The organism is Nocardia sp. NPDC004415, from assembly GCF_053602435.1.
The window spans coordinates 57672-113921 of the sequence record NZ_JBSGDP010000009.1; the positions used below are offsets into that span (position 1 = coordinate 57672).

Below are 56250 nucleotides of genomic sequence, written 5' to 3' on the forward strand. Positions count from 1 at the left end.
CCCCGGCACCGCCGCCGGTCAACTCCCCCAGCACCTTCAGCGCGACGGCCCGGTCCAGCCGGGGATGCCGCGCGAGATACACCACGCCCATTCCGCCCGCGCCGAGTTCACGCTGCACGGTGTAGCCAGCGAACACCGTGCCCGGTAGCAGCCGCACCACCGACCCCCTCCACCCCGCCGACGAACTCGGTCCACCCTACCGCCGCCCACGCGATGACCGGTGGCCCGCACGGTACTGTCACACCCGATTCACCAGTGCGCGGGGAGGTTTCGGCGGATGACAGGGCCAGTGCGACGGGCGGCCGGAGTCGATCCGGCCGCCGGGATCTTCGTCGGGACCGCGCTCGGCGCGATCGCGTTCAGCCCCGACGGCACCCTGGTCGCCGCCGCCGGCGCGGACGGTGTGCTCTACCTCTGGACGACCGCCGACAACGCGCCCTGGGCGCTGCCGGTCCCGCTGCGGGCCGGCTCGGTGCACGCGCTCGACTTCAGCCCGGACAGCCGGGTGCTCGCGGCCGGATGTGCCGACGGCACGGTGCGCTGCTGGGAGCCCTACACCGGAGTCGCGCACGGCAGGCCCTGCTCGGGCCATGTCGACACGGTCACCGCGGTGCGCTTCGGTCCCGACGGGACGACACTCGCCTCGGCGGGTAGCGACCGGACCGTGCGGCGCTGGCAGGTCGGCGACGGCGCGCCGATCGGGCGACCGCTCATCGGCCACGGTGACGGCGTGACCGCGCTGGCGTTCCATCCCTCCGGGCGGCTGATCGCGTCCGGGAGCCGGGACGGCACGGTGCGGTTCTGGGACGCCGAGACGGGCGCGTCGGTGGGCCGTCCGTTGGCGGGGCATACCGACTCGGTGTACTCGCTCGCGTTCGCTCCCGACGGATCCCTGCTCGCGACAGCCGGTTTCGACCACACCGCGCGCCTGTGGTCCACCGACACCGGCGGGCCCTTCGGCCGGGTGCTGTCGGGCCACAGCGGGTTCGTCACCTCGGTGGCGTTCAGCGGCGACGGCGCCCGTCTCGTCACCGGTGGTACCGACAACACCGTGCGGGTGTGGGACACGCGGACCCAGCAGCCGGTCGCGGAGCCGCTGACCGCGCACAGCGCGCCGGTCATGGCTCTCGCCGTCGACGCGTCCGGCGCCCGGTTCGCCTCGGGCGGCTACGACCAGAGCCTGCTGTTCTGGCGGTTCGACGAGATCACGGACCGCTGAAGGGACGCAGTGCCGCGAACTCGGCGGTCAGCCGTGCGGTGCGCACGGTGCGGTCCAGCCAGCGCCGGGCCCTGGTCAGCGGATGGTCGGGGAATTCGTCGTCGTAGCGGCGGTCGTCGGCGGCGTGGCAGGGCAGGGCGTTCTTCAGCCACGGGTCGAACGGGTGCGGCCGGTAGAAGTCCGCGAAGCCGATCCGAGCCGCGAGCACGGCCTCACGCATCCCGGTGACACCGTCCTCCGGGCACAGGATCTGCAGGGTGGCGCTGCACGCGGCTTTGGGCACCGTGACCGACGCGCAGAACGCCTGGCCGCGTGGCTGATTCGGCAGCGGGAGCTTCTCCAGCCGGTCAGGCAGTCCTGGCCGTCGATTCGCGCGACCCCGGCCTCGAGCAGGCAACCGGTGGTGCTGCGTTCCCGGGCGAGGGCGCGCAGCAGATCGCCGGTATCGCCATCCAGCGCGGCGGGCAGGTCCGGCACCATGTCGTGGTAGGCCAGGCTGACGATGTCCGGCGTTCCCCGCACGGTCCAGGCGGCGAGCCCGAACGGTGGGTCGGGGATACGCCGAAAACCGGTGATATCGAACGAGATCGGCACCTCGTCACGGTACCGGTGATCGGGCTGCCGGGACGGGCGGGTTGTCACCGCATAGGGTCCCGCTATGACCGTGTTGCGTTCCGTGTTGTTGTTCGTGCTGGCCGCTGTCGCCGAGATCGGTGGAGCCTGGCTGATCTGGCAGGGCGTGCGCGAGCATCGCGGGATGGTGTGGATCGGGGCCGGGGTGGTGGCGCTGGGGGTGTACGGGTTCGTGGCGACCTTGCAGCCGGACGCGCATTTCGGGCGGATCCTGGCCGCGTACGGTGGGGTTTTCGTCGCGGGGTCGCTGCTGTGGGCGATGGCGCTGGACGGGTTCCGGCCGGATCGGTGGGATGTGCTCGGGGCGCTGGTGTGCCTGGCCGGGGTGGGCATCATCATGTACGCGCCACGAGCGGCCGGGTGACGGTCGGTAGCATCTGGCGGCGACAGCATTCCGTTCGGCGGAGGGGTGGGCTCCATGCAATCGGCAGCATCGGTGCGCGGTGGAGCGCCGCGGATCGCGAGTTTTCCCGGGTCCGATATCGACACCGAACCCGATGTCTGGTCGGGCGCGGCCATCGACGACAACCGGATCACCGCGCTGGCGGTGGGCGCCTACTACGGGCGCAGCTGGGGCGCGCACTGCGACGCCGTCGCCTTTCTGCCCGAGGAGCCCGACAGCACCGTCACCCGGCGCGAGACCGCGATCGAGGGCCTGCACGAATCGTGGGGCGTCGACAATGCCGAGGACGCCCGCGACACCATCCGCCGCCTGCTCGCCGGCATGCACGCGCCGCTGTTCGAACTCGTGCACCCGCTGGCCGTCGCCGCGGCGGGCGACAACGGGCGCGTGGACCGCACCGGCCTGGCCGACGAGCACCGCGAATTCCTGCACACCCTCTCGGGTTTCCGCGGCTACCGCGGTCCGGCGGGCATCGACCGCGACTACGACGCGTGGCTGCAGGCCATCAAGCTCGGTATCACCGACAGCCTGCCGAGCCCGCTGCAGACCGACGCCACCGCCTGGGATCTGGCCCGCCTGGTGTTCATCGCCCGCGCCGCCCGCACGGCGGGCTATCTCGCCGAGGACGAGGCCTGGGAGCACATGCTGGCCGGGCTGGACCGCGCCCGTCAGCACTATCGCAACTGGCGCCAGTTCGGCGACGGATTCCTCACCGGTGCCATCTTCTGGGCCGCCACGCAGGACCTCTCGGCGGCGAAACGGCAAGTGGCCGAACGCAGCCGGATGATCGCCGGGCTGCACCTGCGCCCGTCGAGCCCCTGGCGGCGGGTGGCGCTGCACCAGGGCGCGCCGGTGTTCAGCCCGGCATCGCCAGCATGATCCCGACCGCCCGGCGCCGGAACGGATCGTCCTCGACCATCCCCAGTTTGCGCCGCTCCACCAGCAGCTGCCATTCTCCGAACAGATCGGCCGACGACGGCAGCGACTGGGCGATCGAGCCGTCGGCGTGCTCGATCTCGCAGGCCAGTCGCAGCGCCTCGGCGACGCGGACGAAATCGACCGCCTCCCAGTCCAGGAAGTCCAGCGCGGCACCGGCACCCGACACCCGCAGCGTGGCGACCTTGCCCGGCGGCGTCAGGATCTGCGAGCCGGTGACCACCGCGACCGGGAACTCGTAGACCGCCCAGGTCGACACGAACAACAACCGCAGCGTGGTGACGGCCACCAGACCCGGCACCCCCTCGTGCCCGGCCTGCGCGAGCTCGAGCACGTACTCGTCGGGTCGCGCGCACCCGTGCAGCAGGGCGATCTCCGGCAGCGAATTGCCCACATAACGCATCCGGCCCGCAGCGGCCGTCACATCGGGGCGCTGCGGGCCGTCCGGTCCGGGAACCGGTTGCGGGGGAACCAGATTCGGCCGGGGCGGGAACATCCGCCGCAAGCCGATCAGATCCCGTTCGACCGCGCGCACCAGCACCTGCGCCTGCGCCCGCACCCCGGTCTCGAGGAACACCGGCACCGGCTGGCGCTCGGTGGGCACCCCGTTCACCACGTGGTCGGCCGAACGGAAGAACAGCAGCAGCGCCAGCAGCCCGTCCTCGGTGGTCGCCAGCGCGACCCTGGCCAGCTCCGCGACCGACACGTCGAGACCCACCTCGTTGTCGGCCCGCAGCGGCGTAGTCACCAGCCGCCCGTCCCCGTACCGGACGGCCACCCGCGTACCCCACACCTCGATCACAGCATTTCCCTCCGGCCCTACCCCGCCTGGCTGGATCCTACCGAGGGGGTGTCGCGGGTGGGCCGCGGCGGCGTAGATTCGACATCGTCGCTGCTCGGGTGTGTTTTCCTGGACGAAGGGATCGCCGTCATGAGCAAGTCCCGGCTGACCGGTGCCGTCCTCGCGCTCGCCCTCGCACTGGGCGGATGCACCACGACCGCATCGCCGCCGGAACCGGCCGAGGATCCCGCCGCCGCGCGGATCACCGAGATCGTGCGCGACGGGGTGGGCGAACTCGATCTCAGCGCGGCGGTCTACGGGGTGTGGCGCGGCGGGGAGCAGGTCGCGCTGGGCGAGTCACCGCTCGGAGTGCCCGCGACCGCGGACATGCGGGTGCGGGTGGGGCAGCCGATGGAGCCGACTACGTCACCGACCCCGAGTTCCTGACGATCTTCGGCGAGAACCCGATTCGCGAGTGGACCGCACCGCAGCTCATCGAACGCGCCACCGCCCGGCCACCCCTGTTCGACCCCCTCACCGCCGACCGCTACTTCGCCTTCGGCGTCGTCCACCTCACCGACTGGCTGTTCATGAACCCCTCCTACGGTGGCGGCGTCGCCTTCTACGACACGAAATCCGCCACCACCGTCATCGTCTACACCACCCTCGGCCCCACCTCGGACTCCTCGAAGAACAACGCCGTCGTCATCGGAACGAAGATCGCCCAGTACCTCGTCCCGGATCGGGCGCCCGCGGTGCCCTGAACGAAATCCCTTGCGGTGAATACGAACTCGCCGACGCGCCACGCCGATTGTGTAACGGAACCCACCACGCCGACGGTGTGCAGGCGTGAAGCTCTCCAGAGGCCAGAATGCTGCGGTCACCTCCCCCGCAGTGACAGTGGTGTTGACGTGGAAATCGCAGCACGAGGTCGATCCCCAAGCACTGCTCTTGGCCGAGACCGGGAAGATACGCACCGACGAGGACTTCGTCTTCTACAACGCGGCGCGCCATCCCTCCGGAGCGGTGGCGCTCACCGAGTCGCAGGCGGGTCGGGCAGTGCTCGCGGTGTCGCTCACCAACGTCGAAGCTGCCGTCTCTCGCATCGTCATCTCGAGCTCGGTCGAGGAGAAATCGTTCAGCGACGTCACCGATCTGACGCTGACGGTGCAAGATGGCGGCGACACGCTGATCTCGTTCGATGTCGACCAGCCCGACGCCGTGACGGCCATGATGCTCGGCGAGTTCTACCGACGCAATGGGCTGTGGAAGTTCCGATCGGTGGGCCAGGGCTGGGCCAGCGGGCTGCGGGGGCTCGCTGAGGAGTTCGGTGTCTCGGTCGACGATTCGCCGGAGACGCCTGCTCCGGTGCCTGCGGGCGATCGCGTCGCACCGTCCCCGGCTCCGGCTCCGGCTCCGGCCCGGATGGCGCCCGGCTGGTATCCCGATTCTCGGCAGCCGGGTCGGCTCCGGTGGTGGAACGGCACGGCGTGGACCGACGATGTCCAGCAGATCTTTCCGCCGGACCCCGCTGTCTGCGAGCGCTGCGGCCGGGACAAGCGCGTGCCCCGATTCGGAAGCCCACCGCCGTGCCGATGGTGTGAAGCCGATGTCAGCAGGTTCCTCGCGATGTGGCGGACCCACGCGTGGCAGGTGCTGACGACATCCGGTCCGGAAGGCAGCGGTTGGGACGAACTCTGGACGGGTCTGCGCTTCCAACGGATCGACGAGGCCAGCGGCCGTGAAACGCTGCGCCCACTCGCCGTCGCCTACCTGGAACGCCTGGTCGCCTTCGCCTTCGCTGACGGCGAGATCGAGGAATCCGAGCTCAGCGGCTTCGAACGGGCCATCCAGGATCTCGACGCGACCGTCGATCTGTCCGTCGCCCGTCAGCACCTCGACCAGCTCCGCCAGCGCATGCTGCGCGGCCGGTCGCTCACTCAGGTCCGCGCCGGTGATCTGCCCCGGATCCGGCGCGAGGACCTGCATCTCGACGCCGACGAGGCACTCTACATCGACGTCAACGCGACCCACACCAAGTATCTGGCCAGTGGGCCGAAGCACACCCGGGGCAGACTGGTTGGCAGCAGCAAGAAGCTACGGTTCGTCGGCGCGGCGGCGGGCAGCGAGCTGCCCTGGGCCAAGATCGTGTCTGTCACGAGCGAGTACGGCAACGTCATCATCTCGGCGACGACCGCCCGCGGCGGCGGTACCTACAGCGTTCCCGACCCCGAGTACGTCGCGGCCGTGCTCGAAGGAGCGCTGCGGGTCTCGAAACGGCTCGTCCTCGCGCCGGGGCAGCGCGACACCCGGTCGATCCCGCCGAATGTGAAATCCGAGGTGTGGCAGCGCGACGGCGGACAGTGCTGCCAGTGCAGCGACACCCACTACCTGGAGTTCGACCACATCATCCCACTGAGCCGTGGCGGCGCGACGAGCGTCGGCAACCTCCAGATCCTGTGCCGCAAGTGCAATCTCGAGAAGGGCGCCCGCCTCTGACCCACGAAAAAGCCCCTCACCTGGGTGTCAGGTGAGGGGCCTCGAGTGGAGCTGCCGGGAATCGAACCCGGGTCCTCCGCCGCGTCTTCAGGGCTTCTCCGTGTGCAGTTCGCTAGGTCTCTGCTTGGATCTCCGGGTCTCGCGAACAAGCTCGGATGACGATCCCAGTCGCTGTTGGATGTTCCATCCGACCCCGCGACCGGGCCGGACAGTAAGTCTCTCTAGCTGATGCCAGGGTCCGGGTCGAGAGACGAACCCGGTCTGACAGAGACGACCTGCTACTTAGGCAGCGAGGGCGTACTCGCGCTGATTGGAATCGGCGCTTAATTGGTTGCAACGACGCTTACGGTGGTCTCTTGCCTGCACCGACACGCTTCCCCTGAATCAACGTACGCAGTCGAAACCGTTCAGCCCCGTACGTGCCCGCACCGTGCGGGCTAGTCATGTTAACACTCCCGCCGTCGCGTTTCTTCCCGTTATTTCTGCCAGCGGGCGGTGTCGGCTCGGTCACCGGGTAGCGAACTTCGCCCGCCCGGCTGGGTGAATCCGGGTGGCCGTGCCGGTGGAGGCGGGTACTGTTCTCGTTCGGCCGCACTGGGACAGCGAGATCCCCTGGGGCGACTGGAACTAGGAGTTACCTGATGGCATTCACCAAACCGCGGGCACTGCGCCGTGCCGTGGTGATCCCGGTCGTGGCCGCGCTCGTGTCGGCGGTGGCGGCCTGCTCGACGGGTGAGCAGGACTACGGACCGGGTGTGACGAGTGAGCCGTGTCCCGGCTCGCAGCACAAGGACCGGGGGTGCATCTATCTGGGCGTGCTCTCCGATCTCGGTGGCGGCCCGTTCGCGCCGCTGGGTATCTCGATGAACGAGGGCCAGCTGGCGTTCTGGAACCAGGTGAACGAGTCCGGCGGCATCGGCGGCTACGACATCGACATCACCACCTACAGCCGCAACACCTCCTTCGACCCGCGCACCCACCGCACCGCGTATCAGGAGATCGAGCCGCATGTGCTCGCGCTGGCGCAGAGCCTGGGCACCGGGCAGTCGATCGCGCTGCTCAACCAGATGGACGCCGACGACATGGTCAGCGTCGCGGCCACGCAGTGGTCGGGCTGGAACTACCGCAGCGCCGACCGCAATCTGGTCCTCAGCGCGGGCTACTCCTACTGCACCGAAGCAGTGATGGGCCTGGACTGGTTCGCCGAGAACCATTACAACCCGCGCAATATCGCCATCGTGGCCTATCGCGGGAACTGGGGTGGCGACTACGCCGCCGGGGCGATGAAGTGGGCGGTGGCCAACGGCGCCACCATCGTCGACATGATCGAGACCGGGCCCAACGGTGAGGTGGGCAATCAGGACGGTCCGGTCGAGGAGGTGCTGGCCGCGTCGCCGGATCTGGTGATGCTGGCCACCGGGCCGGGCGAGACCGCGGAGATCGTGGGCAAGCTGGTGGCCTCCGGATTCACCGGCCGCTTCCTCGGCTCACTGCCCACCTGGAACGCGGCGCTGTTGCAGACGCCCGCCGCGCCCGCGCTCACCGCGCTGTTCAACTACACGACTCCCGTCGACGGGTGGGCGGGTGACAGCGTCGGCGCCCAGCACGCGCGCGCGGCGGTCGATCGCGAACCGGCGAATTTCGGCTACTCACTGGGCTGGGCGATCTCCTATCCGCTCAAGGCCTTGCTCATCGCGGCCGCCGACACCGGGGAGCTGACCCGGCCCGGGCTGCGGCGCACGGTCACCGACCTGAAGCCCGATGGCGAGGGCATGGTGGTGGTACATCCGACCGGGGCGAGCGCACCGGATCTGTCGGCGGAGTGGTCGGTGGTGTTCGAGCCGGACAAGACCGCGCCGATGGGTGCGCGGGCGATCAGTACCGGATATCAGGGCACCACGCTGGGCAAGCTGGGTATCCACGAGCCCTGCACGCGGCTCTAGCTCCTGCGGCTAGTTCGCGGCGATCATCCCGACCGCCGCGAGCGCCAGGCCCATTCCCACCTTCTGCAGTCCGCCGATCCGCTCGCCGAGCAGAACCATCGCCAGCAGCACCGTGGCGGCCGGGTAGAGCGAGCCGATCACGCTGACCACCGACAGCATCGAGCCGTGGAAGGCGTAGAGCAGGGCGGCGTTGGCGATCACGTCGAGCACGCCGACGGCCAGCGCCAGGCGCAGCGGTTCACCGTGCAGGCCGCCGAACTCACCCGCCGCCAGCGCGGAGGTCCACACCACGACGGTGGCGGCCACGCGCTGGGCGAGCAGCGGCCACAGGCCCGCCTCCGCGCTGGTCTCGTGCAGGAAGAAGAAGGCGAAGCCGAACGCGGCGCCGGAACCGACGGTCAGCAGGGCGACGCGGCGGGAGAAGCGCAGTTCGCGACCGCCGATGATCTCCTCGGTGGTCTCGTCGGGCGCCTCCCGGCTGACCAGCACCACCGCGACCAGCGCGAGCGCGATCCCGGCCACCGCGAGCGGGCCGGGCCGCTCACCCAGGAAGAAACCGGCGATCACCGGGATTCCGGCGACGAGCACGGCCGTCACCGGCGAGACCACCGACATCGGTCCGTCGGCGAGCGCGGCGTAGAACCACCACACCGCCAGCCCGCTGGCAACACCGGCGGCCAGGCCCCAGAAAACCGAGGCCGCGTCCGCGTGCCCGCCGACCAGCGGGGCGATCAGCAGGACCAGCAGTACCGAGAACGGATACGACACCACGACCACGCGCAGTGCGGTGACCCGCCGGGCGGCGATCCCGCCGAAGAAGTCGCTGACTCCGTAGCCCGCCGCCGCGATCAGGGCGAGCGCGACGGAGATCAACGCATGCCTTTGACCCGCCGACCGATCTCGCGGGTGACCTCACGCTCGGCCTGTCGGCGAGCCAGATCCTGGCGCTTGTCGTAATCCTGCTTGCCCTTGGCCAGGGCGAGTTCCACCTTCACCTTGCCGTCGGAGAAGTACATCGACAGCGGCACCAGCGTCTGGTTGCCCTCCCTGGACTTGCCGACCAGGTGCTCGATCTCGCGCTTGTGCAGCAGCAGCTTGCGGGTGCGCCGCGGCGAGTGGTTGGTCCAGGTGCCGTGGCTGAACTCCGGGATGTGCAGGCCGCGCAGCCAGACCTCCCCGTTGTCGACGGTCGCGAAGGCGTCGACGAGAGAGGCCTTGCCTTCGCGCAGGCTCTTCACTTCGGTGCCGACCAGCGCGATCCCCGCCTCATAGGTGTCGAGGATCGTGTAGTTGTGCCGCGCGCGGCGGTTGGTCGCGATGACCTTCCGGCCTTTCTCCTTCATAACGGTCAACTCTAAGTGACGGCGCCAGCGCTTTATTCCCTGGCGTGATCAGCCACCGGGCCGCAGGGCGAGGTAGAGGATCAGCGCGGCGGTGAAGAGCAGGATCAGCCCGACGGTGGTCCAGCGTGGCCTGCCCCGGTGGATCACCGGGTGCCGGTGGCCGAGCAGGGTCGGCGCGACGACGGGATCGGTCGCGCGGCGCGACGACGGTGGTGGGGCGTCGGCCGCCCCGCCCGCACCGCCGGAGTTGCCCTCGTCGGCTCCGTCACCGTCTGCCATGGCTCGACAGTATCGCGCGCGGCGCCGATAAACGGGCTATTCCTCGTGCAGCGTCGCCAGCACCCCCTCGCCGTAGCGGGCCAGCTTGTTCTCACCGACCCCGGCGACGGTGCCGAGCGCGGCGAGATCGGCGGGCTTGCGGGCCGCGATCTCGCGCAGGGTGGCGTCGTGGAACACGACGTAGGCGGGCACGCCCTGTTCCTTGGCGGTGGCCGCGCGCCAGGCGCGCAACCGCTCGAACAGTGGGACGTCGGCGGCGGGCAGGTCGACGGCGGCCTTGGCCGTCTTGGGGGCCCGCGCGGGTTTGGCGGCGCGTTCGGGTTCGCGGCGCATCGGCACCTGCTTGCCCTCGAAGAGCACCTCGTTGCTCGCGTCGGTGAGCGCGAGCACGCCGTACTCGCCCTGCACGGCGAGCAGGCCACCGGCCAGCAGCTGACGGACCACGCCGCGCCATTCGGTGTCGCGCAGATCGGTGCCGATGCCGAAGACCGACAGTTCGTTGTGCCGGTGCTGGGTGATCTTCGGATTGGACTTGCCGAGCAGGATGTCGATGAGGTGACCCGCGCCGAAGGCCTGGCCGCGTTCGCGCTTGAGGCGCAGCACGGTGGAGAGCATCTTCTGTGCGGGGACGGTGCCGTCCCAGGTCTGCGGCGGGTTCAGGCAGACATCGCAGTTGCCACACGCACTGCCGGGCTGGCCGAAATAGTTGAGCAGCTGGATGCGGCGGCAGCCCACCGTCTCGCACAGCGCGAGCATGGCGTCGAGGTGCAGTTGCAGCTGGCGCCGGTGCGCGGCGTCACCCTCGCTGGAGTCGATCATCTTGCGCTGCTGCACGACATCGGCCAGGCCGTAGACCATCCACGCGGTGGACGGCAGGCCGTCGCGGCCCGCGCGGCCGGTCTCCTGGTAGTAGCCCTCGACGGATTTGGGCAGGTCGAGGTGGGCGACGAAGCGCACGTCGGGTTTGTCGATGCCCATGCCGAAGGCGATGGTGGCCACCACGACCAGGCCGTCCTCGCGCAGGAACCGGGCCTGGTTCTCCGCGCGGGTGCGATTGTCCAGGCCCGCGTGATAGGGCACCGCCCGCACGCCGTTCTCGGTGAGCATGGCCGCGGTCTTCTCGACCGAATTGCGCGAGAGGCAGTAGACGATGCCCGCGTCACCGGCGTGCTCGGCGCGGATGAACTCGAGCAGCTGGCGGTCGGGACGGTTCTTGCTCTCGATGCGGTACTGGATATTGGGCCGGTCGAAGCTGGCGACGAACTGTTTCGCGGCGCCGAGATCGAGCCGCTCGACGATCTCGGCGGCCGTCTTCTCGGTGGCGGTCGCGGTGAGCGCGATACGCGGGACATCGGGCCAGCGCTCGTGCAGCAGCGACAGCGCCAGATAGTCGGGCCGGAAATCGTGGCCCCACTGCGAGACACAGTGCGCCTCGTCGATGGCGAACAGCGCCACGGTGCCGCGGTCGAGCAGCCGCAGCGTGGATTCCAGGCGCAGCCGTTCCGGCGCGAGATAGAGCAGGTCGAGGTCACCGGCGACGAACTGCGCCTCGACCGTGCGGCGCTGATCCGGCGACTGGGTGGAGTTGAGGAACCCGGCACGCACCCCGAGGGCGCTCAGGGCGTCGACCTGGTCCTGCATGAGCGCGATCAGCGGCGAGACGACGACCCCGACACCGGGGCGGACCAGCGAGGGCACCTGGTAGCACAGCGATTTACCGCCGCCGGTCGGCATGAGGACCAGCGCGTCGCCACCACCCACGACCTGCTCGACGATGGCGGCCTGGTCACCGCGGAAGCTGTCGTAGCCGAAGACCCGGCGCAGCACTTCCTCGGCGGTCTCCGGGCGTCCCGGAGCCGCCGCCCTGGCCGGGCCGGCCGGGGCGAGATCGTCGAAGTGGAAGCCGCCGGTGTCGTCGAAGTCGTGCTCGGAGACGTAGCCGCCGGCGGACGCGTAGGCGTCGTCGGGCGGGTAGTCCTCGGGCGGGAAGTCGTCGATGTCGGGGGCTGTGGCGCCGGAATTGCTCACCGGGCCATCCTACGAGCGAGCGGCGGCCTCGCAGCCCGGCCGAGGGCCCGGATCACGGCTCCGACCGGAAGTTGTCCACAGGTGGACAACTCGGATTCAGCCGCGCAAACGGTCCAGGACCTCGGCCTGGAGCAGGCCATTGCTCGCCACGGCGTCGCCACCGTGCGGGCCGGGCCGTCCGTCCAGGGAGGTGAACGTGCCACCCGCCTCGCGGACCAGGATGTCGAGGGCGGCCAGGTCCCACAGGGAGACCTCCGGCTCGGCGGCGATGTCCACCGCGCCCTCGGCGACCAGGCAGTAGTTGAAGAAGTCGCCGTAGCCGCGCACCCGCCAAACCGCGTCGGTGAGGTCGACGAAGTTCTCCCGCAGGCCACGTTCGCGCCAGCCGGACAGGCTGGAGAACGCCAGGCTCGCGTCGCCGAGATCACCCACCGCCGAGACCGACAGCGGAGTGGGCGCCCCCGGATGGACCTGCACCCAGGCCCCCGATCCGGCCGCCGCCCACCAGCGCCTGCCCAGCGCGGGCGCGCTCACCACGCCGACCACCGGGACGCCGTCCTCGAGCAGCGCGATCAGGCTCGCCCACACCGGGACGCCGCGCACGAAGTTCTTGGTGCCGTCGATCGGGTCGACCACCCACTGCCTGCCGCTGAACTCGGCGTCACCGCCGAACTCCTCGCCGAGCACGGCGTCACCGGGACGTTCCGCGCCGAGCACCCGCCGGATGACCTGCTCCACCGCCAGATCGGCATCCGAGACGGGCGTGAGGTCCGGTTTGGCGTCGACCTTCAGGTCCACGGCGCCGAAGCGCACCTTCGAGATCGCGTCGGCTTCATCGGCCAGGCGCAGGGCGAGGTCCAGGTCAGCGGTGTAGGCAGCCACGCGGGCAGTGTATTCGGCGGGGCCGCGCGGGCGTGGTCGCGGCTCCCCCTGCCCGGCACGGTCGCGCGTCAGGCCGCCACGGCCGACCTCGCCGCCACCAGAGCGCTTGCCCACCAGTGCAACTGATCGAGCATCGCCGCCGCGGCGGACTCGAAGTCGGCCGGTTCCCGCAGCCGGCCTTCCTCGTCGAAGAGCAGGTAATACTGCGGAAACGAGACGTAGTTGCGCACGGTGTGGGCATTGAGCTCGTTGAACACCTGGCGCAGGTGCTCGATGGCGAGCAGCCCACCCGAGGCACCGCTGTAGCCGACGAAGCCGATGGTCTTGGCGTCCCACTGGGTGAAGTGCCAGTCGATGACGGCCTTCAGCGCGGCCGGGTAGCTGCGGTTGTAGTCGGGGGTGACGATCACGTACGCGTCGGCGGCGGCCAAGCGCTCGCTGAGCCGACGCATGCCCGCGGGACGGACCGGGTCGGGGTCCATGGCGGGCGGCACCGCGGGCAGCGCAGCGGGCACCTCGGCCTCGGCCAGGTCGATCACGTCGACGTCGAACCGGTCGTCGACCCGCTCGGCGAACCAGTTCGCGACCACCGGACCGAACCGCCCCTCCCGGACGCTGCCGATGACGATCGCGAGCTTCAGTGGCTGTGTGGACACGCTGTCCTCCTGTGTCGATTCCGGCCCCGATCGGCCGGTGAAACCCACTTTCCCGCTGGACGATCCGCGCAGGGAGACCACGCTGAGAGTGGTAGTGACACGGCCACTGTCGACCCCTCCCCCGCCGGTACCGTCGACGAGGTGAGCGACAACGAACTCGGCCTCTTCCTGCGGGCCCGCCGCGAAGCGGTCTCCCCCGCCGAGGTCGGCCTGCCCACCGGACCCCGCCGCCGCACCCCGGGCCTGCGCCGCGCCGAGGTGGCGATGCTGGCCGGAGTCAGCGTCGAGTATCTGATCCGGCTGGAGCAGGGTCGGGATCGGCATCCCTCGCCGCCGGTGCTCTCCGCGCTGGCCGACACGCTGCGGTTGAGTCCCCGGGAGCGGGTGCATCTGCATCGACTGACGAAAGGGATGTCGGGGTTCAGCTGCGGGGCCGCCGAGCAGGGGCCCAACCGGACGGTCCGGCCCACGGTGCGTGCGATTCTCGAGCAGCTCGAGCCCGCGCCCGCCGCGATCACCAACCGGTTCACCGAGGTGCTCGCGTGTACCGAGGGGTATCGCAGGCTGATGGCGCCGAGCGGGCTGTTCGAGCAGGGGGAGCCCGCCAATGTGGCGCGGTTCGTCTTCACCCATCCCGGCGCGCGGGAGCTGTATCCGGACTGGGACGCGGCCGCCGACAAGCTGGTGGCCTCGCTCAAGCAGGGGCCTTTCCGGGCCGATCCGGTGGTGGCCGCGCTGGTCGACGAACTCACGTGACCGCCGGGAGCGCGTTCACCGAGCGGCTGGCGAAACTGCCGGGGCTGCCGCCCTCGGGTGGGGTCGACCGGATCAGTCATCCCGAGGCGGGTGAGCTGCGGCTGGCGTATGAATCGCTGGAGCTGTCGATCGACGACGACCAGTCGCTGTATGTCCTGCTGCCCGCCGACGCGGCGAGCGCGGCGGCGCTGGACGGGCTGGTCGGGCGGCGGCCCGGTGGCCTGCGGGCCGTGGCGGGCTGACGCGGCGGGTGCGCGTGTTTCACCGTGTCGGAGGCGACCGGTAACCTTGGGAATCGTGCATCCTGACGTTATCGCCGATCTGGCCGAACTCGACACCACGCTCAAGACGGTCGAGTCGGTCCTCGACGTCGAGGAGCTGCGCCGTCGCATCGACGAGCTCGAGCATCAGGCCGCCGATCCGGAGCTGTGGAACAACCAGGACCACGCCCAGCAGGTGACCAGCGAGCTCTCGCACGCGCAGAGTGAGCTGCGCCGCGTGGAGGACCTGCGGCAGCGCCTCGAGGACCTGCCGGTGCTCTACGAGCTGGCCGAGGCCGAGGAGGGCGCGGCCGCCGCGGAGGCCACCGCCGACGCCGACGCCGAGCGGGCCACACTGCGCGTCGACATCGAGGCGATGGAGGTGCGCACCCTGCTCTCCGGCGAGTACGACAAGCGGGACGCGCTGGTCAACATCCGTTCCGGTGCCGGTGGCGTGGACGCCGCCGACTGGGCGCAGATGCTGATGCGCATGTACATCCGCTGGGCCGAGCGGCACAAGTACTCGGTGGAGGTCTACGACACCTCCTACGCCGAGGAGGCGGGTATCAAGAGCGCCACCTTCGCGGTGAAGTCGCCCTACGCCTACGGCACCCTCTCGGTCGAGATGGGCACCCACCGCCTGGTGCGGATCAGCCCGTTCGACAACCAGGGCCGCCGTCAGACCTCCTTCGCCGAGGTCGAGGTGCTGCCGGTGGTGGAGACCACCGACCACATCGAGATCCCCGACGGTGACGTGCGCGTGGACGTGTACCGCTCCTCCGGTCCGGGTGGTCAGTCGGTCAACACCACCGACTCCGCGGTGCGCCTGACCCACATCCCCACCGGCATCGTGGTGACCTGCCAGAACGAGAAGTCGCAGCTGCAGAACAAGATCTCGGCCATGCGCGTGCTGCAGGCCAAGCTGCTCGAGCGCAAGCGCCAGGAGGAGCGTGCCCAGATGGACGCGCTCAAGACCAACGAGGGCGCGTCCTGGGGCAACCAGATGCGTTCCTACGTGCTGCACCCGTACCAGATGGTCAAGGACCTGCGCACCAATCATGAGGTGAACAACCCCACGGCGGTGCTCGACGGCGACATCGACGGGTTCATCGAATCCGGAATCCGTTGGCGCATGCGCGATCAGGCCGACGCGTAGCCATCGATTCGCTCGCCGCGGTGCGCGTCCGCGCGTTTGACCTGGGACCGTGACCGGCCTGTAACCTTTTCGTGTGAACGACCACCTCGCGATCGAGACCGCCCCCGAGATCACCGCCTGGCTACGATCCAGCGGGCTCGAGATCGTGCTGCTCGTCGTCGGAGCGATGCTGTTCGGGCGCTTCGCGGCGTTCATCCGCGACCGGGTGACCAGCAAGATCGACTCCGGTTTCCACTCCAGCGACGCGCTGGTCCGCACCGAGGCGGCCAAGCACCGGCACGCCCTGGCCCAGGTCATCACCTGGGTGGTGCTGACCATCGTCTACGTGCTGGTCGGCATCGAGGTCCTGCGCAGGCTGGGCTTCGCGGTGACCGGGCTGGTCGCGCCGGCGGCGGTGCTCGGTGCCGCGCTCGGTTTCGGCGCGCAGCGCATCGTGCAGGACATCCTGGCCGGGTTCTTCCTCATCACCGAACGCCAGTACGGCTTCGGTGACGTGGTGAGCATCGCGGTCACCGGTTCGGGCGACCCGGCCGAGGGCACCGTCGAGGACGTCACCCTGCGCATCACCACCCTGCGCAATTCCGACGGCGAGGTGATCACCGTCCCCAACGGCCAGATCGTGAAGGTCACGAACCTGTCCAAGGACTGGGCCCGCGCCGCCATCGACGTGCCGGTATCGGCCCAGGCCGACATCACCAAGATCAACGAAGTACTGCACGAGGTGTGCACCACCGCCTATCAGGACCGCAAGCTCGAGCCGCTGCTGCTCGACGAGCCGTCGGTGATGGGTGTGGAAGGTCTCACCCTCGACGAGATGAACATCCGGATGGTTGCCCGCACATTGCCGGGCAAGCAATTCGAAGTGGGTCGCGAGCTGCGCGTACGGGTCGCCGCGGCGCTGCGGAAGGAAGGAATCAGTGAAACCACGTAAGTCCACGGCGATCCTGATGGCCGCGTGGCTGTCGACGTTCGTCGTCTATGTGCTCGTCAAGCCGGTCGAGAAGGCCGACACCCCGCCGACGACCCTGCTCAACACCGTCCCGGCCTGGGTCGATCCGACGCGCTGAGGCCGCCGGTGCCCGTCACCGGCCAGGTCACCGGGCGGTCGCTGGCTACACTGGCTCCCCGTGATCACCATGCGCAACGTCACCAAGTCGTACAAGACCTCGACGCGGCCGGCGCTGGACAACGTTTCCGTCGACGTGGACAAGGGCGAGTTCGTCTTCATCATCGGTCCGTCCGGTTCGGGGAAGTCGACTTTCATGCGGCTGCTGCTCAAGGAGGAGTCGCCGACCGCGGGCGAGATCCGGGTGGCCGACTTCCGGGTCGACCGGTTGCCGGGCCGCAAGGTGCCCAAGCTGCGCCAGCGCATCGGCTGTGTGTTCCAGGACTTCCGGCTGCTGCAGCAGAAGACGGTGGAACAGAACGTGGCCTTCGCGCTGGAGGTGATCGGCAAGCGGCGCCAGTTCATCGACCGCACGGTGCCCGAGGTGCTCGACATGGTCGGCCTCGGCGGCAAGGGCAACCGGTTGCCCTCGGAGCTGTCCGGTGGTGAGCAGCAGCGGGTGGCGATCGCGCGCGCGTTCGTCAACCGGCCGCTGGTGCTGCTGGCCGACGAGCCCACCGGCAATCTCGATCCGGAGACCAGCGCCGACATCATGGCGCTGCTGGAACGGATCAACCGCATCGGCACCACGGTGCTGATGGCCACGCACGACAATCACATCGTCGACGCCATGCGCAGGCGGGTGGTGGAACTCGACCACGGCAGACTCGTGCGCGACGAGGCGACCGGCGTCTACGGGGTGGGACGATAATGCGACTGAGTTTCCTGTTCACCGAGGTCGCCGACGGTCTGCGCCGCAATCTGACGATGACCGTCGCGATGATCCTGACCACCGCGGTATCGCTGATGATGCTCGGCGGCGGCATGCTGTCGGTGCGGATGGCCGACAAGACCGAGAACTTCTTCATCGGCCGGCTCGAGGTGCGGTTCTATCTCGACGACGCCGTCTCCGACACTGACCCGGACTGCGCGGCCGAGCCGTGCAAGTCGCTGCTGGCCGACCTGAAGTCGACCTCGGGCGTGGAGAGCGTGCAGTTCCTCAACCGCGCCGACGCGCTGGAGGAGGCCAAGAAGCTCTTCGCCGATCAGCCGGAGATGGTGCAGTACATCAGCGATTCGCCGCTGCCCGCCTCGCTGCGGGTGAAGATGACCGACGCCGACCAGTACCAGCACATCTACGACAGTTTCGCGACGCGCCAGGGCGTGCGGATCGTGGCCAACGACAAGGAGTTCGTGGACCGGCTGGTGAGCCTGTTCGACGGGCTGCGCAACGCGGCGTTCGGCCTGGCGCTGGTGATGGCGCTGGCGGCCATGCTGCTGGTGCTGAACATGGTGCAGATCGCCGCGTTCACCCGGCGCACGGAAGTCGGCATCATGCGCCTGGTGGGCGCGACGCGCTGGTATACCCAGCTGCCGTTCCTGCTCGAGGCGGTGGCGGCGGCATTCGTGGGCTCAGTGCTGGCGGTGCTGGGTCTGGTGATCGCGCGGCCGCTGGTGATCGACCGGGCGCTGGGTCCGCTGTTCGACAGCAATGTCTTCCCGCGCATCACCGGCGACGACATCGCGGTGGTCGCGTTGACCATCGCGCCGATCGGCATCGTCTTCGCGGCGGCGACGGCGTATCTCACGCTGCGGTTCTACGTGCGCGAGTGAGTCGCGCGGCGGGACCTGCGCCGGTCCCGCCGCTCAGCTCGCTGACGGATCGGCGTGGGCGAGGCTGGCGTCGAGCTGCGCGGTGAGCTGGGCGCGCTGCCGGTCGAGCACTTCGATGCGGCGGTTCAGTTCGGCCGTGCGCTCGGCCATCACCCGCACCGACATCTCGCAGGCCTGCACCGGGCCGTCCACGGGCGCGCACGGGAGCAGCGCGGCGATGTCGTCGGTGGTCAGTCCGGCGGCGAGCAGTTCGCGGATCCGTTCGACGGTGCGCAGCGCGTCCTCGGGGTAGGTGCGATAGCCGTTGGGATCGCGGTGGGGCCGCAGCAGGCCCTGTTCCTCGTAGTAGCGCAGCAGGCGCGCGGCGACGCCGGTGCGCCGGGCCAGTTCACCGATCAGCATGTGATCTCTCGCTCCGGACTTGACCTTCACATCCATGTGAATACCTAACTTCGCTGACATGACAGCGATTCCCTTGCAGACCACCGTCCACGGCTCGGGCCCCGGCCTCGTCCTCGCCCATGGGGCCGGCGGCGGGATCGAGGCCAACTTCGGCCCGGTGCTTCCCGCGCTCGCCCGCACCCACACCGTGGTCGGCTCCGACTATCCGGCCGACGACACCCCGCTGACCCTCGACGGCCTCGCCGACGCCCTGGTGGCCGCCGCGGGCGCGGCGGGCGTGGAGACCTTCACCATCGCCGGGTTCTCCCTCGGCACCGCGGTGGCCGTGCGCGCGGCCGCCCGTCATCCCGAGCGGGTCACCGGGCTGCTGCTCACCGCGGGGTTCGCCGCACCGGACAATCGGGCGCGGCTGATCCTGCGGGGATGGCAGGACCTCCTCGACCGCGCGGACCACACCGATTTCGCGCGGCTGATCCTGGCGACGGGGTTCTCCGCGCGTCACCTCAACGAGCTGCCCGCCGAGGCCATCGACGCGCTGGTCGACGCGATCGGCGCCGCGATCCCCGGCGGCACCCACCGGCAGGCGGACTTGGTCGCCCGGGTCGACACCACTGCCGATCTGGCCGGCGTCACCGTGCCGACCCTGGTGGTCGCCACCACCGCCGACCTGCTCATAGATCCCGCCAACTCGCGCGTCCTCGCCGCCGGAATCCCCGGCGCCGAATACGTCGAGATCGACGCGGGCCATGTCGTCATGCTCGAGCAGCCCGAGGCCTGGCAGAAGCTCCTCACCGACTTCTTGGACCGGCACGATCTCTGAACCGTCGATCAGCTCGGTCAGCCGAGGGTGCGGAGGTGAGGCCACACCTCGGACCAGGGATGGCGAGGGTCACGGCAGACGTACAGCGGGGCACCCTGTTCGTCGTTGTCGATCCCGAGGCCGTTGTCGATCACGCCCGCCGGTTCGACGCTCGCGCACAACGCGGTGACGCGGTCGTGGTCGAGGCCGACGGTGAGGACCGTGGTCGCGGTGTCCGGTGGCGGGCCCCACGACCAGTACGCGTTGTGGCCCGAATGTGGTGTGGGCAGGCCGTATTCGGCGCCGTAGTGCTCGATGGCGCCCGCTTCGCCGTAGTTGGCGGTGAGGATCGCGGCACCGGGCGGGCGGGCGGCGGCCACCTGCTCGACGAAGCGAGGCCAGCCGATGGTCTCGCCCGCGTCGTAGTTCACCGCGAGCATCGGCGTGTCCGGGACGGCCGCGACCGGCAGCAGCGGCAGGAACAGCGAGGCGGACAGCACCGCGTTCACGGCGACGACGGAACCCGCTGCCGCCCAGCGCTTCCGGTTCTCGCCGAGCCACCGGGTGAGCCCGACGACACCGGCCGCCAGCAGCACCGGATACATCCCGCCGAGGTAGTACGCCTTGCCTCCCGCGACCAGGAAGACCACGAACAGCAGCCCGTAGGCGAGAGCGAACGCCCGGTACGGCGAGCGCCACAGCCGCCACAGGCCATACATCCACAGCGGCACCAGCAGCGGACCGATCAGCCCGAACTGTAAGAGCACGAACATGATCGGTGGGTCCGAGGTACCCGAGGAACCGGCGGCGATGGCCCGGCTCAGGGTCCACTGGGGCCAGCCGTTGCTCGCCTGCCACCACAGGTAGGGCGCGGTGAGGATCGCCGCGAGCCCGATCGACATTGGAAAGTACCTGTTGGCGAGCACTTTTCGCTGCGGTGTCAGAAGAAGGGCGAGGACGAGCACAATAACCGGAACGACGATCAGCACCTTGTTCTGCACGCCGACCCCCACCGCCACACCGACGGCGAGCCACCATCGCGGGTCGGCCCCGCGCACCAGTTTCAGTACCAGCAGGCTGACCAGCGACCAGACCGCCAGATCGAAGATCGTCGTCCCGAACAGATGCCCGGCGCCCTGCACGAGGGCCGCGCTCGCCACGGCCGCGGCGGTCAGTATCCGCGCGCCCCGGCCGCCGCCGAGCACGCCCGCCATCAACCCGGCGCACACCACCACGCCGGTGGCGGCGAGGACGGCGGGCAGCCGCAGCAGCCACAGCGCGTCGGGATCGATCGCCGCCGCCAGCCGCGCGAGGGCGGGCACGAGCGGCGGCTGATCGGGATAACCCCAGTCCAGGCGCTGTCCGGCGGCCAGGAAGTACAGCTCGTCGCGGTGGTAGCCGTAGCGCGGGGAGGTCAGCAGCAGGACGAGCGCGAAGGCCGACACCAGGACAGACACCAGTCCAGCGTGACAGAATCCGGCGATTCTCCCAAGGGATCATTGCATTTCTTACTCCAGAGTAAGATAGTCTTACCGAGGAGTAAGATAGGCGGGGCAGCCAGTGTCCCGACAGCCGAGGAAATCAGGTGATGATGAGCACTCGAGACAGCGCGACCAAGCGACGTCCGAACGACACGTCCGCGGTCGGCCTCAGCCAGCCCAAGCGGGACTGGATGGGCACCGCGATGCGCGCTTTGACGACCATTACCGGGTCGGAGCTCGCCGAGAAGTACAACTTGCGCAAGCCCATCGAGCGAGTCACCTACGAGGGCACCAAGACCGGGTTCCGCACGCTGGGCGCGGCCACCCGCACCTTCGCCAAGGTCACCGGTGGCGGCAAGCCGCAGCGTCTGGCCGACAACGAGTCCAAGACCAAGGACTACTTCGACCTCACCCCGTCCGACGAGCAGCAGATGATCGTCGAGACCGTGAAGGACTTCGCCGGGGAGATCCTGCGCCCGGCCGCCTACGAGGCCGACGGTGCCGCCAAGGCCCCGCGCGACCTGCTCGAGCGCGCCGCCGAACTCGGCATCACCCTGATCAACGTGCCCGAGGAGCTCGAGGGCGCCGCCTCCGAGCGTGGCGCGGTCACCAACTCCCTGGTCGCCGAGGCCCTCGCGCACGGTGACATGGGCCTGGCGCTGCCGATCCTGGCGCCCAGCGGTGTCGCCGTGGCGCTGTCGCAGTGGGGCACCGACGCCCAGCAGAAGACCTACCTGCCCGCCTTCACCGGCGAGAACGTGCCGCAGGCCTCGGTGGTCATCGCCGAGCCGCGCGCCCTGTTCGACCCGTTCGCGCTGCAGACCAAGGCCACCCGCTCCCCCAGCGGCTACCGCCTCAACGGCGTGAAGAGCCTGGTCCCGGCCGCGGCCGACGCCGAGCTGTTCATCGTGGCCGCCGAGCTCGACGGGCGCCCAGCGCTGTTCGTCGTCGAGTCCGACTCCGCGGGCCTGTCGGTCGAGGCCGACCCGAGCATGGGTCTGCGCGCCGCGGGCCTGGGCAGGCTGATCCTGGACAACGTGGCCGTGAGCACCGACGCCGTGCTCGGCGACGGTGACGCCGTCGCCCGCGCCGCCGAGTACACCGACGCCGTGCAGCTGGCGCGCCTGGGCTGGGCCTCGCTGGCCATCGGCACCGGGCAGGCCGTGCTCGACTACGTGATCCCCTACGTGAACGAGCGTGAGGCGTTCGGCGAGCCGATCTCGCATCGTCAGGCGGTGGCGTTCATGGTCGCCAACATGGCCATCGAGCTCGACGGCCTGCGGCTCGTGACCCTGCGGGGTGCGTCACGCGCCGAGCAGGGCCTGTCGTTCCACCGCGAGGCGGCGCTGGCCCGCAAACTGGCCACCGACAAGGGCATGCAGATCGGTCTGGACGGCGTGCAGCTGCTCGGCGGCCACGGCTTCACCAAGGAACACCCGGTCGAGCGCTGGTACCGCGACCTTCGTGCCATCGGCGTCGCCGAGGGCATCGTGCTGGTGTAACGGCCCGTTTCTTACCTTCCAGGAGACTTCCCATGATCAATCTCGAACTCCCCAAGAAGCTGAAGGCGAGCGCCAACCAGGCCCACCAGGTCGCCTCCCAGATCTTCCGTCCGATCTCGCGCAAGTACGACCTCGCCGAGCACGACTACCCGGTCGAGCTCGACACCATGGCCGCCATGATCGAGGGCCTGTCGGACTCCGGCACCCAGAAGATCGGTGGCGCCGCCGGTGGCCGCGGTGACGAGCCCGGCACCGACCTGGTCGCCAATGCCAACGGCGGCAACATGTCCGCGCTGCTCAACGCGCTCGAGACCTCCTGGGGCGATGTCGGCCTGATGCTGACCATCCCCTACCAGGGTCTGGGCAACGCGGCCATCGCCGCGGTCGCCACCGACGAGCAGCTGGCCCGCTTCGGCAAGGTGTGGGCCGCGATGGCCATCACCGAGCCGTCGTTCGGTTCCGACTCCGCCGCCGTCACCACCACCGCCGTGCTCGACGGCGACGAGTGGGTGCTCAACGGCGAGAAGATCTTCGTCACCTGTGGCGAGCGGGCCACCCACATCGTGGTGTGGGCCTCGGTCGACAAGAGCCTGGGCCGCGCGGCGATCAAGTCCTTCGTCGTCCCGCGTGACGCTCCGGGCCTGTCGGTGGCGCGGCTCGAGCACAAGCTCGGCATCAAGGCCTCCGACACCGCCGTGCTGCTGCTGCAGGACTGCCGGATTCCGGCCGACAACATCCTCGGCTCGCCGGAAGTCAACGTGGAGAAGGGTTTCGCGGGGGTCATGCAGACCTTCGACAACACCCGTCCGCTGGTGGCCGCCATGGCCATCGGTGTGGCCCGCGCCGCGCTCGAGGAACTGCGCGCCATCCTCACCGGCGCCGGTGTCGAGATCTCCTACGACACCCCCGCCATGAACCAGCACGCCGCCGCCGCCGAGTTCCTGCGCATGGAAGCCGACTACGAATCGGCCTACCTGCTGGCCCTGCGCGCGGCCTGGATGGCCGACAACAAGAAGCCCAACTCCCTCGAGGCTTCCATGTCCAAGGCCAAGGCAGGCCGCACCGGCACCGACGTCTCCCTCAAGGCCGTCGAACTGGCGGGCAGCCTCGGCTACTCGCAGCGCCTGCTCCTGGAGAAGTGGGGCCGCGACTCGAAGATCCTCGACATCTTCGAAGGCACCCAGCAGATCCAGCAGCTCATCGTGGCCCGCCGCGTCCTCGGAAAGTCCTCCGCCGAGCTGAAGTGAGCTGCTAGACAACGAAATCCGGTGCGAGTCATCCCGACCCGCACCGGATTTCTCGTTTCCGAGTACCGAACTCCCGGCACGTTCATCTGCACCGAGATCACAGGCCGAGGGTAATCGGGTGTTCCGGTGCTCCCCCGGTGATCAGGTCAGCCAGGGGGCCGGAGAGGTTGCGGGGGCCGAAGAGGGCGGGGCCTGGGTAGGTGGTGATTTCGGGGAGGGTCCACCAGCGGAAGGCGGTGATGTTCTCGGCGGCGAGTTCTTCGGGGGAGAGGGTGCCGTTCGGGGTGAAGGGTGGGGTGTGGACGAGGTAGTAGTCCTGGTGGGCGCCGTCGTAGCCGGGGATGTAGTCGGGGTCGATGACGGTGCGGTGCCAGACGTGTGGGGGTGGGGTGGACAGGGTGAGGCCGATTTCCTCGTGGAGTTCGCGACGGAGGGCCTCATAGGGGGCTGGTCACATACCTGTCAGTCTGATTTGGCGCGTTGTGAGGGGTGTGATGCTTGACGCTCGGGGACTTAGCTGAGGCTTAGTTAGGCTAGGCTCTGCTCATTTGCCGTTGTGCTGGATGGGGCGGCAGAGGAAGACAGAGTGGGTGCGTCGTTGGTGGCGCGGGCCGAGGAGAATCGTCGTTTGAGTGGGCTGTATGACGCGGCGCTGGAGAAGAGCAGTTGCGGGGTCGGGTTTCTGACGCGCAAGGACGGCGTGCAGACGCACGAGATCATCCACAAGCTGCACGAGGCACTGTGCGCGGTGCCGCATCGTGGCGGGATGTCGTCGGAGGGTGTGGGTGACGGGGCGGGTGTGAACCTGGATCTGTCGCTGCGGTTCTTCAGCGAGGTCACCGGGCGTGCGCTGACGCCCGGGCAGTTCGGTGTGGGCAACTTCTTCCTGCCCACCGATCCGGCGTTCCACGGCGAGGCCGAGGCCGTCGTCGAGCAGGCGCTGCGCGCGCAGGGCTTCGAGATCCTGTGCACCCGCGAAGTGCCCGTCGACGACGACGCCATCCGCCCGGCGGCGACGAAGTACCAGCTGCCGATCCGCCAGTGGGTGTTCCTGGCCGACGACGATCGCAAGATCCACGACGCGCTCATGGCGATCGAAGCCATCGCCTACACGCGTCCGGAACTGCTCGGGATGTACCCGCTCTCGCTGAGCGCGCGCACCCAGGTGCTCAAGGGCAGACTCAACTCGAACGAGGTGGTGCCCTACTTCCGCGATCTGAACGATCCGCGGATGGAAGTGCACTCGATGTTCTTCCACACCCGGTTCTCCACCAACACCGCGCCCAACGCGACGATGGCCCAGCCGTTCCGGCTGATGGCCCACAACGGTGAGCTCAACACCGACAAGAAGAACCGCCTGTCGGAGAACGCCATCGCGCTGGCCCGCAACCGGGCCATCATCCGCCCGCAGGGCCAGTCCGACAGCTGTCGCCTCGACCAGACCCTGCAGAACCGGGTGCTCGAGGACGAGCTCGACCTGGTGACCGCCGTGGTCGCGATGATGCCGCCGGCCTGGGAGAACGACACCACCCTGTCCCCGCAGGTCACCGCGATGCTGGAGTACTTCAGCCTCTACGAGGAGAAGAACGACGGCCCGGCCGCGCTGATCTTCGGCGACGGCACCATCATCGGCGCCCGTCTGGACCGTCTCGGCCTGCGCCCGCTGCGCACCGTGGAGACCGCCGAGTACCTGGGCGTGATGTCGGAGGCGGGGCAGGTGTATTTCCCGCCGGAGCAGGTCACCCATCGTGGGCGCATCGAAGCGGGCGGCATGCTCTACTTCGATCACGCGCAGCGCCGCTCCTACACCACCACCGAGGCGCTGGAGATGCTGGCCGCGCGCCACGACTACCCGGCCATGCTGACCGAGGCGCGCACGAATCTGGCCGACCTGCCGCCGGTGCCGCCGGTGGGCCAGGGCTCGCCCGCCCGCTACGACGGCGATCTCACCCGCCATCAGCGCTATGTCGCCTACTCGCTCAATCAGGAGAGCTTCAAGTTCCTGATGGACCCCATGCTGGCCACCGGCCAGGAAAAGATCTCCGCGATGGGCTACGGCGCGGCGATCAACGCCCTGTCCGATCAGGAGGGCGGGGTCGCCAAGTACTTCTCGCAGCGGTTCGCGCAGGTCACCAACCCGCCGCTGGACAGCATCCGCGAGGCCGACGGCATGACGCTGCGGGTCGCGCTGGGCGCCAAGCCCAACAGCGGCGCCACGGCGGCACCGCAGATCGTGGTGCGCTCGCCGATCCTGACCCACCTCGACATGCTCAAGATCCGCGATCAGCAGCAGACACCGATGCGCCGGTTCGGTATGCGCTACCGGGTCGACCTCACCGACGCGCGGGCCAACGCCGAGGCGCTGGTGGCCGCGATCGACGCGCTGTGCGACGAGATCGAGGTCTTCGCCCGCGAATCCGGTGGCATCGCCGTGATCACCGACCGGCACGTGTCGGCCGAGCGCGCGGCCATGCCGCTGATCATGGTGGTCTCGGCGATCAATCAGCGGCTGATCGAACAGGGCCTGCGCCTGCGGGTCTCGGTGATCGCCGAGAGCGGGCAGCTGTGCTCCTCGCACCACATCGCCGCCGTGCTCGGGTTCGGCGCGTCGGCGGTGTATCCGCTGGCGGTGCAGATGCGCGCGGAGGAGAAGTTCGGTGACGACGCCGACGCGGCGTTCAAGCATTTCGCCAAGGCGGCCGAGAAGTCGCTGATGAAGACCATGGGCCGGGTCGGGCTGTGCACGGTCGAGAGCTATATCGGCGGCGAGTTCTTCGAGCCGAACTATCTCGACACCGCAGACCCGGTGCTGCACAAGTACTTCCCCAATGTGGTCTCGGCGGTGGCGGGCGTCGGCTTCCCGACGCTGGCCGCGGCCGTCGCGGACTGGCACGCGCGCGCGCTCACCGTGACCGGCGACAAGGACATCCCGCTGCTGGGCCTGTTCAAGGAGCGCGCCGAGGGCGCGGGCCACTCCTACGGCACCACCGCGGTGCGCGGCTTCGTCGACATGACCGAGGAGGCCATCTCCTTCGACGACACTGCCCGCCCGCACAACCCGGCCATGACCGATGCCACCTTCCTGCGGCTGCTGCCGCTCAACCAGCTCGAGGGTGCCTTCGGACTCGACGACGAGGCCTACCGCAACACCAGCTTCGACCAGCTCACCCCGCGCGCGGTCGACAGCTTCGACATCACCCCCGGCTACCGCCACTTCGTGCGGGCGATGAACGCCGAGCGCACCCGTCGCCCGGCCGCGCTGCGCGATGTGCTCGCGCTGCCCGCGGATGTGAACTTCGTGCACACCGCCGAGGAGTTCCGCGCGGAGATGGGCCAGTTCGCCCGCGCCGGGAACAACGACTTCCAGGTGCGCGGCCTGTCCTGCGAGCGGGTCGACGGCGAGTTCGTGCTGCGGCTGGCGCACGGACCCGAACGGCTCACCGTGCTGGCGGAGTCGCTGTACGCGCGCTTCGGCACCGCGATCGAACACCACGAGATCGCCGACGACGCGCTGCGCCTGCGCGCCACCGGCGAGGCCGAGCGCTACCTGAGCGCGGTGCGTTCCGCGCCGGAATCGATTCCGCTGCACCAGGTGCAGCCCGCCAGCGAGATCACCGGCACCCTCGCCTCGGGCGCGATGAGTCACGGCGCGCTGGTGGCTCCGGCGCACGAGGCGGTCGCGCACGGCACCAATATGGTCGGCGGGATGTCCAACTGTGGTGAGGGCGGCGAGCACATCACCCGCTACGGCACCATCCGCGGGTCGCGGATCAAGCAGTTCGCCTCCGGGCGCTTCGGGGTGTGGTCGGGCTATCTGGCCGACCCGATGCTGCAGGAACTCGAGATCAAGATCGGTCAGGGCGCCAAGCCCGGCGAGGGCGGTCAGCTACCCGCGCCGAAGGTGACCGTGGAGATCGCGGCGGCGCGTGGCGGCACGCCCGGTGTCGAACTCGTCTCTCCCCCACCGCATCACGACACCTACTCGATCGAGGACCTCGCCCAGCTCATCCACGACTGCAAGGCGGCGCGGGTGCGGGTGATCGTGAAGCTGGTGTCCTCGGAGGGCATCGGCACGATCGCGGTCGGTGTGGCCAAGGCCGGTGCCGATGTCATCAATGTCGCGGGCAATACCGGTGGCACGGGCGCGGCGGCGGTGACGAGCCTCAAGTACGCGGGCCGTTCCGCCGAGATCGGCGTGGCCGAGGTGCATCAGGCGCTGTGCGCCAACGGGATTCGCCAGAAGGTGATCCTGCGCTGTTCCGGCGCGCACCAGACCGCCAGTGACGTGGTGAAATCGGCGCTGCTGGGTGCCGACAGCTTCGAGTTCGGCACCACCGCGCTGATGATGCTCAAGTGCGTGATGGCCAAGAACTGCAATATCAAGTGCCCGGCCGGTCTCACCACCAATGCCGAAGTGTTCGAAGGCGATCCGCGCGCACTGGCGCAGTATCTGCTCAACATCTCCCACGAGGTGCGCGAGATCCTGGCGACGCTGGGTCTGCGCTCGCTGCGCGAGGCGCGCGGGCGCAGCGACCTGCTGCACCTGCACGATCATCCCTCCAGCATCGGCACCCTGGATCTGCGCCGCATGCTCGAGGTCGCCGAGGAGGTGATCGTGGCGGACCCGATCTACATGGAGAAGGACTTCACGATCGACGACGCCTTCCTCGAGCGGCTCGATCTGGGCGGCGTGTCCTTCGCGCCGGTGGCGCTGACCAACCGGAACAAGAGCGTCGGCGGGCAGCTCGCCATCGATATCGAGCGCCTGCTCAACCACCAGGGCGCCGACGGGCCCGCGGTCACCACCGACGATCGCGGCCGCCGGTATCTGCTGCCCGACAGCGTCACCGTCACCACCACCGGTTCGGCGGGCCAGAGCTACGGCGTGTTCTGCACCGACGGAATGACGTTGAGCCACACCGGAACCTGCAACGACGGTGTCGGCAAGAGCGCCTGCGGCGGCACCATCGTGGTGCGCTCCCCCGGCGGCGGTGCCGAGGGCGCCAACGTGCTGATCGGCAACTTCGCGCTGTTCGGGGCCTCCGGCGGCCGATTATTCGTGGAGGGCCAGGCCGGTGACCGATTCGCGGTGCGCAATTCCGGCGCCACCGCGGTGGTCGAGGGCGTGGGCGAGTTCCTGTGCGAGTACATGACCAACGGCGCGGTGCTCAATATCGGCGGCTTCGGCAAGGGCGTCGCCAACGGCATGAGCGGCGGGTTCCTCTACCAGTACAACCCCGACGGCGACCTCGCCGCGAAGGTGAGCGCCGACTCGGTGCTGGTCCTGCCGATCACCGACGCGCCGTTCCACGAGATGGCCGCGCGGACCATGCTCGAATGGCATGTCGCCGCCACCGGTTCGGCGAAAGGCCGTGCGCTGCTCGAGGATTGGGACAGCACCCGGCACCTGCTCAGCTACGCCATGCCGCGCGCGCTGCTGCAGTACCAGGATTCCGACGCGATCCTGGCCGCCAAGACCCGCCGCGAACTGCTCGACGAGCTCGCCGCGGCGCTGGCCGGACACCAGGTGCGCAAGTTCAAGCTGTCCTACCGCGAGCAGCGCACCGTCCTCGACGGCTCGGTGCCCGGCTACGGTGACACCGACAGCGAGGAGATGTTCGCCCTGCTCAACACCTACACGGTGCTGAACATGGCCCAGCAGCTAGCGCTCTCGCGCATGTCGGGCCCGGCGAAGGTCGACGACCCGGCCGTCGGCAAGGCCGTGCGCAACCTGATCCTCACCGAGGACTTCTTCCTCATCCAGAAGCTGCAGAAGTACGCCCGCGAGGCGATCGACGGCTTCAGCGACGACGATCTCGCCGTCCTCGTCGCCGACAAGCGCCTGGGCGACTACAAGCAGGCGCTGAGCAGGCGCAATGTCCGGTCCATGGACAGCCCCGGCACCTACGGCTGGATCCTGTTCCAGACCGCCAAGAACATCGACAAGATCGGCAGGCTGCCGTCGTTCGAGGAACTGTTCGCCCACCAGGCCGTTCCCGTCGTCGCCCTGTCCGGCCCCACCCTCGAAACGATCACGAGCGCATGAAAATCGCCTACATTCCCGAAGACGCCCCGTTCAACGAGGACCAGCGCGCCTGGCTGTCCGGCTTCCTGGCCGGGCTGCACTCGCGGCTGGCGATGAACCTGTCCGCGCCGCCCGCGGCCGCCACCGACACCGGGGCACCGCGCGTGCCGCTGCGCATCCTCTACGGCACGCAGACCGGCAATGCCGAGAGCGTCGCCGGTGACGCGGCCGCCGCGGCCAAGGCGCAGGGCTTCGACGCCACCGTCAGCGGGCTCGACGAGATCGCCCTCGACGAGTTCGCCGGACTCGAGTACGTCCTGATCATCACCTCCACCTACGGCGAGGGCGAGATGCCCGACAACGCCGAATTGTTCTGGGACGCACTCTCGGCCACCACGGCGCCGCGCCTGGAAGGGGTGGCCTACGGCGTGCTCGCGCTCGGTGACACCGGCTACGACGGGTTCTGTCAGGCGGGCAAGCTCATCGACACCCGCCTCGAGCAGCTCGGCGCGCACCGCATCGTCGGCCGGGCCGACTGCGACATCGACTACGAGACCGCGGCCGCCGAATGGGTGCACAGCGCGGTCTCGACGCTGGTCACCCTGGCCGGGGCCAGCGGCAACCCGGGCACTCCACCGCCGAGCACGGTGGCCCGCTCCGGCTGGACCCGCAAGAACCCGTATCCGGCGCTGCTGCCGGTGAACCGGGTGCTGTCCGGGGCCGGTTCGGGCAAGGAGATCCGCCACTTCGAGTTCGCACTCGCCGACAGCGGCATCGTCTACGAGGCGGGCGACGCGCTGGCCGTGGTGCCGGAGAACGATCCCGCGCTGGTCGCGGCCATCACCGAGCACTTCCGGGTCTCGCCCGACACCCTCGTCGGCGGCGAACCGCTCGGCGAGCTGCTCGGGCACCGTTACGAGATCAGCACGCCGTCCAAGGATCTGCTCAGCGAGGTGGAGAGCCGCGCCGAGCACGAGGAACTCTCGCACGTACTGCGCGGCGGGGTGAAGGAGGTCCTGGATCGCTGGCTCTACGGCAAGGACATCCTCGACATCCTGCGCATCGGCGGTGATGCGCTGAGCCTCGAGGAGTTCGTCGGGCTCTTGAAACCCCTTGTGCACCGGGCCTATTCGATCTCGTCGAGCTCGCTGGCGCATCCCGACCACATCCATTTGACCGTGGCCAGCGTGCGCTATCAGGGCGCCGGACGCGAACGCGGCGGCGTGTGTTCGACCTTCCTGGCCGACCGCAGTGAAGGCGCCAAGATCTTCCTGCAGCCCAACAAGCACTTCCGCGTGCCCGGCGACGACGACGCCCCGATGATCATGGTCGGCCCCGGCACCGGCATCGCGCCGTTCCGCGCCTTCCTGCAGGAACGCGAACAGCGCGGCGCGCAGGGCCGCAACTGGCTGTTCTTCGGCGACCAGCACCGCGAACACGACTACATCTACGCCGATGAACTCACCGGCTGGCACGACTCGGGCGTGCTGAACCGCCTCGACCTCGCGTTCTCCCGCGACCAGGCCGAGAAGATCTACGTGCAGACGCGCATGCGCGAGCACGGCGCCGAGCTGTTCGCCTGGCTCGAGGAGGGCGGGCACTTCTACGTGTGCGGTGACGCCACCCGGATGGCCAAGGACGTGGACAAGGCACTGCACGCCCTCGTCGCCGAACACGGTGGGCTCGACGCCGACGGGGCCGACGCCTACGTCAACACACTCAAGCGCGAGAAGCGGTACGTCCGCGATGTGTACTGACAACCGGCGCTGCGAGCGCTGCCCGGCCCGCCGCATCGCCGGGGGACCCCGCGTGGTCGCCGCGGCGCTGCCCACCCTCGGCACCGTGGTCTCGGTGACCGCCAACGACGTCGCCCTGCTCAGCCAGACCGGCGAATACCAGCAGCCCGCGCTGCCCGGCGAGGCGTTGAGCTGCGGCGATCAGCAGATCGCGCTGCGGGTGAACCCGGGCCTGGTCACCGACACCGTGCTCACCCCGCGCGCGCTGACCCTGGCCGACGCTCACGGCACCCACCGCGCCTACCTCACCCCGATGTCGGATCGGCTCGTGGTGGAGGCGCTGGAAACGGCGCCCGAGGCCGAGCCCGAACCCGATCTCGCGCTGGACTGGACGACGGTGAACTGGCGCGAGACCGATCAGATCACCCACCTCGACGACCTGTCCCCGCAGCGCTACCGGGTACTGCCGTTCACCGGCGCGCGGCGCGTCGACGAGCGGGTGGTGCCGCATCTGCTGACCCATCTCACCGAGGTCAGCCTGGCCCACACCGTCGCCGTCCCCGGCGGCGGCTGCCTGCAGCTGCATCGCGGGCGCGCGGCGATGGCCGAGTGGGCGGGCGGGCACGTGGCGGTGATGTACAACGCGGCGCGATACGCGCTGGACCCGACGCTGCTGGCCGAATGCTGGGTCACCGAGGCGCACGGCGTCGCCGGGAAGACCTCGGCCGTGGAGCTCTACGACCACCAGAACCGCTGCGTCACGGTGCTCACCCAGACCGGGCCGGTGTGTCATCACCTGCACGACGCGTGGGAGACGGTGATCGCCTCGCTGCCGGATCACCCGGAGTAAGGGGCGTCGGCGGCTCCGGCCTCAGAGGCGGCGGCCGGTCGCGAGGAGCAGCAGGTCGAGCGCGGGCGCCTCGACCCGCTCGGGGCCGGTGCCATAGGTCCAGTCGGCGTCGGTGGCGGTCAGGCGCAGGCCGCGCAGCCGCTTGCGGGCGCCGTAGAAGCGGCTGGCGACGATGTGGTCCAGACACGCGAGGACCTGGTCGGTGGGTGCGGTGCGGGTGCGGCCGAGCGGGCGGGCGATGTCCTGGCCGTGCACGATGATGTCGGCGAGCGGGTCGATCGGCGCGGCGCCCGGCGAGCGGCGCGGCGACTCGGCGAAGGCCCGCAGCTGGGCGACGAGTTCTCGCGGGGTGTGCCGGGCGGCGCGTGCGACGGCCGCGTCGGCGTTCATCCGGTCCCAGTCGCCCCTGGCCCGCACCAGGCCGGCGAGGGTGGCGCCGAGTGTGTCGGCGGTGGTGAGGTGGGCGGCCACCTCGCGCACCGACCAGTCCGCGCACAGTGAATCGCGCGACCACTCCTCGGGGGTCAATTCTTCGAGGAAGTCGGCGAGGTCGAGGCGTTCGGCGCGCAGGTCGCGTGCGATGAGTTCACGGTCCATATCGGTGTGGACGGGCCGTGATCGGTGAACTCATCGGCGTTCGCCGTGGAAAGATCGTGCGCATGGGCAGCTCAGGGAATCCGGTCATGATCCTCGGCGTGGCGGGCGGTGTGGCCGTCGGCCTGCTGGTGGCGAACTGGAGTCCGGTGCGGGCGGTGATCTACGCGGTGATCTGGCTGGTGGCGGCGGGGGTGCTGCTGGTGCGCGGGCAGCTACGGCGCAGGTCGGCCGAGGAGCCCGCGGGCGAGTGAGTTCACAGGCGGGTGGTGTCGTCCAGGTGTAGCCGCCGGTCGAGGCGGTGCGGGTCGACATCGAGCAGCTTGCGGTCCCAGTGGGCCAGGTCGGCGGCGGCCGCGTAGGTGGTGTCGAGGAAGTCGAGCAGGGTGGCGTCGGGATCGGGCGCGGTGCGTACCGCCTCGTAGGGCAGCACGAATTCGCCCAGGTCGGCGTCCCATCGGGCGCCCTGCGGGCCCGCGGGACGGTCGCTGTAGCCCTCCGGCGCGGGGTAGGAGTAGGCGTAGAACATGCCCTCGGTGCCGCCGGGCCAGAAGCCCGCGCTGGCGCATTCGCGCGAATAGCCCTCTTCCATCACCCAGTCCGCGCAGTTGGGGGCGCCGCCGGGATGCAGCGGCGCGCTGCGGCCGGAGAAACGGGTGCAGGCCAGGTCGAAGGCACCCCAGAACACGTGCACCGGGCTGGATTTTCCGGCGAACCCGGCCCGCCAGAGCGCGAAGACGCGGTCGATCTGGACCAGCTGCTGCCAGAACAGGTGCACGGCGTCGGCGTCGTAGGAGCCGTGGGTGGTGTCGTCGGCGAACGGGATGGCCGGGTCGACCTCGTTGGGTGCGGCCTCGATGTCGAGGCTGACGTCGAGACTGTGCAGGATGTCGCGCAGTTCGCCGTAGAAGTCGGCGACCGTGCGCGGCCGCAGCACCACACAGGCCCGGCGGCCGTCGCTGGTGCGCAGGTTCAGTTCGTGGTCGACGAAGTCGAATTCGATGTCGAGGACCCGGCCGTCTACCGGGATCGCCGGGCTGCGCAGCCCGCGGGCGCTGATCCGCGAGGTGACGTTCCACCAGTGGTTGATCAGCGCGGTCCCCGACATCTGCAGTTTGCCCACGATCTGCAACCACATGTGCAGGGTGTCGCGGGTATCGGACCAGGAGTCGACGCTCAGCTCGGGCCAGGTGGCGCCGGCGGGGGTGAGGCGGGCCATCACTCCATGCTACGTGCGCCGGGTGGGGTGAGCCGGGAGCGCGGACTCGCGCGCGCCACTGTTGTCTGAGACCCTGAGTCTCATATAAAGTGGGACGTGCGCCACACGAAGGAGACATCACCGATGCTGTCGACAACCAAGAACACCGCGACCGATCCCGAGTACCACGAGATCCTGCGCAACCTGTCCGAAGGCTCGGTGAACCGGCACTTCGATCCCTACGTCGACATCGACTGGGATTCGCCCGAGTTCGCCGTACATTCCGACGACCCGCGCTGGATCATGCCCGACGAGGACCCCCTGGGCCGTCACCCCTGGTACAAGGCCCAGCCGGTCGAGAAGCAGATCGCCATGGGTATGTGGCGCCAGGCCGGCATCGCCAAGGTGGGCCTGGACTTCGAGCAGCTGCTCATCCGCGGGCTGATGCAGTACCTGGTCTCGGTACCCAACGGTGACCCGGAATTCCGCTACGTCACGCACGAGGCTGCCGAAGAGTGCAACCACACGATGATGTTCCAGGAGATGATCAACCGCATCGGCTACCGCGATGTGGTCGGCATGGGCACCATCGACCGCAAGCTGACGATGGCCATCTGGCCCGCCGTGAAGTACTTCCCCGAACTGTTCTTCACGATGATCCTTGGTGGCGAGGAGCCGATCGACCACCTGCAGAAGTCGCTGCTGCGCGCCGGTGTCGACCTGCATCCGATGGTGCAGCGCGTCATGCAGATCCATGTGGCCGAGGAGGCCCGCCACATCTCCTTCGCCCACGAGTACCTGCGCCGCAATGTGCCGGGGATGAACCCGCTCACCAAGGCCGTGCTCTCGGTGGCCTTCCCGGTCGCCATGCGGGTGATGCTCGACATGATCATGACCCCGCCCAAGGAGTTCGTCGACAAGTTCGACATCCCGGCCGAGGTGATGCGCGAGGCGTACTGGGGCAGCGAGGAATCGCAGACCACCATCCGCAACATCTTCGGTGACGTGCGGGCGCTGGCCACCAACAGCGGCATGATGAACCCGGTCGCCAGGCTCACCTGGAAGCTGCTCGGCATCGACGGCCCGGCCACCCGCTACCGCAGCGAACCGGCCCGCAAGGTCGCCTGAGGCAAAGCCGTAGTCCACTGTACACAGCGATGTACAGTGGACTATGGCTGATTACGAGACAGTGCCACTGACCGAGTTGCGGGGGCAGCTCGGTAGTGTTTTCGACGGCGTGTCCGCGAGCGGACGGCCGGTGATCGTGACCCGGGAGGGGAAGGAGCTGGTCGCGGTGGTACCCGCTGAGGTGTTACGGCACGGGGCATTACCCCCGGCGTACTTCAACGATGATCTGCGCGAGCAGATCCTCGGCAGGCTCGACGACCGGATCAAACAGCATTCCGCCGCCGAGATCGCCGACGCGGAAGCGAAACTGAGCACCCTGATGCGCGCGTTGAACGGCACGGCCGCGAGCGAGCGGTGAGCGTCGCCGACCACACCGCGCTCACCTCGCTGGCCAGATCGCCGCTGTTCGGCCAGGTGATCATGCGCCAGTTCACCCAGCAGCGCCGGATCATGGTGGTGCCCTCGGTGAGTCTGATGGCCGCCATGCGCGCGGTGGACAACATCGACGAGCTCGGCCGCCTGCTCGACAACCGCGTCGCGGTGCGCTGGGCCGAACTCGACGCCGCCACCGCCATTCGCGTCGGCACCACCGTGCCGATGGCCGACGACCACATCGACTGGCCGCTGGTCGCCCCGGTGGTGTTCACCGCCCAGCACCTGGACATGCCGGTGCTGACCGCCAAGCCGGAGCTCTATCGCGGATACAAGGTGCAGATCGCTCCCATGCCGTGATAGCGGGGTGGCCTCGGATGTGATGCGCGTCTCGGTTACGGTGCTCGGGTGAAAGCAGTACCAGGAACACTCGAGGAGAGCTGGTTATGCATCATTTGAGCTTCATGCGTCGTCTCACCACCGCCGTGGCCGCCACCTCGGCCGCGATCGCCGTCGTCTTCGCCGCGCCCGCGGTGGCCGATCCCGAGCCACAGACCGTGGACGTGGCCGCGGCCGTCGCGCAGTTGCGCACCTCCGTCGCCGGTAACGAGGGCGCCCTGGCGGCGCTGGACGCGCTGACCGAGGACGGCACCGTCGAGGTGGCCCTGCCCGCGCAGCCGTTCCAGATTCCCGCGACCTCCGACATCGGCCAGAACGGCGGCGGCCCCGGCGTCTACGGCTCCGGTATCGCCCTGGACATCGACGGCTTCCGCTTCGGCTTCTTCGGCGGCCCCGGCACCATCTCGCCGAACCAGAACGGCGCCAAACTCGAGGTGATGTGGCTGAACCTGTCCAACGGGCAGAGCGGCACCGCGGTGCTCACCGAGCACCAGGACGTCCCGGTCGACACCACCATCCGCACCGCGGCGCTCAACACCGGCGGCGGCCTGATCGTCGCGGCGGTCTACGGCACGCTGTGGCACCGCTGGTCGGTCCCGGTCGACGAGCAGCACCCCGACGGCTACGCCTACCAGCTGGGCACCATCCAGCAGCCGTCCTTCGGCGCCGTCACCCGCTGATCGACATCGTTCCCGACGCACCCCGGTCCCGCGCCGGGGTGCGTCGTCGCGTTCCGGGGCGCGCGAGGGTGGGATTGCGGCGCAAGGGTTTCGGCGTGGCGTAGGTTGACCGCGTGGATCTGGTCGACCGACTCGAAGAACTGGAACGGCGGGTCACCGCCCTGGAGAACCGGCCCGGCGGAGGTGCGGCGGACCTGCCGTGGGCCGTGGCCCGGTTGCGGCAGGAGTTCGAGGCCGCCGGGGCGCGCAACGGCGGCGTCCTGCTCGCGGGTGCGCTGCACCTGCCCACCGGCGAGCAGCTGAACTGGCAGGCCCAGTTCGCCACCGACGCCGTGGTGGGCGATGTGTGGACCATCGAGGCCGCCAATTGCCTTGCCGCGCTGGCCGATCCGGTCCGCCTGCGACTGCTGCAGGAGATCGTCTATGGCCGCCGCACAGCCGCCGACCTCGCCGCGATCGAGGAATTGGGCACCTCGGCCGAGATCTACCAGCACCTTCGCCAGCTCGCGGCGGTCGGCTGGTTGCAGACCGCGGGGCGCGGCCGGTTCGAGGTTCCCGAGGCCAGACTGGTCCCGCTGCTCGCGACCTTGGCCAGCGCGCAGCGGTGACCGGAGAAATATCCCAATTGTCCGGTTAGAACACTGTGATGTAGAGCATACCGGCTGCTACGGTGAGCATCAGATCAGCGAAGCCCGGAGGTAGCCGAGTGAACGTGTCCCACCTGCTCGAAAGCGTGAAGGCCCTGGGAGTGCTGCGTTCGCGCGGCGTCTCCGACCCGACCAAGCCGCTCGAGACCCTGCGGACGATGAAGGAATCCAAGATCTACGGCCCGCAGGCCACCCTGGTCCGGCATTCCGCCCGCGTGGCACCCGATCAGGTCGCCCTGGCCGACGAGCGCGGGGAACTCACCTACCGGGAACTCGACGAGCAGTCCACCGCGGTGGCCCGCGGGCTCCAGGCGGCCGGCATCGGCGAGGGCACCGTGATCGCGGTGCTGGCGCGCGATCACCGCGGCCTGATCATGTCGATGATCGCGGCGGGCAAGCTGGGCGCGCGGATCGCGCTGATGAACACCGGCTTCGCCAAGCCGCAGTTCGCCGAGGTCTGCGAGCGCGAGCACGTGCGCGCGGTGCTGCACGACAGCGAGTTCCTCGGCCTGCTCGACGCGCTGCCCACCGACCTGCCGCGCTACCTCACCTGGGTCGACGAGGGCACCGAACTGCCCGAGGGCGCAACCACTTTCGACGACCTCATCGCGAACAACAGCACCGACGACCTGCCCGCCCCCAGCAAGCCAGGCGGCTTCATCATCCTCACCAGCGGCACCACCGGCCTGCCCAAGGGCGCCCCGCGCACCAAGGTCACCCCGATGGCCACCGCGCAGTTCGTGGACCGGGTGCCCTTCCCCAAGCGCGGCACCATGATGATCGTGTCCCCGATCTTCCACAGCACCGGTCTGGGCACCTGGCTGGTCGGCTCGATCCTGTCGAACAAGATCGTGATGCGCCGCCGCTTCGACGCCGAGGCCACCCTGGCCGCGATCGCCGAGCACAAGGTGGAGATGCTGGTCGCGGTGCCGACCATGCTGCACCGGATGACCGAACTGCCCGCCGAGGTGCGCGCCAAGTACGACCTGTCCTCGCTGAAGGTCATCCTGTTCGCCGGGTCCGCGCTCACCCCGGAGCTGTGCATCCGCGCCACCGAGGCGTTCGGCCCGGTGCTCTACAACCTCTACGGCTCCACCGAGGTGGCCATCGCCAGCATCGCCAACCCGGCCGAACTGGCCGAGGCGCCGGGCACGGTGGGCCGCTCGCCGATCACCTGCGAGGTGCGCCTCTACGACGAGAACGACCAGCGCATCGAGGCAGCCGAGACGCCGGGCCGGATCTTCGTGCGCAGCGGCGCCCCGTTCGAGGGCTACACCGACGGGCGCAACAAGCAGATCATCGACGGCTACATGTCCAGCGGCGATCTCGGCCACTTCACCCCGTCCGGGCTGCTCATGGTCGACGGCCGCGACGACGACATGATCGTCTCCGGCGGCGAGAACGTCTTCCCGCAGGAGGTGGAGAACCTGCTCGTCGAGCGGCCGGACGTGTTCGACGTGGCGGTGGTCGGCGTCGACGACGACGAGTTCGGCAAGCGGCTGCGCGCCTTCATCGTGGTGGAGCCCGGCCACACGGTCGAGGCCGCCGAGATCAAGGAGCACGTGAAGTCGAACCTGGCCCGGTTCAAGGTGCCGCGCGAGGTCGTGTTCGTCGACGAGCTGCCGCGCAACGCCACCGGCAAGATTCTGCGGCGGGTGCTGGTGGACTATGAGGTGTCACAGTGAGACCGGCGAGTACCTGAGACTCCTTGTCACCGGAACCGCGGGTACTTGATACTGTCACCACCAGCACTGGATCTCGAGGACGCGGTCCGGCCTACTCGTCATGGGCCGCCGCCGGAAGGCTGTTCCATGTCTCTGTCTCTGCCCGCGCTCGGTGGCACCGCCCGGCGCGCCGGCGATTTCGCTCTCGGCGTCAAGGTCATGGTGGACCGCAAGCTGTTCAATCCGCTGCGCCCCGACCATGCCGCCCGCTCGTTCTTCAACGTCTCCAAGTTCGGGCCGTTCGCGGGTGTGGTGATGCACGCGGCGCAGTCGCGGCCCACCGCGGGCGCGATCGTCGACGAGCGCGGTGAGCTGACCTTCGGCCAGCTCGACGAGCAGTCCAACGCCTTCGCGCGGGGTCTGCGGGCCAGTGGTGTCGCCGAGGGCGATGTCGTCGCGGTGCTGGCCCGCGACCACCGCGGCATGGTGCTGAGCCTGCTGGCCGCGGGCAAGCTGGGTGTGCGGGCGGTGCTGATGAACACCGGGTTCGCCAAGCCGCAGTTCGCCGATGTGGCCGCGCGCGAGAAGGTCAAGGCGGTGCTGCACGACAGCGAGTTCGTCGACCTGATGAGCGCCATCCCCGCCGATATCCCGCGGGTGCTCACCTGGGTCGACGAGGCGCACGGCGTCGACCCGTCGATTCCCACCGTCGAGTCGCTGTCGGCGGGCCGGTCGGCCGCGCCGCTGAGCGCGCCCGGCAAGCCCGGCGGCATGGTCATCCTGACCAGCGGCACCACCGGCACGCCCAAGGGCGCCCCGCGCGACAAGGTCTCACCCTTCGCCTCGGCGCAGTTCGTCGACCGGGTGCCGCTGCCCAACAACGGCACCATGATCATGGCCGCGCCGATCTTCCACGGCACCGGCCTGTCCCAGTTCACCCTGGGCCTGGCCCTGGGCAACCGGGTGATCTTCCAGCAGCGCAAGTTCGATCCCGAGGCCACGCTGGCCAATGTCGTGAAGTACCGGGCGGATTCGCTGGTCGTGGTGCCGACCATGCTCCAGCGCATCCTCGATCTCGACGAGAAGGTGCTGGCGAAATACGACCCGAGCACCATGAAGGTGATCTTCGCGGCGGGCTCGGCCATCGCCCCCGACGTGGTGACCCGCACCCTGGACTACTTCGGCGACAGTCTCTACAACCTCTACGGTTCCACCGAGTGCGCGGTGATGACCGTGGCCACCCCCGAGGACCTGCGCAAGGCGCCGACCACCGCGGGCAAGGCGCCGGTCGGTATCCGGATCGTGCTGCTCGACGAGAACCGCAAGCCGATCACCGCGCCGAATGTCACCGGAACCATCTTCGTGGACAACGGTTTCGCCTTCACCGGCTACACCGACGGCCGCACCAAGGAGATGGTCGACGGCATGATGTCCAGCGGTGACGTCGGCCATTTCGACGAAGACGGCCTGCTCTACATCGACGGCCGCGACGACGACATGATCGTCTCCGGCGGCGAGAACGTCTTCCCGCTCGAGGTGGAGAACCTCATCGCGGGCCGCGCCGACGTGTTCGAGGCGGCCGTGGTGGGCGTCGACGACCGCGACTACGGCAAGCGGCTGCGCGCGTTCGTGGTGCCCGGCCCGGAGTCCGCGCGCGACGCCGCCGAGATCAAGGAGTTCGTGCGCGCGAACCTGGCCCGCTACAAGGTGCCGCGCGAGGTGATCTTCGTCGACGAACTGCCCCGCAACGCCACCGGCAAACTGCTGCGCAAGCCGCTGATCGAGATGACGGTCGACGAGCAGTGAGCTGATACCGGTCGTCTATCATCAGCCGGTGATCATCGAGTTCGAGCAGGCGTCCGCGCCGTCGCGTGCCGTCGGCGCACGGCTGCGCGGTGCCTGCGCGGGCTCGATGTCGGGGGCACTGTCGCTGGCCGCGCACGGCCTGGCCGCGGGCGGCGCGCTGCCCGGAAGTACCACCGTGGCGCTGCTAGCCGCGGTCTCGGCGCTGATCGGTGCGGTGGTGGCGGGTATCGGCCCGCTGCGTCACGGCGCGATCGGCCTGGCCGCGGTGCTGCTGGGTGGGCAGTTGCTCGGTCACACCACCATGAGCTGGTCAGGGCACTCCCATCACGGCGCCGATTCACTCGGCCTCGGCATGCTCAGCGCCCACCTGGTGGCCGCGATCCTGGCCGCCGCCGTCATCCTCGGTGCCGAGGCCGCCTACCGCGTCGGCGCCGCCGTCCTGGCGCGCGTCCTGCCCCTGCGCTACCGCACTCCCCGCATTCCCGACCCGGCGCCGCTGCGCCTGGTCCACCGCGACCGCGTCATCCTGCGGATCTTCGCCGCGCAAGCCCTGCGCACCCGCGGTCCCCCGCTCGCGATTCCTTTCTGATCTCCCTCACCCGGTGCACGGACCTTCGCCGTGCGCTGTCCCGACGCCGCAATCTCCGGCCGATCTCCCCGATGCACTGACCGCACGGGTGATGCCGCCTGCGCATCAGCATCGGCCAGGTACTCCACGGCCCCGGCAGCGCCTGCCTGTCCGTGTGTCACCGGGTTCCAGCCCTGGCAGAAACGAATCATCATGAGCATCACGGACGTCCGTCCGGCCGAGGTCGACCCCTCGGCGACCCCATCACCCGGCACGCGCCGGACCCCGCGCCTGGCGCCGCTGGCGCTGCGCCTGCACTTCTACGCGGGGATCTTCGTCGCCCCGTTCATCCTCATCGCGGCCTTCACCGGCGCGCTCTACGCCATCGCGCCGACACTCGAGCAGATCGTCTCGCGCGATCTGCTGCACGTCGACACCACCGGCCCCGACCAGGCGATCTCCGCGCAGGTCGGTGCCGCCGTCGCGGCCCGGCCGGATCTCACCCCGGTCGCCGTCGCCCCCGCTCCCGGACCGGGTGACACCACCCGGGTGCTGTTCAACGACCCGTCGCTGGGTGATTCCGAGCGCCTGTCGGTCTTCGTCGACCCGCACACCGCGCAGCCGGTGGGCGAGGCCGTGGTCTACGGCAGTGGCGGCGCGCTGCCGCTGCGGGCCTGGCTCAGCGAGCTCCATCGCAGCCTGCACCTGGGCGAACCGGGCAGGCTCTACAGCGAGCTGGCCGCGTCCTGGCTGTGGGTGATCGCGCTGTTCGGGCTGGTGCTGTGGGTGCGGCGGGTGCGCAAACGCCGCGCCCGCAACGACGCGCGCTGGCTGCTGGCCCCCGATCTGTCCCAGCCCCGGCGACGGAAGATGAACTGGCACGGCGCGATCGGGCTGTGGGTGCTGCCGGTGGCGCTGCTGCTCTCGGCCACCGGCATGACCTGGTCGACTTACGCGGGCGAGAACGTCACGAAGCTGCGCCAGGAACTCAGCTGGACCACCCCCGCCGTCACCGCGACCCTGCCCGGCGCGACCGGACCGGCCCAGCCCGTCGGCGGCGACCACCACAGCGCGGGCACCGTCGCCCCCGCCCCGGCCGACCCGGCGGCCACCATCGCCCAGCTCGACCAGGTGTTCGCGGTGGCCAAGGCCGAGGGCATCACCCAGGGCGCCGAGATCGCCATTCCCGGCAAGCCCGAGCAGGCGTTCGTCGTCAAGGAGATCCGCCTGCCGGGCACCTACACCATCGACGCGGTCGCCGTCGACGGCGCGAGCGGCACGGTGACCGACCGGCTCGCCTACGCCGACTGGCCGCTGATGGCCAAGCTCACCAACTGGGGCATCGCCTTCCACATGGGCCTGCTGTTCGGGCTGCCCAATCAGCTGCTGCTGCTGGCGATCATGCTCGGCCTGATCACCGTCGCGGTACTCGGCTACGTCATGTGGTGGCAGCGCAGGCCGACCCGCAAGGCGACCCGCCTGGCCCTCGGCACGCCGCCGCGGCGCGGGGTCCTGCGGCGGACCTCGCCGTGGCTGGCCGTGCCACTGGTCGGCGTCGCGGTCGCGGTCGGCTGGTTCATCCCGCTGGTCGGGCTGAGCCTGCTCGCCTTCCTGCTCGTCGACGTCGCGCTCGGCCTGGCCGCGCGCGCCTACCCCGACGCCTGACCCACTCCCCCACCCGGCGCGGCGAAACCGCCGCGCCGCCACACACTTTCCCGTCCCGGGTGCCGTCGCGATGACGCATGCCCGCGGACGCTCCAGCTGAAGGTTCACCATGAAGTTCACCACGCTCGCCCTCGCCACCGCCGCCCTGCTCACCGCGGGCACCGTCACCGTGGGCACCGCGCACGCGGACCCCGCGCCGATCGGTTTCACCGCCGAGGCGATCGACGGCGTCTCCCACATCACCACCGACGCGGGTTCGCTGGTCGCCGAGGACGGCGCGTTCAAGGTGCTGGCCGCCGACGGCACCACCGTCGCCGCCACCCCGCTGCACTTCCGCCTCGACGACTTCGAATTCCCGATCGCCGCCGAGATCTCCGGCCGCAGCGCCACCCTGACCCCCGAACTCGACATGGCCGAGGCCGTCTACAAGCCGGTGGCGCTGCCGTTCGAGGACAAGGCGCCGTGGAAGTCGGAATACGACCGCGAACAGGCCGCCTGGTCGCGGATGACCAGCACCATCAGCCTCGGTGCCGCGATCGGCGCGCTGGTCGGTGGCCTGGGCGGCGCGGCGGTCGGCTGTGTGCTCGGCGGCGTCGTCGGCGCGACGGTCGCCTCGGCCACCATCATCGGACTGTTCGGTCCGTTCATTCCCGCCGCCGCGGTGGGCTGCCTGGGCGGCATCCTCGCCGTCGGCTCGCTGGGCGCGCTGGCCGGGCAGGTCCTCATCGCGGCACCGGTCGCGGTCCGGGCGGCGATCCAGTACTTCACCACCATCAACGCCCCGTTCACCCCGCCCGCGAAGTAGCGGGTATCGCGTCCCGGACCGGCCACGGGCGGGTCCGGGACTCGCCGCGCGCGCGGAAACCGGACAGAATCGACAGTGATCTCCGGTCGGCGGCGAAAGGAACACGGGCGATGGCGGTGTCCCGCAGGCAGCTGCTGCGCTACGGCGTCGCCGGGTCGCTCGCGGCCGCGGTGGGCGCCTCGGCGGCGAGCAGCGCCCGCTTCGCCGCCCCGCGCCGCCCCGGCGACGACCTGTTCTCGCTGGGTGTCGCCTCGGGCGAGCCGACGCCGGACGGCTTCGTGCTGTGGACGAAGCTGGCACCGGACCCGCTCGCGCCCGACGGCTACGGCGGGATGCCGGTCGCGCCGGTCACCGTGGAATACGAGGTCGCCGAGGACGAACGGTTCGCGCGGGTGGTCGGCCGGGGCGAGGCCGTGGCCACCCGCGCTCTCGGCCACAGCGTGCACCCCGAGATCGCCGGACTCGCACCGGATCGCTGGTACCACTACCGGTTCCGGGTGGGCTCGGCGATCTCCCCGGCCGGACGCACCCGGACAGCGCCCGCAGCCGACACCGCGACCGCGCGGATGCGGTTCGCGTTCGCCTCGTGTCAGTCCTGGAGTTCCGGCTACTACACCGCCTACGACCATCTGGCGGCCGAGGACCTGGATCTGGTCGTCCACCTGGGCGACTACATCTACGAGACCTCCTGGCTGCTGGCCCGGCGCGGGGCGAGCATGCCGCCGCAGCTCGCCGGGGAAGCGGTGGATCTCACCGGCTACCGGCTGCGCTACGCCCAGGCCAAGTCCGAGGCACCGCTGCAAGCCGCGCACGCGGCGTTCCCCTGGCTGGTCACCCTCGACGACCACGAGGTCGACAACAACTGGGCCGGTGCGCATCCCGGTCTCGGCTTCGACATCCACCGCCTGCCGCCGCTGTTCCGGCGCCGCAAGGCCGCGGCCTTCCAGGCGATGTACGAGTATCAGCCGATGCGCCGCGCCCAGCTGCCGATCGGGCCGAACATGCACCTGCACCGCCGCTACCGCTTCGGCGACCTGGCCGAGTTCACCATGATCGACACCCGGCAGTACCGTTCCGCACTGGCCTGCGGCGACGGCACCGCGGTCACCGGCTGCGCCGAACGCTTCGATACCGGACGCACAATTCTCGGTGCGGCCCAGCGTGATTGGCTCGTCGACGGCCTGGCCACCTCACCGGCCCGCTGGCAGGTGCTCGGCAATCAGGTCGCCATGGCGCAATCCGACTACGACCCCGGCCCGGCGCTGCTGGTGGGCACCGACGCCTGGGACGGCTACGTCGCCGACCGCAACGCGGTGCTCGGCGCGGCCGCCGATCGCGCGGCGGGCAATCTGGTGGTGATCACCGGCGACCGGCACGAGAACTATGTCGCCGACCTGCGCCGCGACTACAGCGACCCCGCCTCGGCCGTGGTCGCCACCGAATTCACCGGCACCTCCATCACCACCGGCGGTGACGGCGCCGATCTCACCGACACCGGCCGCGTCCTGCTCGCCGCCAACCCCGACATGAAGTTCTACAACCGCCAGCGCGGGTACGTCCGCGTCGAGCTCGATCATCGCCTGTGGCGCAGCGACTTCCGGGTCGTCCCGTACGTCACCCGCCCCGGCGCCCCGATCGCCGACCGCGCGAGTTTCGTCGTCCAGGACGGCATCGCGGGAGCCACCCAGGCGTGACGGCGCCCCCGGTTTGGTTGTGGCGTTAGCGTTCGCCCATGAGTAGTACACCCAGCACCACGCGCCGCCGCCTCGGCTGGGGCGCCGCCGTCGCCGTGTCCACCGCCGTCGTGGCGGCCACCGCCCTGCCCACCGCCGCCGCCGACACCTCCCCCAGCGGCATCCTGACCCTGCGCGCCACCCCGCCACCCGGCGGCTTCGTGGTCGGCTCCACCACCCACCTGTTCGCCACCGTCGGCTCCTCGATCTTCGGCTCCGCCATGGTGACCGCCGACGACAACGGCACCTGCTTCCGCCGCTTCGACCCGGGCATGGACGCGGCCGGAATGAGCATCGCATGGACCCCGACCGTGGCCGGAACCCGCACCATCACCCTCACCCAGGGTTCGGAGACGGTCTCGGAAACCGTGGTCGTCGCCCCCGCGCCACCCGGGACACCGACGCCGGACCCGGAGACCCCCGGATGTCAGGGCGGCGGCAGTCTCGACACCGGGAGCTTCGGGTCCTGACCGTCACGGTCGCAGCGGTGTCAGCGAACCCCACCGTCGCCGTGCACCGGTACACGCCATCAGGTGAGGCGCCGCGCACCCGCCGCGGGTTCGACCGGGAACACGCGAGGCGCGGCCAGGGCTTCGGCGGCGAACCGGTCCAGGACGGCCCGGCGCACCCGGTCGACGGCAGTGTGGTCGACCAGCGCGAGCACGCTGCCGCCGAAGCCGCCGCCGATCATCCGGGCACCGTGGGCGCCGTGCTCGAGCGCGGCGGTGACCGCGAGATCCAGTGCGGGCGTGGAGACTTCGAAGTCGTCGCGCAGGGAGTCGTGCGACGCGGTGAGCAGGGGTCCGACGACACGCGGGTCGGCACCCGCGCGCAACCGCTGGGCGACCGCGAGGACCCGGGCGTTCTCGGTGACGACGTGAGTGGCCCTGCGCCGCAACACCTCATCGGCCAGCCGGGCCGGGTCGTCGGCGTCGGCGTCGCGCAGTGACGCCAGTCCCAGCGCCGCCGCGGCGGCCTCGCACTGGGCCCCGCGTTCGGCGTACGCGCCGTCGGACAGGTCGTGGGGCTGACCGGTATCGGCGACCAGCAGCGCCAGGTCGTGGGCGGCGAGATCGAACGGAATCTGTTCGGTGGCACCAGCATTCGCGGCGTTGAAGGCGCGCACATCGAGGAACAGCGCGTGGCCCGCGGTGCACAGGATCGAGGCCGAGTGGTCGAGCAGGCCCGTCGGCACTCCCGCGAAGTGGTTCTCCGCGGCGCGGGCGATATCGATCAGCGCGCGTTTCCCCAGGTCGGGGGTGAACAGGTCGCGCAGGGCGAGCGCCACCGCGCAGCACAGCGCGGCCGAGGACGACAGCCCGGCGCCGATCGGCACGGTGCCGTCGAGGTCGAGGCGAACGCCGCCGACGGGCAGCCCACGGCGGACGAATTCGTGGACGACGCCGAGCGGATAGCGCGCCCACCGGGCAGCTGATCCTGTTGCGCCCCAAGTGCATCCAGCGAGCATTCGATGAGCTCACCGGGCCGCTGGACCGAGGTCAGCCGGACCCGCCGGTCGGCACGCGGCTCGGCGGCGCAGACGACGCCGAGCGACAGCGCGATCGGCAGCACGAAGCCGTCGTTGTAGTCGGTGTGCTCGCCGATGATGTTCACCCGGCCGGGGGCGATCCACCTGTCCATGGCAGTCCCTTCTTCCGGGGGCGAAATCGGTTTCCGGCAAACCGGTCAACGGGGCGACAACACGCCGTCGCACGTGTCATGATCGAGTGAGTTGTCAAGGTTGTGAGCGTCGGCGCGAGCCGGCTGGGGATTTCGCTCGGACAACACCACCCGGTGCTCCTCGACCGGTGCTCGCGAGCATTCACCGGCCACACGTTCGATCGGCGCTTGTCGCGTGCGCAGGTTAGCAGGACGAGGGGGGCTGATGACCATCAGCGAGACACGCCACGGCAGCCTGCGGTGGTACGCGGTACTGCTCGGCGCGGCGGGGGCCGTGCTGCTCGCACCACTGTTCGGGGCTCGCGCGCTGTCGTTCTCGCTGCTCGTGGTGATCGTGGCGGGCAGCCTGGCGATGATCGGCTACGGGTTGCGCAGGCACCGTCCCGCACACCGCCTGCCGTGGTATCTGCTGGCCGCGTCGGTGCCGCTGTTCGCCCTGGGCACCGCGATACGTGAACTGGGCCTGCATGCGGCCTGGCATCCGGTCGACGACCTGTGCACGCTGGCCGCCTACCTGTGTCTCGGGATCGCGGCGGTGGGTTGGCTGCAACCGCGCCGCTTCGGCAACGCCCGCGACCTCTGGCTGGATTCGACCCTGATCGGGCTCAGCGCGCTGCTGGCGTCGTGGACCTTCCTGATCTCCCCGATCCTGCGCCACGGCGTCGGGCTCGACACCACCTTCGCCGCGAGCTACCCGGTGATCCACGCGGTGCTGCTGACCGTGCTCGCGCATTCGCTGGCCACCGTGGTCGGCTCGGCGACCTCGCTGCGCCTGCTGCAGGCGGCGATGGTGGCCGTGCTCGTCGGCGGGCTCGTCGAAAGTCTCACGGCGGCGGGAACTCTCGTCATCGACGCCGAACTGGCCGCGGTGCCGCAGCAATGGGCCTACCTGCTCGCCGGGCTGGCCGCGCTGCAACCCAGCATGGGCACGCTCTACCACCTCGGCGAGGTGCACCCGCATCGCTCGCGCCGGCGCGCGGGCGCGATCGCGGTGGCGCTGGTGGCCGCGTCGCTGGTGAGCGTGGTCGGCGCCGATCTCGGGCCGGGCGACCGGGTGGTGATCTGCCTACTGCTCACCCTGCTGCTCGTGGGCGTGCTGGTACGCAGCGAACGCGCCATCGCCCGCAGCCTGCGCAGCGAACGCCGCGCCCAGTACCAGGCCGACCACGACCTGCTGACCGGCCTGTTCAACCGGGGCGCACTGCTGCGCGCCCCGCACCGCCACCGCACGGAGTGGGCCGGAAAGCCGTTGTGCCTGCTGTTCATCGATCTCGACGGCTTCAAACGCGTCAACGACAGCTACGGGCACGCCGTGGGCGACGAACTCATCGCCCACGCCGCCTCCCGCATCCGGCGCACCACCCGCCGCGCCGATGTCACCGCCCGCTACGGCGGCGACGAATTCGTGGTCCTGGCCCCGCGCACCAGAGCCGAGGCCGCCGTGCTGGCCCAGCAACTGCTCGGTGCCTTCGTGCGGCCCTTCGACCTGAGCTGCGGTGAGATCCCCGTCACGGCCAGCATCGGCGTCGCCTGTCTGAGCACCCGCCCCACCGACACCACCGTCTACGACCTGCTCCGCCGCGCCGATGCCGCCATGTACCACGCGAAGGAATACAGCCTCGGTCTGGCCTTCCACGACGACCTGCGAAAACCGCTGCGCCCCAGTCTCTTGCACACCACCGAACCGACCAGCACCGCGGTGTAGCGGCGGTCAGTCAGTCACCGAGTTCGGCGAGGAGCCTTTTGGCCGCCTCCAGTTCGGCCTGCAACTGGGCGACCTTCTGCTGCTGGGCGCCCCGGGCCGCCTCCAGGATTCCCGCGACGACCTCGGCGACCTCGGGGTGCAGGATCTTGGCCGCCTGCGCGACCGCCGCGCTGGTGACGGCCATGCCCTTCACACTGCGCTTCTTGCCGTTGACCACATCGACGGTCCACTCCCCGTCGGCCGTGCCGGTGAGGGTGACGGTCACCTCGGGCGCCTTGGGCTTGCGCGCCGCGGGCGCCTTGGCCGGACGCGCGGTCCCCGCAGCCGCCGCGGGCGCCGGAGCGGGTGCCGGGGCCGGCTTGGCCGCGGGTTCGGCGGGCACCGACGCGAGCGAGCGGGGCGGCGTCGGAGCGGCGCTCGGCGGGGTCGACGGCTGGGTCACAGTGGTTTCCTTTCGATTGCTCGGCGCCGCGGCAGTACCGCGGGCCGGCTTGGTCAGCGTCACCTCGCTCGGGCCGAACGAGAGCACATCCTTGGAACCGGTGGGGCGCACCTGCAGGAAGTCACCGTCGGCCGGGTCGCCCAGCGCGACGACCTTGCCCGATTTCCCTTCGGCCACACCGACGGCGGCGGCGGTGAACCACACCATCGGCGGTTTTCCCTCGGCGAGCTCGCCCGCGATGCGCGCGAGCTCGGCCTCGGACAGAATCTGCGGGGCGGATCGGCGGGATGCGGACTTGGTGCTCGGCGAGGACATCGTGGACTCCGGAAGGTTGGTGCGTGGCGTACTTCTGCGTGGTGTGCACCGATGATGCCGCACGGCACCGACATGTTCCGCCCCGAGTCCGCCGCCGGGCCCCGAAAACCGCTCCCGCCGCGGGTGACCGGACCCGGTGACTCAGCCGCGCGCGGCGTTGCCCCGGGTGGTCGGCCGGATGTTCTCGCGCACCGCGGCCACATCCGGGTAGCCGTTGACGGCCATGAGCAGATCGGCCTCGGCGGCATAGCTGCGCAGCACGTGCACCAGGCCGCGCACCCCGCCCAGCGCCAGCCCGTACACATAGGGCCTGCCGATACCGACCATCGTCGCGCCCAGGCCCAGCGCCTTCACCACGTCGGCGCCCGAGCGCACGCCGGAGTCGAACAGCACCGGCACCCGGTCGTCGCAGGCCGCGACGACGGCGGGCAGGGTCTCCAGCGCGCTGAGCCCGCCGTTGGCCTGGCGCCCACCGTGATTGGAGCAGTAGATGCCGTCGGCGCCGAAATCGATGGCCTTGCGGGCGTCCTCGGGATGCGAGATGCCCTTGAGGATGATCGGCAGGTCGGTCAGCGAGCGCAGCCAGGTGAGGTCGTCCCAGGTCAGCGAGTTGCCGAAGGTCGCGATCCAGTGCAGGACAATGAGCTTGGGATCGTCGGAGCCGACCATCTGCTGGAAGACCGGGTCGCTGGTGTAGTTCTTGAGCACGTGGCCGCGCAGCTGCGGGAAGTTGCCGCTGGCCAGATCGCGCGGGCGCCAGCCGGGCACCCAGGTGTCGAGGGTGACGGTGATGCCCGCGTAGCCCGCGGCCTCGGCGCGACGCACCAGGCTCTCGGCCAGTTCACGGTTCTTCGGGGTGTAGAGCTGGAAGAAGGAGGGGGTGTCGCCTGCGTGCGGGCGCACGTCCTCGAGCGGGTCCTCCATGAGCGTCGAATACATCGCGGGCACACCGGTTTGCGCCGACGCCTTCGCCACCGCGATATCGCCGTGCCCGTTCTCGCCGACCAGGCCGATCACGCCGACCGGCGCCAGGAACAGCGGACTGGCGAAGGTGTGGCCGAACGCGGTGACGGTGAGGTCGCGTTCGGTGGCGCCGACCAGCATGCGCGGCACCAGACCCCAGTCGGCGAACGCCTCGGCGTTGCGGCGCTGGGTGAGCTCGTCGCCCGCGCCACCGGCGATGTAGTCGAGCAGGGTGTCGGGCAGCGCGGCGGCGGCCTTGTGCTCGAGGGTGGCGTAGTCCATGGGGAAATCGGGCTGGACCCCACCCAGCGCGGCCAGGTAGATCTCGTTCTGATAGTCGGCGAACTGACTCATCGCTGAACTTTCCCATGCCTGCCGGGGGTCATGGACCGCAGGGTGGATGTAAGCTGCGTCATACTCGAAAATAGGCAGCAGCGTATCCAGCAGCGCGTTCCGAGATTGTGAGTGCCCCTGTCGTGACCGTCGTCGAACACTCGGCCGCACCCGCCGACCCGGACGCCCTCCTGGCCGAGCGCATCACGTGTGCCGCCACCCGCCGGCTGACCCGGCTCGCCCTCGGCCTGTCCCAGGACTCCATGGACCTGCTCACCTCCGTCACCGACCGGCTGCGCGCCGCCGAGGGCGCCCTGCGCGATCCGCTCACCGCCGATCTCGGATTCGACTGAGCCTCAGCGTCGCCGGGCGGTGAGCGCCGCCAGATCGGCCAGCCGGTGCGCGCGGGCGATCTCGGCGGGCGTGAACGGTTCGTCGGGCCGCGCGAATTCCCACCGCCGCTCCGCACTATGCAGCGCCAGCACCGTGCCCGCCCCCGAGTCCGCGACCGCGGGCGTGCCGGGCGCCAGATAGCGCGCCCCGAGCAGTTCCGCCACGGCCAAGGGCAATTCGTCCGGATCGCCGACGATGCGCGCGGCGATCGTGAGCGCCTTGGTCTGCCCGTCGATCAGCGAGAGCACCGACGCGGGCCACACCCGCACCCCCGACCCACCGGCCTGCACCACCGCCGAGGTGATGCTGTGCACCGTGACCTCCGCGGGCGCGGCGACGACGAGTTCGTCGAGCACCGCGTCCTCGAGCTGGTGCACGTGCACGGTCAGGATGTTCACCTCCCGCTGGGCCAGGTGTTTGGCGAGGGTCTCCAGCGCACCGGGGCGGTCGGCCAGGCGCACCCGGATGCGCCACAGCGCGGGCGCTCCGTCGATCCGGTCGCGGTGCCGTAGTTCCGGGCCGTGCAGCCAGCCGCCGAGTACCCGCATGGCCGAGGGCTCGACGACCCAGATCACCAGGATCGTGGTGGTGATCGTGAGCAGCGTGACGGTGAGCAGGTAGGGCGGGTGCAGGTGGATGACCAGCGCGTGCAGCGCCAGCTCCACCGGGAACACCGCCGCGAGTTTGGCCAGCGCCAGCCGTCTGCGCTCGGGGTGCGGCAGCCGCCCGCACACCTCGCAGGCCAGCGCCGTGACACGGGGTCGCACTGCGAATCGCCTCATGCGGGTGAGCCTCACCCGCGCACGTGTCGATCACCGGCGGTGCGCGTAACGGCGGCGTGACGACTCGACCGAAATCCCTTGACCTGCACCGTTTCTCGCCGTGATGACGATCACCCGACACCCGAAGGCGTGACGGCTGACACTGCGGTACCGGCAACGATTGTGACTCGGCTCACGAAAATCCATTGACAAAGCCACACAAACGGGCATAAAACAACAGGAGTACAGATTCACCGAGCGGGAGGAACCCATGTACGCCGAGGAACGGCAGCAGGCCATCGCGGCCCTGATCGGGGATCGCGGCCGCGTCTCCGTCGCCGAACTCGCCGACCGGTACGGGGTCACCACCGAGACCGTGCGCCGCGACCTGGCGGTACTCGACCGGCTCGGATTGATCCGGCGGGTGCACGGTGGGGCCGTCGGCTCCGGCGCGCTCACCACCCTCGAACCGGGCACCGCCGAACGCGAGGGCACCCGCGCGGCCGAGAAGGACCGCATCGCCACGCTGGCCCTGCCGTTCCTGCCCGCGGCGGGCGGCAGCGTGCTGTTCGACGCGGGCACCACCACCGCCCGCGTCGCGGCGGCCCTGCCCACCGATCTGGACCTCGTCGCGGTCACCAACTCCCTGCCGATCGCCGCCCGGCTCACCGGTTTCGCCGGGGTGCGGGTGCAACTGCTCGGCGGGCGGGTGCGCGGTGTGACCCAGGCCGCGGTGGGCGCCGAGACGCTGCGGCTGCTCGGTGAGCTGCGCGTCGATGTCGCACTGCTCGGCACCAACGCGCTCACCCTGCGCCACGGCCTGTCGACCCCCGATCCGGAGGAGGCGGCCGTGAAGCGCGCGATGATCGCCGCGGCCGACCGGGTGGTGGTGGTCGCCGACGCGGACAAGATCGGCCGGGAGGACTTCGTCCGCTTCGGCACCGTCGGGGACATCGATGTACTGGTCACCGATTCCGGCATCCCGGCGGGCACCCACGCGGAGCTGGTCGCCGCGGGTATCCAGGTGGTGATCGCGTGATCGTCACGCTGACCGCGAACCCGAGCGTCGACCGGACCGTGACGCTCACCGAGCCGCTGCGGCGCGGGCAGGTGCACCGGGCGAGCGAGGTCACCTCCCATCCCGGCGGCAAGGGTGTGAATGTGGCGCGCGTGGTCGCCGGTGGCGGTGTGCCGGTGACGGCCGTACTGCCCGGCGCCGAGGACGACCCGGTGGTGACCGGCCTGCGGACGGCGGGCATCGCGTACCGCACCGTGGCGGTGCCCGGTCAGCCACGGACCAATCTGACCATCGCCGAGACCGACGGCACCACGACCAAGATCAACGAACCGGGTCGCCCGTTGACCGGGCCGGACCTCGCCGCGCTCACCGCACTGCTGGTCGAGTCGGCCGCCGGGGCGGAATGGATCGTGCTGTCCGGCTCGCTGCCGCCGGGTGTGCCGGAGGACTGGTACGCGCGGCTCGTCGCCACCTTGTCCACCGCCACGCACGGGGCCGGTCCCCGCATCGCCGTGGACACCTCCGACGCGCCTCTGCTCGCGCTGTTCGGCGAATCCCCGGTCACCGCACCCGATCTCGTCAAGCCGAACACCGACGAGCTGGCCCAGCTCACCGGCCGCGACCCGCGTGACCTCGAGAATCCCGCGGCCGCGGCCGATGCCGCGACGGCCCTGCTCGAACGCGGAGTCGGCGCGGTCCTGGCGACCCTCGGCGCGGCGGGGGCGGTGCTGGTGACCGGCGAGGGCGCCTGGTTCGCCGCCGCCCCGCCGATCGTCGCGCGCAGCACGGTCGGCGCGGGAGATTCGGCGCTGGCCGGATATCTGATCGCCGACCTCGCCGGTGCGGGTCCGGCGGATCGGCTGCGGCACGCCGTCGCCTTCGGCAGCGCCGCCGCGGCCCTGCCCGGCACCGAACTGCCGACCGCCGCCGACATCGCCCTCGACCTGGTCACGGCAGTACCGCTGGAGGCCCGGACACCGACCGGTGCCGACCCGTCGACCACCCCATCCCCATCCCACGCCGACTGATTCCGCCGACCCCCGCACCACCCCCACTCCCGAAAGACACGACGATGGCCGCTCCGATCATCACCACCGACCTGATCACCCTCGATACGAACTTGGGTACCGACAAGGACGCGGTCATCACCGCCCTGGCGGACCTGCTCGCCGCGGCGGGACGCGCGAGCGACGCCGCCGAGGTGCGCGCGGCCGCGCTGGCCAGGGAGTCGCAGTCGGCCACCGGGCTGCCCGGCGGCATCGCCATCCCGCACTGCCGCGTCCCCGCCGTCACCTCGGCGTCGCTGGCCTTCGCCCGTCTCGCCCCGAAGGTCGACTTCGGCGCCACCGACGGCCCCGCCGACCTGGTGTTCCTCATCGCCGCCCCGGACGGCGCGGGCGCCGAACACATGAAACTGCTGTCGGCGCTGGCCCGTGCGCTCGTCCGCCCCGACTTCGTGGCGAGCCTGCGCTCGGCCGCGACCCCGGCGGAGATCGTCGCGCTGGTCGACGAGGCCATCGCGCCGACTCCGTCAACCGCGGGCGGTGACCGGCCCGCAGGCAGTGCCGGGGCCGCCACCACCGGCGCCACCGCCACAACGGGCGCCGTGTCACAGGCGAGTGTCGCCGGGAGCGAATCCGGTTCCACACCAACCGGTTCCGATACCGTCACCGGATCAGGCGCCGACAAGTCAGCTGGGGCGGTATCCACCGACAAGGTGCGCGCCGACTCGGGACCGCGCCCCCGGATTATCGCCGTCACCGCCTGTCCGACCGGCATCGCCCACACCTACATGGCGGCAGATTCCCTGGTCGCCGCCGGAGAGCGGGCGGGGGTCGAGGTCACCGTGGAGACCCAGGGCTCCAGCGGCGGCGCCACCCTCGACGCCGCCACCATCGCCGCGGCCGACGCCGTCGTCTTCGCCACCGATGTGGGCGTGAAGGAGCGGGGCCGGTTCGCGGGCAAGCCGGTGGTCGAGTCCGGGGTCAAACGCGCCATCAACGAACCCGACGCCATGATCGCCGAGGCCGTCACCGCGAGCACCACACCGGGCGCCGCCACAGTCGGCGGCACGGCACCCGGTCCCGACCAGGCGGCCAAGGGCATCGGCTGGGGCACCCGCCTGCGCCAGATCCTGCTGACCGGCGTGAGTTACATGATCCCGTTCGTCGCCGCGGGTGGCCTGCTCATCGCGCTGAGCTTCCTGCTCGGCGGCTACGAGATCTCCGACACCGCCAAGACGATCGTGCTGGACAACTCCCTCACCGATCTCCCCGACGGCGGCCTGGCCACCTACTTCGGTGCCGTCCTGTATCAGATCGGCGCGCTCGCCTTCGCCTTCCTGGTCCCGGCACTGGCCGGGTACATCGCCTTCGCCATCGCCGACCGGCCCGGCCTGGCACCGGGTTTCACCGCCGGTGCCGTCGCCGTGTTCGTCGGGGCGGGATTTCTGGGTGGTCTGGTGGGCGGTCTGGTCGCCGGATTCGCGGCGCTCGGGGTCGCGAAACTGCCGGTACCGGTGTGGGCGCGCGGATTGATGCCCGTGGTGGTGATTCCGCTGCTCGCCTCGCTGATCGTCGGTGTCGCCATGTTCGTGCTGCTGGGCAAGCCGCTCGCGGCGGTGACCAACGGTCTCACCGACTGGCTCAACGGCCTGTCCGGCACCTCCGCGATCGCGCTCGGTGTCATCCTGGGCGTGATGATGTGCTTCGACCTCGGCGGCCCGGTCAACAAGGCCGCGTACTCGTTCGCGGTGGCGGGCCTGTCGGTCACCGATCCGGCGACGCTGCGGATCATGGCCGCGGTGATGGCGGCGGGCATGGTGCCGCCGCTGGCCATGGCCCTGT

At 70.1% G+C, this 56250-nt stretch carries 54 protein-coding genes, 1 other RNA gene and 2 pseudogenes (2 of these 57 running past the window's edge); 38 read left to right on the forward strand and 19 right to left on the reverse strand.

Annotation, left to right across the window (positions count from 1 at the left end; all coding sequences use genetic code 11):
- Window positions 1-160 carry the beginning of a protein kinase domain-containing protein gene (locus tag ACWEMY_RS06705; RefSeq protein WP_452389184.1) on the reverse strand. The gene continues 2660 nt to the left of window position 1, outside the view, so the window shows 160 of its 2820 coding nt (coding positions 1-160); its start codon is at window positions 158-160; the stop codon falls past the left edge of the window.
- A gap of 117 nt (window positions 161-277) precedes the next feature.
- On the opposite strand from ACWEMY_RS06705, the gene ACWEMY_RS06710 reads away from it, so the two are divergent.
- Window positions 278-1219, forward strand: coding sequence for a WD40 repeat domain-containing protein (locus ACWEMY_RS06710; RefSeq protein WP_452389185.1), 942 nt, complete (start codon window positions 278-280; stop codon window positions 1217-1219).
- Here the strand turns inward: ACWEMY_RS06710 and ACWEMY_RS06715 are convergent.
- Complete coding sequence (locus tag ACWEMY_RS06715; RefSeq protein WP_452389186.1) at window positions 1206-1502, reverse strand: hypothetical protein; 297 nt, start codon at window positions 1500-1502, stop codon at window positions 1206-1208. The two genes, ACWEMY_RS06710 and ACWEMY_RS06715, sit on opposite strands and share 14 nt — an antisense overlap.
- A 375-nt stretch (window positions 1503-1877) precedes the next feature.
- On the opposite strand from ACWEMY_RS06715, the gene ACWEMY_RS06720 reads away from it, so the two are divergent.
- Both ACWEMY_RS06720 and ACWEMY_RS06725 read left to right on the forward strand, forming a co-directional pair.
- A complete protein-coding gene (locus ACWEMY_RS06720; protein ID WP_452389187.1) occupies window positions 1878-2216 on the forward strand; it encodes a YnfA family protein in 339 nt (112 codons plus the stop codon).
- Between the two features lie 54 nt (window positions 2217-2270).
- Entirely contained in the window at window positions 2271-3134 is an 864-nt protein-coding gene (locus tag ACWEMY_RS06725; protein ID WP_452389188.1) for a DUF1266 domain-containing protein, read from the forward strand.
- Here ACWEMY_RS06725 and ACWEMY_RS06730 read toward each other — a convergent pair.
- The gene (locus tag ACWEMY_RS06730) at window positions 3112-3993 is read right to left on the reverse strand and encodes a hypothetical protein (protein WP_452389189.1); all 882 of its coding nucleotides are present in this window, start codon (window positions 3991-3993) and stop codon (window positions 3112-3114) included. The genes ACWEMY_RS06725 and ACWEMY_RS06730 overlap by 23 nt on opposite strands.
- A gap of 129 nt (window positions 3994-4122) precedes the next feature.
- Between ACWEMY_RS06730 and ACWEMY_RS06735 the strand changes: the two genes are divergently transcribed.
- From ACWEMY_RS06735 to ACWEMY_RS06745, 3 genes are all read left to right on the forward strand, one after another.
- Entirely contained in the window at window positions 4123-4419 is a 297-nt protein-coding gene (locus ACWEMY_RS06735) for a hypothetical protein (protein WP_452389190.1), read from the forward strand.
- A 143-nt stretch (window positions 4420-4562) separates the two neighbouring features.
- A complete protein-coding gene (locus tag ACWEMY_RS06740) occupies window positions 4563-4736 on the forward strand; it encodes a hypothetical protein (RefSeq protein ID WP_452389191.1) in 174 nt (57 codons plus the stop codon).
- Window positions 4737-4821: 85 nt separating this feature from the next.
- Window positions 4822-6471, forward strand: coding sequence for a TerD family protein (locus ACWEMY_RS06745; protein WP_452389192.1), 1650 nt, complete (start codon window positions 4822-4824; stop codon window positions 6469-6471).
- 43 nt (window positions 6472-6514) lie between these two features.
- Here ACWEMY_RS06745 and ssrA read toward each other — a convergent pair.
- Window positions 6515-6886, reverse strand: a transfer-messenger RNA (tmRNA) gene (gene ssrA / locus ACWEMY_RS06750).
- Window positions 6887-7112: 226 nt separating this feature from the next.
- Between ssrA and ACWEMY_RS06755 the strand changes: the two genes are divergently transcribed.
- Entirely contained in the window at window positions 7113-8414 is a 1302-nt protein-coding gene (locus tag ACWEMY_RS06755) for an ABC transporter substrate-binding protein (RefSeq protein ID WP_452389193.1), read from the forward strand.
- Between the two features lie 9 nt (window positions 8415-8423).
- Here ACWEMY_RS06755 and ACWEMY_RS06760 read toward each other — a convergent pair whose 3' ends face one another.
- The 6 genes from ACWEMY_RS06760 to ACWEMY_RS06785 all read right to left on the reverse strand — a co-directional run bounded on the left by ACWEMY_RS06760 (window position 8424) and on the right by ACWEMY_RS06785 (window position 13602).
- Window positions 8424-9287, reverse strand: coding sequence for a DMT family transporter (locus tag ACWEMY_RS06760; protein ID WP_375929537.1), 864 nt, complete (start codon window positions 9285-9287; stop codon window positions 8424-8426).
- Window positions 9284-9757, reverse strand: coding sequence for an SsrA-binding protein SmpB (smpB, locus tag ACWEMY_RS06765; RefSeq protein ID WP_110036321.1), 474 nt, complete (start codon window positions 9755-9757; stop codon window positions 9284-9286). Before smpB ends, ACWEMY_RS06760 begins: the two co-directional genes overlap by 4 nt.
- Window positions 9758-9805: 48 nt before the next feature.
- A complete protein-coding gene (locus ACWEMY_RS06770; RefSeq protein ID WP_452389194.1) occupies window positions 9806-10036 on the reverse strand; it encodes a hypothetical protein in 231 nt (76 codons plus the stop codon).
- 36 nt (window positions 10037-10072) lie between these two features.
- Window positions 10073-12064 carry a DNA helicase RecQ gene (gene recQ / locus ACWEMY_RS06775; RefSeq protein ID WP_452389195.1) on the reverse strand — a complete coding sequence of 664 codons (1992 nt, stop codon included), beginning with the start codon at window positions 12062-12064 and terminating at the stop codon, window positions 10073-10075.
- 96 nt (window positions 12065-12160) lie between these two features.
- Entirely contained in the window at window positions 12161-12946 is a 786-nt protein-coding gene (gene hisN / locus ACWEMY_RS06780; RefSeq protein ID WP_452389196.1) for a histidinol-phosphatase, read from the reverse strand.
- 68 nt (window positions 12947-13014) lie between these two features.
- Window positions 13015-13602, reverse strand: coding sequence for an NADPH-dependent FMN reductase (locus ACWEMY_RS06785; protein WP_452389197.1), 588 nt, complete (start codon window positions 13600-13602; stop codon window positions 13015-13017).
- Window positions 13603-13743: 141 nt separating this feature from the next.
- Here ACWEMY_RS06785 and ACWEMY_RS06790 point away from each other — a divergent pair, with 141 nt between their 5' ends.
- From ACWEMY_RS06790 to ftsX, 7 genes are all read left to right on the forward strand, one after another.
- Window positions 13744-14358 carry a helix-turn-helix transcriptional regulator gene (locus ACWEMY_RS06790; protein WP_452389198.1) on the forward strand — a complete coding sequence of 205 codons (615 nt, stop codon included), beginning with the start codon at window positions 13744-13746 and terminating at the stop codon, window positions 14356-14358.
- Entirely contained in the window at window positions 14355-14600 is a 246-nt protein-coding gene (locus tag ACWEMY_RS06795) for an MmyB family transcriptional regulator (RefSeq protein ID WP_452389199.1), read from the forward strand. The genes ACWEMY_RS06790 and ACWEMY_RS06795 overlap by 4 nt, the downstream gene beginning before the upstream one ends.
- A gap of 55 nt (window positions 14601-14655) precedes the next feature.
- Window positions 14656-15774 carry a peptide chain release factor 2 gene (gene prfB / locus ACWEMY_RS06800; RefSeq protein ID WP_452389200.1) on the forward strand — a complete coding sequence of 373 codons (1119 nt, stop codon included), beginning with the start codon at window positions 14656-14658 and terminating at the stop codon, window positions 15772-15774.
- A 73-nt stretch (window positions 15775-15847) separates the two neighbouring features.
- A complete protein-coding gene (locus ACWEMY_RS06805) occupies window positions 15848-16705 on the forward strand; it encodes a mechanosensitive ion channel family protein (protein ID WP_375929544.1) in 858 nt (285 codons plus the stop codon).
- Window positions 16692-16841, forward strand: coding sequence for a hypothetical protein (locus ACWEMY_RS06810; RefSeq protein WP_375929545.1), 150 nt, complete (start codon window positions 16692-16694; stop codon window positions 16839-16841). The genes ACWEMY_RS06805 and ACWEMY_RS06810 overlap by 14 nt, the downstream gene beginning before the upstream one ends.
- Before the next feature lie 60 nt (window positions 16842-16901).
- On the forward strand, window positions 16902-17591 hold the full coding sequence (gene ftsE / locus ACWEMY_RS06815; protein ID WP_375929546.1) for a cell division ATP-binding protein FtsE: 690 nt from the start codon (window positions 16902-16904) through the stop codon (window positions 17589-17591).
- Window positions 17591-18493 (forward strand): permease-like cell division protein FtsX, encoded by a 903-nt coding sequence (ftsX, locus tag ACWEMY_RS06820; RefSeq protein ID WP_375929547.1) that lies wholly within the window; start codon window positions 17591-17593, stop codon window positions 18491-18493. Before ftsE ends, ftsX begins: the two co-directional genes overlap by 1 nt.
- Before the next feature lie 33 nt (window positions 18494-18526).
- Here the strand turns inward: ftsX and ACWEMY_RS06825 are convergent, their stop codons facing one another.
- The gene (locus ACWEMY_RS06825) at window positions 18527-18931 is read right to left on the reverse strand and encodes a MerR family transcriptional regulator (protein ID WP_452389201.1); all 405 of its coding nucleotides are present in this window, start codon (window positions 18929-18931) and stop codon (window positions 18527-18529) included.
- 22 nt (window positions 18932-18953) lie between these two features.
- Here ACWEMY_RS06825 and ACWEMY_RS06830 point away from each other — a divergent pair, with 22 nt between their 5' ends.
- On the forward strand, window positions 18954-19715 hold the full coding sequence (locus tag ACWEMY_RS06830) for an alpha/beta fold hydrolase (RefSeq protein ID WP_452389202.1): 762 nt from the start codon (window positions 18954-18956) through the stop codon (window positions 19713-19715).
- Window positions 19716-19732: 17 nt separating this feature from the next.
- Here ACWEMY_RS06830 and ACWEMY_RS06835 read toward each other — a convergent pair whose 3' ends face one another.
- Entirely contained in the window at window positions 19733-21151 is a 1419-nt protein-coding gene (locus ACWEMY_RS06835) for a glycosyltransferase family 39 protein (protein ID WP_452389203.1), read from the reverse strand.
- A gap of 131 nt (window positions 21152-21282) precedes the next feature.
- On the opposite strand from ACWEMY_RS06835, the gene ACWEMY_RS06840 reads away from it, so the two are divergent.
- Both ACWEMY_RS06840 and ACWEMY_RS06845 read left to right on the forward strand, forming a co-directional pair.
- Window positions 21283-22677 (forward strand): acyl-CoA dehydrogenase family protein, encoded by a 1395-nt coding sequence (locus tag ACWEMY_RS06840; RefSeq protein WP_375929551.1) that lies wholly within the window; start codon window positions 21283-21285, stop codon window positions 22675-22677.
- A gap of 32 nt (window positions 22678-22709) precedes the next feature.
- Complete coding sequence (locus ACWEMY_RS06845) at window positions 22710-23924, forward strand: acyl-CoA dehydrogenase family protein (RefSeq protein WP_452389204.1); 1215 nt, start codon at window positions 22710-22712, stop codon at window positions 23922-23924.
- A gap of 97 nt (window positions 23925-24021) precedes the next feature.
- Here ACWEMY_RS06845 and ACWEMY_RS06850 read toward each other — a convergent pair.
- Window positions 24022-24357: pseudogene (locus ACWEMY_RS06850) on the reverse strand (NUDIX domain-containing protein); the annotation flags it as partial.
- Between the two features lie 195 nt (window positions 24358-24552).
- Here ACWEMY_RS06850 and ACWEMY_RS06855 point away from each other — a divergent pair.
- Genes ACWEMY_RS06855 through ACWEMY_RS06865 form a run of 3 tightly spaced genes read left to right on the forward strand, consistent with a single transcriptional unit; the run spans window position 24553 to window position 32535 of the window.
- Window positions 24553-29970: a glutamate synthase-related protein gene (locus ACWEMY_RS06855; protein ID WP_452389205.1), complete on the forward strand. Its 5418-nt coding sequence runs from the start codon at window positions 24553-24555 to the stop codon at window positions 29968-29970.
- Window positions 29967-31706, forward strand: coding sequence for a diflavin oxidoreductase (locus tag ACWEMY_RS06860; RefSeq protein WP_452389206.1), 1740 nt, complete (start codon window positions 29967-29969; stop codon window positions 31704-31706). Before ACWEMY_RS06855 ends, ACWEMY_RS06860 begins: the two co-directional genes overlap by 4 nt.
- Window positions 31696-32535: a hypothetical protein gene (locus ACWEMY_RS06865; RefSeq protein ID WP_452389207.1), complete on the forward strand. Its 840-nt coding sequence runs from the start codon at window positions 31696-31698 to the stop codon at window positions 32533-32535. Before ACWEMY_RS06860 ends, ACWEMY_RS06865 begins: the two co-directional genes overlap by 11 nt.
- A gap of 21 nt (window positions 32536-32556) precedes the next feature.
- On the opposite strand, the gene ACWEMY_RS06870 is transcribed toward ACWEMY_RS06865, so the two are convergent.
- Window positions 32557-33132: a maleylpyruvate isomerase family mycothiol-dependent enzyme gene (locus ACWEMY_RS06870; RefSeq protein WP_452389208.1), complete on the reverse strand. Its 576-nt coding sequence runs from the start codon at window positions 33130-33132 to the stop codon at window positions 32557-32559.
- A 62-nt stretch (window positions 33133-33194) separates the two neighbouring features.
- Here ACWEMY_RS06870 and ACWEMY_RS06875 point away from each other — a divergent pair, with 62 nt between their 5' ends.
- Window positions 33195-33383 (forward strand): hypothetical protein, encoded by a 189-nt coding sequence (locus ACWEMY_RS06875; protein WP_375929559.1) that lies wholly within the window; start codon window positions 33195-33197, stop codon window positions 33381-33383.
- Between the two features lie 2 nt (window positions 33384-33385).
- On the opposite strand, the gene ACWEMY_RS06880 is transcribed toward ACWEMY_RS06875, so the two are convergent.
- A complete protein-coding gene (locus tag ACWEMY_RS06880) occupies window positions 33386-34348 on the reverse strand; it encodes a DUF5996 family protein (protein ID WP_452389209.1) in 963 nt (320 codons plus the stop codon).
- A 123-nt stretch (window positions 34349-34471) separates the two neighbouring features.
- On the opposite strand from ACWEMY_RS06880, the gene ACWEMY_RS06885 reads away from it, so the two are divergent.
- The 12 genes from ACWEMY_RS06885 to ACWEMY_RS06940 all read left to right on the forward strand — a co-directional run bounded on the left by ACWEMY_RS06885 (window position 34472) and on the right by ACWEMY_RS06940 (window position 46264).
- The gene (locus tag ACWEMY_RS06885) at window positions 34472-35455 is read left to right on the forward strand and encodes an AurF N-oxygenase family protein (protein ID WP_452389210.1); all 984 of its coding nucleotides are present in this window, start codon (window positions 34472-34474) and stop codon (window positions 35453-35455) included.
- 43 nt (window positions 35456-35498) lie between these two features.
- Entirely contained in the window at window positions 35499-35813 is a 315-nt protein-coding gene (locus tag ACWEMY_RS06890) for a type II toxin-antitoxin system Phd/YefM family antitoxin (protein ID WP_375929562.1), read from the forward strand.
- Window positions 35810-36187, forward strand: a complete 378-nt coding sequence (locus tag ACWEMY_RS06895; protein WP_278263493.1) for a PIN domain-containing protein — start codon at window positions 35810-35812, stop codon at window positions 36185-36187. Before ACWEMY_RS06890 ends, ACWEMY_RS06895 begins: the two co-directional genes overlap by 4 nt.
- 86 nt (window positions 36188-36273) lie before the next feature.
- Window positions 36274-36906, forward strand: a complete 633-nt coding sequence (locus tag ACWEMY_RS06900; protein WP_452389211.1) for a hypothetical protein — start codon at window positions 36274-36276, stop codon at window positions 36904-36906.
- Window positions 36907-37019: 113 nt separating this feature from the next.
- The gene (locus tag ACWEMY_RS06905) at window positions 37020-37514 is read left to right on the forward strand and encodes an ArsR/SmtB family transcription factor (protein ID WP_452389212.1); all 495 of its coding nucleotides are present in this window, start codon (window positions 37020-37022) and stop codon (window positions 37512-37514) included.
- Between the two features lie 98 nt (window positions 37515-37612).
- Entirely contained in the window at window positions 37613-39238 is a 1626-nt protein-coding gene (locus ACWEMY_RS06910; protein WP_452389213.1) for an acyl-CoA synthetase, read from the forward strand.
- A 126-nt stretch (window positions 39239-39364) separates the two neighbouring features.
- Window positions 39365-41023 carry an acyl-CoA synthetase gene (locus tag ACWEMY_RS06915; protein WP_452389214.1) on the forward strand — a complete coding sequence of 553 codons (1659 nt, stop codon included), beginning with the start codon at window positions 39365-39367 and terminating at the stop codon, window positions 41021-41023.
- 28 nt (window positions 41024-41051) lie between these two features.
- On the forward strand, window positions 41052-41612 hold the full coding sequence (locus tag ACWEMY_RS06920) for a hypothetical protein (protein ID WP_375929567.1): 561 nt from the start codon (window positions 41052-41054) through the stop codon (window positions 41610-41612).
- 192 nt (window positions 41613-41804) lie between these two features.
- Window positions 41805-43256, forward strand: coding sequence for a PepSY-associated TM helix domain-containing protein (locus ACWEMY_RS06925; RefSeq protein ID WP_452389215.1), 1452 nt, complete (start codon window positions 41805-41807; stop codon window positions 43254-43256).
- Window positions 43257-43365: 109 nt separating this feature from the next.
- The gene (locus tag ACWEMY_RS06930) at window positions 43366-44061 is read left to right on the forward strand and encodes a hypothetical protein (protein WP_452389216.1); all 696 of its coding nucleotides are present in this window, start codon (window positions 43366-43368) and stop codon (window positions 44059-44061) included.
- Window positions 44062-44171: 110 nt separating this feature from the next.
- Window positions 44172-45755, forward strand: a complete 1584-nt coding sequence (locus tag ACWEMY_RS06935) for an alkaline phosphatase D family protein (RefSeq protein WP_452389217.1) — start codon at window positions 44172-44174, stop codon at window positions 45753-45755.
- A gap of 38 nt (window positions 45756-45793) precedes the next feature.
- Window positions 45794-46264, forward strand: a complete 471-nt coding sequence (locus ACWEMY_RS06940; protein ID WP_452389218.1) for a hypothetical protein — start codon at window positions 45794-45796, stop codon at window positions 46262-46264.
- 59 nt (window positions 46265-46323) lie between these two features.
- Here ACWEMY_RS06940 and galK read toward each other — a convergent pair.
- Window positions 46324-47435 (reverse strand): annotated as a pseudogene (gene galK, locus ACWEMY_RS06945) (galactokinase).
- Between the two features lie 244 nt (window positions 47436-47679).
- Here galK and ACWEMY_RS06950 point away from each other — a divergent pair.
- Complete coding sequence (locus ACWEMY_RS06950) at window positions 47680-49179, forward strand: diguanylate cyclase (RefSeq protein ID WP_452389219.1); 1500 nt, start codon at window positions 47680-47682, stop codon at window positions 49177-49179.
- Window positions 49180-49189: 10 nt separating this feature from the next.
- Here ACWEMY_RS06950 and ACWEMY_RS06955 read toward each other — a convergent pair whose 3' ends face one another.
- Both ACWEMY_RS06955 and ACWEMY_RS06960 read right to left on the reverse strand, forming a co-directional pair.
- Window positions 49190-49936, reverse strand: a complete 747-nt coding sequence (locus tag ACWEMY_RS06955) for a DUF6319 family protein (RefSeq protein ID WP_452389220.1) — start codon at window positions 49934-49936, stop codon at window positions 49190-49192.
- Window positions 49937-50077: 141 nt separating this feature from the next.
- Window positions 50078-51253, reverse strand: a complete 1176-nt coding sequence (locus ACWEMY_RS06960; protein WP_452389221.1) for an alpha-hydroxy-acid oxidizing protein — start codon at window positions 51251-51253, stop codon at window positions 50078-50080.
- 122 nt (window positions 51254-51375) lie between these two features.
- Here ACWEMY_RS06960 and ACWEMY_RS06965 point away from each other — a divergent pair, with 122 nt between their 5' ends.
- Window positions 51376-51585, forward strand: coding sequence for a hypothetical protein (locus ACWEMY_RS06965; protein WP_375929576.1), 210 nt, complete (start codon window positions 51376-51378; stop codon window positions 51583-51585).
- A 3-nt stretch (window positions 51586-51588) separates the two neighbouring features.
- On the opposite strand, the gene ACWEMY_RS06970 is transcribed toward ACWEMY_RS06965, so the two are convergent.
- Complete coding sequence (locus ACWEMY_RS06970; RefSeq protein ID WP_452389222.1) at window positions 51589-52407, reverse strand: amino acid-binding protein; 819 nt, start codon at window positions 52405-52407, stop codon at window positions 51589-51591.
- A gap of 250 nt (window positions 52408-52657) precedes the next feature.
- Here ACWEMY_RS06970 and ACWEMY_RS06975 point away from each other — a divergent pair, with 250 nt between their 5' ends.
- The 3 genes in view from ACWEMY_RS06975 to ACWEMY_RS06985 are tightly spaced (at most 44 nt apart) and all read left to right on the forward strand, a layout consistent with a single transcriptional unit that may run on beyond the window.
- Window positions 52658-53425: a DeoR/GlpR family DNA-binding transcription regulator gene (locus ACWEMY_RS06975; protein WP_452389223.1), complete on the forward strand. Its 768-nt coding sequence runs from the start codon at window positions 52658-52660 to the stop codon at window positions 53423-53425.
- On the forward strand, window positions 53422-54432 hold the full coding sequence (locus ACWEMY_RS06980) for a 1-phosphofructokinase family hexose kinase (protein WP_452389224.1): 1011 nt from the start codon (window positions 53422-53424) through the stop codon (window positions 54430-54432). Before ACWEMY_RS06975 ends, ACWEMY_RS06980 begins: the two co-directional genes overlap by 4 nt.
- 44 nt (window positions 54433-54476) lie before the next feature.
- Window positions 54477-56250, forward strand: the 5' portion of a protein-coding gene (locus ACWEMY_RS06985; protein ID WP_452389225.1) for a PTS fructose transporter subunit IIABC. The gene runs 350 nt beyond the window's last position; 1774 of the gene's 2124 nt are visible here — the first part of the coding sequence; the start codon lies at window positions 54477-54479; its stop codon lies off the right edge, out of view.

Coding starts and splice junctions, on each gene's coding strand:
- ACWEMY_RS06710 (WP_452389185.1), top strand. CDS start 278: ATGACAGGGCCAGTGCGACGGGCGGCCGGAGTCGATCCGGCCGCCGGG.
- ACWEMY_RS06720 (WP_452389187.1), top strand. CDS start 1,878: ATGACCGTGTTGCGTTCCGTGTTGTTGTTCGTGCTGGCCGCTGTCGCC.
- ACWEMY_RS06725 (WP_452389188.1), top strand. CDS start 2,271: ATGCAATCGGCAGCATCGGTGCGCGGTGGAGCGCCGCGGATCGCGAGT.
- ACWEMY_RS06735 (WP_452389190.1), top strand. CDS start 4,123: ATGAGCAAGTCCCGGCTGACCGGTGCCGTCCTCGCGCTCGCCCTCGCA.
- ACWEMY_RS06740 (WP_452389191.1), top strand. CDS start 4,563: ATGAACCCCTCCTACGGTGGCGGCGTCGCCTTCTACGACACGAAATCC.
- ACWEMY_RS06755 (WP_452389193.1), top strand. CDS start 7,113: ATGGCATTCACCAAACCGCGGGCACTGCGCCGTGCCGTGGTGATCCCG.
- smpB (WP_110036321.1), bottom strand. CDS start 9,757: ATGAAGGAGAAAGGCCGGAAGGTCATCGCGACCAACCGCCGCGCGCGG.
- ACWEMY_RS06770 (WP_452389194.1), bottom strand. CDS start 10,036: ATGGCAGACGGTGACGGAGCCGACGAGGGCAACTCCGGCGGTGCGGGC.
- ftsX (WP_375929547.1), top strand. CDS start 17,591: ATGCGACTGAGTTTCCTGTTCACCGAGGTCGCCGACGGTCTGCGCCGC.
- ACWEMY_RS06825 (WP_452389201.1), bottom strand. CDS start 18,931: ATGGATGTGAAGGTCAAGTCCGGAGCGAGAGATCACATGCTGATCGGT.
- ACWEMY_RS06830 (WP_452389202.1), top strand. CDS start 18,954: ATGACAGCGATTCCCTTGCAGACCACCGTCCACGGCTCGGGCCCCGGC.
- ACWEMY_RS06840 (WP_375929551.1), top strand. CDS start 21,283: ATGATGAGCACTCGAGACAGCGCGACCAAGCGACGTCCGAACGACACG.
- ACWEMY_RS06845 (WP_452389204.1), top strand. CDS start 22,710: ATGATCAATCTCGAACTCCCCAAGAAGCTGAAGGCGAGCGCCAACCAG.
- ACWEMY_RS06860 (WP_452389206.1), top strand. CDS start 29,967: ATGAAAATCGCCTACATTCCCGAAGACGCCCCGTTCAACGAGGACCAG.
- ACWEMY_RS06865 (WP_452389207.1), top strand. CDS start 31,696: ATGTGTACTGACAACCGGCGCTGCGAGCGCTGCCCGGCCCGCCGCATC.
- ACWEMY_RS06870 (WP_452389208.1), bottom strand. CDS start 33,132: ATGGACCGTGAACTCATCGCACGCGACCTGCGCGCCGAACGCCTCGAC.
- ACWEMY_RS06875 (WP_375929559.1), top strand. CDS start 33,195: ATGGGCAGCTCAGGGAATCCGGTCATGATCCTCGGCGTGGCGGGCGGT.
- ACWEMY_RS06880 (WP_452389209.1), bottom strand. CDS start 34,348: ATGGCCCGCCTCACCCCCGCCGGCGCCACCTGGCCCGAGCTGAGCGTC.
- ACWEMY_RS06885 (WP_452389210.1), top strand. CDS start 34,472: ATGCTGTCGACAACCAAGAACACCGCGACCGATCCCGAGTACCACGAG.
- ACWEMY_RS06890 (WP_375929562.1), top strand. CDS start 35,499: ATGGCTGATTACGAGACAGTGCCACTGACCGAGTTGCGGGGGCAGCTC.
- ACWEMY_RS06900 (WP_452389211.1), top strand. CDS start 36,274: ATGCATCATTTGAGCTTCATGCGTCGTCTCACCACCGCCGTGGCCGCC.
- ACWEMY_RS06915 (WP_452389214.1), top strand. CDS start 39,365: ATGTCTCTGTCTCTGCCCGCGCTCGGTGGCACCGCCCGGCGCGCCGGC.
- ACWEMY_RS06925 (WP_452389215.1), top strand. CDS start 41,805: ATGAGCATCACGGACGTCCGTCCGGCCGAGGTCGACCCCTCGGCGACC.
- ACWEMY_RS06930 (WP_452389216.1), top strand. CDS start 43,366: ATGAAGTTCACCACGCTCGCCCTCGCCACCGCCGCCCTGCTCACCGCG.
- ACWEMY_RS06935 (WP_452389217.1), top strand. CDS start 44,172: ATGGCGGTGTCCCGCAGGCAGCTGCTGCGCTACGGCGTCGCCGGGTCG.
- ACWEMY_RS06940 (WP_452389218.1), top strand. CDS start 45,794: ATGAGTAGTACACCCAGCACCACGCGCCGCCGCCTCGGCTGGGGCGCC.
- ACWEMY_RS06950 (WP_452389219.1), top strand. CDS start 47,680: ATGACCATCAGCGAGACACGCCACGGCAGCCTGCGGTGGTACGCGGTA.
- ACWEMY_RS06955 (WP_452389220.1), bottom strand. CDS start 49,936: ATGTCCTCGCCGAGCACCAAGTCCGCATCCCGCCGATCCGCCCCGCAG.
- ACWEMY_RS06960 (WP_452389221.1), bottom strand. CDS start 51,253: ATGAGTCAGTTCGCCGACTATCAGAACGAGATCTACCTGGCCGCGCTG.
- ACWEMY_RS06970 (WP_452389222.1), bottom strand. CDS start 52,407: ATGAGGCGATTCGCAGTGCGACCCCGTGTCACGGCGCTGGCCTGCGAG.
- ACWEMY_RS06975 (WP_452389223.1), top strand. CDS start 52,658: ATGTACGCCGAGGAACGGCAGCAGGCCATCGCGGCCCTGATCGGGGAT.